Here is a 41,839-nt window from a genome sequence, read left to right as displayed (position 1 = left end):
GAAATACCTACAGGCAGATAATGGTAATAAAAATTAATCTTCTTTTATCCTCGAGCCGGATGGGCTTTTCATTTTTGGCTTGACCCAAAAACGAAACAAAAAAGTCAAGCCAATCGGATACTGCTCGCCATTCCATGGCAACATTTTGTCCCGAATCGCGTCCGATTGGCAGCTCCCGATCGAAATTATTAATTAACTAATTCGGAAACTTATCTCTTTTAAGGGATTCCAAAACTTTCGTGGAGCCGACAGGCAAAGGAGTATAATAGATATTTGAATATTCTGTGAACTAAAATACTTAAGTTTTATGGTTCTATATGTAATCACTGAGGTATTAAAAGCAATAGTAAATGAATTTAATGATAATTCTAAAGAATTACCCACTATGAATCATGCAGAGCCATTAATTATTTAGGATCAACCAAAATTACATAAGGTTTATGTATTTTATTATAAAAATAAATGTTATTGTGTAATAGATTTATTAGATTTGGTAGGCATAAATGAGTTTACAATCCACATTAAATTAGTTATCATACTAAAAGACTCATTCGGTAGCTGAGGAAAAATAAGAAGGAAGTAATTTCTAAATGAAAAATAAGAAACAAAAAATATACCTTGGAGTTGCTCTGATTGTGTTGGCTGCCTCTCAATTGCTAACTCATTTTTACAGGCCTTACATTTATGCCAACAAAATAAGTGATTTTGGTTTTGCAGATACCATTGGTAGCCTTGTATCTGTAATTGGATTTTGCTTTTTCGTATGGGGATTTAAAGATTATTCCAATAAAGAAAAGAACAAACATATCCTCCTGGCAACCATTATTTATAGTGTGGTATGGGAACCTCTTGGTTGGTTAGGAATTCATGGCACTTTCGATTGGAAGGACATTATTGCAAGCTTTATTAGTGGTGCAATAGCTCTGGCTTTGAAAGAGATTGTGGAAAGAAGTATCTCAGCTGAACCACACGAGAGGACTCGTGCGGTAGCGAAGGGTTCATGAGTTCCACCTTATTATAGTATATCAAAAAAAAGAAACAAAAAAGTCAAGCCAATCGAATGTCTTTTTATCCTCGAGCCGGATAGGCTCTTACTTTCTCCATTGATGAGAAAGTAAGCAAAGAATCTACGGCGCATCTACTCAGTGACCCAATACGGCTCAAAAGCGAATAGAAATAGATAGTCTCACTCATGCTTCGCTCGACAGCATTTCTATTTACCGCTTTCTCTGCCTATGGGGCCCCACTTACGTAGATGATGCCGATCTTTCAAAGCATTAAGTTTTGTTCTTTATTTGGATCATTCACTATCGTTCATGAGCTCTACTTTGTTGTGGTAGATCCAAAAAACGAAACAAAAAAGTCAAGCCAATCGGATATTGCTCGCCATTCCATAGCAAAGTTTTGTCTCGAATCGCGTCCGATAAATATCCCTTAGGTTTGCATAGTCATGGTTAATACAACTTTTTCTACGTCTAAGCAGCTTGACCTTCCAATGCCCATAGTGGGCACTGATGTAAAGTGAAGGTCGGTAATGATAATTCTATGGATTTATCCACTATGAATTATACAGAGCCATTATTATTTAGTATGGAATTAAATTACATAAGCATAATACATTTTAATATCTTATAAATGTTATTGTGTAATAGATTTATTAGATTTGGTAGACTTAAAATTGGATTTATGCATCTATACCCACTTGAAGCTTAGAAGGACTCAAAAGGATCGTGCGGTAACTGAGGGCACTTAATATTAACTTTTAATTGTATCTATAAACATTAACAACTATGAAACAATACTACAAATCATTCGGGTTTTTATGTCTTATTATAGGTCTTATCGCAGTATGTCTCTTATTGGTAAAAGGATCTGATTTTTACAAAATTGACAATAGGTATCTATTTTCAGCATTAGTTTTTGTATCCATTTTTCTTCCAACCATTGGAATACAGCTAATAAGAAAGAGTAAGAAATGATTTTTTACTGTTCCGGTTGTGCACAATCCTATCGCATTTATTTGTCTAATAAAAACCACACGAGAGGACTCATGTAGTAGTGACGTGGTATTAAGTTTAAAGATTTAAGATATTTAGAATAAGACTATGGCAAATCGTTGGGGAATTCCCAAAGAGGTAGAGGAGTTTGTTACAATAAGAGATAATTCATGTGTTTATTGTGGTATTGAATTTAAGCTTGATGAAAAGTCCCGCAAGAATAAACCATCATGGGAACATATTGTAAACGATATAAGAATTAATGGTAGTGATAATATTGCTCTTTGCTGTATGTCATGTAATGCAAGTAAAGGTGCAAAATTATTAGAGAATTGGCTAGAGAGTGCTTACTGCAAGAAAAAAGGGATCACCGTTGAATCTGTTGCAAATGTTGTTAAAATGGCACTTCAGAATTACAGTAGATCAGACTAGCAAGAGAATCAAAAGCGAACGAATTGATAAACAAAGAAATTTAATACATCAGATATGCAAAAATTCACATTATTGAGCCATCAATGGAAGGCGGCCACCCGATCGGCGGCAGTCTCCAAGAGTGCTGGCATCAAAGTCTTTATGGGCTTTGTCTTTTTTATTTTATTCCTTGAATTACTTGGAGGAGGCTTTTACCTGGGCTCGGCACTTGCCAAAAGCTCGGCAAACCCTATAGCTGATTTAATGCGCTATGGAGTGTATTTCTTTTTGGCCATTCTTTTGTTTCGCTACATGCTACAGAAACTGCCAACTTTAATGGTAAAGCCTTATTTGATTCTACCCATCAAGAAAAGCAAGCTGGTTAATTTCATGTTGACCAAACCTTTGTTTAACAGTCTTAACATCCTGCCGATTAGTTTTGTTTTGGCTATTACACTAGGTTTGCACAAGCAGATGGATGCTTATAGTTTTTGGGTGATTGTTGGTAGTGTAATGGTTGGCGATTTGTTTGTTAACTACCTGTCTATCTACATCAAAAGAGTGCAGATAAAGCATGAATATGTCTTTTACCTGTTCCTGGCCATTGTTGGAGCTTTGCTTTTCCTGGATCAGTTTGGCATTATCGATCTGCAGGCCTTTTCGTCGCTTGTGTTTATGCAAGTAATTGAACAGCCATTGTACTTACTGCTTGGACTGTTGCTTTTTGTTGTGGCTTATTACCTGAATTTCCAATTGTTATACAATCACTTTTCGTTGGAAGACTTTGGAAAGGGCGATACCAACCAGAGAAGCAGCTTGGAGAATCTGAACTACCTGGATCGTTTCGGAAAAATAGGAACCTTTGCCCTACTGGAACTTAAAATGTGCGTAAGAAATAAGCGCACCAGAACCATGCTATTCATGGCACCACTATTTTTGCTTTATGGATTGATCTTTTACAATGATCCTAAAAACATGGATATGAATGGCTTTCTGATTTTTATAGGCATATTTATTTCAGGTGGTTTTATGATGAGCTTTGGCTTGTACTTCTTTGCCTGGGAATCGGGACATTTTGATTTGGTGCTGACCGCCAATAATACTTATAAGGATTACATCAAAGCCAAATACTATTTGATGATGTCGACCAGTACGGTGATTTACCTTTTATCGACATTCTATGTTTATTATGGTATCGATATCCTGATTATAAACAGCATGTGCTTCTTGTTTAATATCGGTATTAATAGCCTGTTGCTTCTCTATTTTGCAACCAACAACAACCAACACATGGATCTTTCACAAGGTTCGGCATTTAATTTCCAAGGTGTAGGCGGAAGACATTTTGTTTTGATGATTCCGTTGCTGGTGATTCCAATTTTCATTTACCTGCCTTTTGGTTTGTTCGATCAGGCCAATTTAGGGTTTGCATTTATCGGCATACTTGGAGTTTTGGGTTTATTGTTCCGCGAAAAGTTACTGGATATCATTACCCAGCGTTTTATTAACAAACGATACCAAATGTCAGAAGGATTTAGAAATAAGTAAATACATAAGATCATGATACATATAGATAATTTAAGCAAAGCATATAACAGCGTAAAGGTTTTAGACATCGAGAAATTGGAGATTCCACAAGGTCAGTCGTTTGGTTTGGTTGGGAATAATGGAGCAGGAAAAACCACATTGTTCCGATTGATACTAGATTTGATTCAAGCAGACAAAGGACAGGTATTGAGTAAAAACATTGCTGTAAATGCAAACAGTCAGTGGAAAAACTATACGGGTTCGTTTCTTGACGAGGGCTTTTTAATTGACTTTTTAAAACCTGAAGAGTACTTTAAGTTTATTGCTGATATCAATGGGGTTACCAAGGAAGAATTACAGGCATTTTACAATGATTTTGCTGATTTCTTTGGTGATGAGATTCTGAATCAAAACAAGTATGTTCGCGATTTCTCGAAAGGGAATCAAAAGAAAATTGGCATTTTTGGTGCAATCATTAGTCAACCTGAAGTTTTAATTCTGGATGAACCTTTTGCCAACCTGGACCCCTCTTCTCAGATACGTCTGAAGATGTTGTTGAAGGATCTACACCAGAAAAAGAACCTGACCATGCTCATCTCCAGTCACGACTTGAATCATATTGCTGAAGTAAGTGAACGAATTGTTATTCTGGAAAAAGGTCAAGTGGTTAAGGATCTATTCACTTCTAATGATACTCTTGAAGAGTTGGAAGGATATTTCAATCCTGAAGTTGCTGTTGAGACAGAAAGTTAAGTTAAAACTTTGAATAGATATAAACATGTCTGGCATCGTTGAGATGCTTGGCATGTGCTTCTGAAATCATCAATTCTTGATTCGCATTATTAGTAAAGAAAAGATTGAAGATGACACAATCGATAGAGAAACGAATAAAAATTATTGAAGGATTCAGGCCTGCATACCAATGGAAAGGCAAAAGCCAAGAGAAAAAGGATAAAAAGCTTAGGCAGTATGCTTTTCTTGATTATGGATTCGTTATGGTATTGCTTTGCCTGGTAATATATGCAAGTTTGTTTGCCTACCTGGAGTATGATTTTGTATCTAAAAAGTGGGATAATGCAGCATTGCTGGTTCAGTTTACCATGTTGTTTGCATTTAAGGCTCCTTTTGCTTACCTGGAAGTTTTACTAAAAAAGCATGCGAAGGAAATTAAAGGTTCAAACATCAGCTTTAATGAAAAAGTAAATATGGATTTAGAATTCATGATCTCTAAATTGAATGATCGTACGAAATACATATACATTACCGGAATTCCTTTGATCGTAATCATGCTGGCCGCCTTTTTTCAAGTGTTCGACTTGAATCCAATCTGGAATAAATTTCCGGTAGCTGTATTTGGCATTAGCTTGTATCTATTAATCAGAATAAATTTTGATGTTTTTAAACTAAAAAGAAATATTAAGAAAGTGAATGGTATCATGAAATAGAAATAATACCAATTACTATTCAAACTTATACAAATACAGCATAAACTCATAAAACATGATAGAACTAGAACCTGAGTATTTAAACAAAATTGCCAATCAGTTAATTGTCATTAGTTCATTATTGAGCGGTTTTTCGATTGCAGTAATGGCGAATCTATTGGTTAGCGGTACGGAAAAAAGAATATCAAATCATATTTTAAAAGTTACGACCATTGCAGCAGCCTGCTTTTTAATCACCTTGTTTGCCATGACTAAAATTCTAATGATGACAACCAATGGCTTCCCTTTCAAAGTTGAGAATGCTGATCTTGCACTTCCAAAGATCATTGGTTTTATTGCGTTTATATTGGGAGTGATTGCTCTTTCAGTTTTAATCGCTCTTTCTGGCTGGACCAAATCAAGGAAAACTGGAATATTTACTACGATTATTGGAGTCCTAACCTTTATTGCAATATTGGTCAATTTGTAAGACGACAGTACAATTCTATCACCTATATTTATTTAAATCAAAAACATTAAAATAGTTACACCATGGCAAACGGACTGGACGACTTATTAGACGATGCTAAAAAGAAAGGCTCTGAACTTTGGAGCAATATTAAAAGTTCGAGCAAGAATAAACTAAAGGTTGGGATACAAAAACTAAACGACGCTCTGCCTGATATTGAGAAAGCAGGTTTCGTTTTAGTTCGTTTGGATGTTGACATTGCTCTTCTGCCCCGATTGTTTGCACGATTTAAGCAAGTGCATCAAATTAGCGACGAAGAGAAAGAAGCTATTCTTACCAAAACCAAAAAGAACAAGTTTCTCAATTTTATATTAATAGGTCTGTTTAAAGCCGTTGAAATAAAAGGGGAAGTAAAGATTGACAGCATGAACCTGGAGGAGATTGAATTGGAAATTGGCCTCACTCCTTCTGCAAAGATCATTTTCCGCCGAGAGGAAAGGTTAAAGTTGATGGAGTAATTTATTTGCATCACTTGCGAAGCATCCTGGAGATGCTAAGCAAGTTTACCAAAACATAAAACTTACATGAAAAAAACCGAAAAAACACTTGCTGTAATTGCCTTTACCTCTATAATACTTAGCATGAATCATGTGCCTTTTGGTGGAGCTATATCTGTATTGAGCTTTACCATTTTAGCACTTTTGTACATGTATTTAAGTTTTGCTTTATTCAACAAAATTCCTTTCTCGAGAATATTAAAGAAAGAAGCTTACCTGAATATTAGTAAATTACGAATGTTTGGAACAGTTCTTACTGGGATGTTTTTATCATTAAGCCTTATAGGAATGCTTTTCAAATTGCAATTGTATCCAATGGCAGACATAAATTTGCTTACAGGTATATTAGGACTATTAATTGCTGCCATAGTTTCTATAATTAAATATTCAATAGGCAAAGACAAATTCTACGTTGATATTTTAAAACGAATTATCCTTATTGGAGTTTTCGGACTTCTTTTCACCATCACTCCTAAAGAAAGCATTTTGGAAATCAGACACAGAAAACATCCAGAATATGTGGAAGCCGTTAAGAAAGCCTGGGCTGATCCTGATAATCAAGCTCTATGGAAAAAGGTAGAAGAGGAAAGTTTGAAGATATATAAAGAAAAATAAAGTCATCAAATCCATTCATTAATTTAAGACTATGACAGAAAAACACTATCCAGGAATACCAGATAGAATTAAAGCTGTAATCTGTGATTCTATTGTTATCATTATATTCATGTTTACTGCAAGTTATTTGTTCGCCAAATTCGAGAATGTACCTGATAATGCGAGATTGATTGCATTTGTCTTCATCTTTGGCTTATACGATCCAATTTTCACAAGCCTATTTGGTGGAACAATTGGGCACTTTATGCTTGGCATTCGAGTTAAAAAAGAAAAGAACAAGGATAAGAATATTCTATTCCCTTTCGCTTTAATCAGATTTATTGTAAAAGCAATACTTGGTTGGATATCCTTGCTTACAGTAGCAGGTAACGAAAAGAGAAAAGCCATTCATGATCATCTGGTCGGATCAGTAGTGATTTATTCCGATCCAGAAACTGATGATAACTAAAGAACACTGCACTTTTCTTTAGTTTTAGACTTTGTACATCAACAGTTTTGATCCATGAAAGCCATATTTAAATTCACCCCTAGTGGAACAATTACTAAAACTCTCCCACTGGGGTTATATATTATTCATTCGCAATTTGAAATTGTAGGAGACTCTCTCCCCTCATCTCATCCAACAATTTGGTTTCCTTTAAGAACTGTGGCCAATGTTTGGAAAGGTCTTCGCTTAGCATGTATGCCTCACACTCTTTTAGTTGGCTAATTACCGATTCTGGAATTTGTTTTTTTTCTGCCCAGCTGTAAAACTTCTGATATTCTACAACAACAGCTTGTTTCAAGTCTTCAGGCATTACTTTGGTGTTGTAGTACAGTGGTCTATCCAGCATGTTAATGTAAAGTCCATCGGGTTCAATAATTTGTTCCATTAGGCATGTACGATACAATACTGGTAAATTCTTAATGGATAAAACTGAAATGGTTGGAGCAATTACAAAACGAATGTGTTTTAAAGATCGAATTGCTTCTCTATTCTCTTGAAACTGCTGCCAATTGAAACCTTTTCGAATGTATTCCCCTAATTTTCCATGTGCATCTATGCTTGCAAGAATTTCCACCTCAGGAAAGTGTTTCCAATATTCGAGTACATCATATTCACCAAACTTTAAAACTGAAAAATTGGTATTGTATCGCAATTTTATTTGTGTGGCCTTGTTCTTTACCAACCAGTCGAGCAATTGATAATGCTCCTTGGTAACCAAAGGCTCACCTCCCGCAAAGTAAATTTCTTTGGCTTGCAGCAAAGCTTCTCCGGTTTCAGCAATAAACTTATCGAAATCAGTAATATTTTGTAGTATAGCGACTTCTCCCAGGTTTCGCTTTAATTGTTTGCCTTCTGGAAACCATGCAGAGCTGGCTCCATGCCAACAGGTACGGCAAGCAAAATTGCAGGCATTAGAAAAACGAATGTCGAAGTAAATTGGTAATTGAGGATATTCTTTTTCAAACAGATCCCCGAATTTCTCATGAGTTTCTTGTCGGATGCTCATCCCTCCTGTTGCTTCCAATCTTTGACAAACACCGCATCTGTTATCCGCTTCTCCTTTTATGAACTTCTCACGAATCGCGTTAATTTCATCTCCATTCCAGATATCGTTAAAGCTTTGCGTATTGCAATCTCCATAAGGGATATTGGCCACACAACAGGCCTTTACTTTTCCTGCATTTCCCACATGATAGTGGATCCAGGGCATTAAGCAGTATGGTGTTTGTTTCGACATTTTGCAAAGATATAAATTAGACGCTGATTATTATGATTGTTTAGGATTTGGTATGATATACGTAATTAACCTGAGTTCGATATAACAGCTTAATTTAAAGCTTTAACTTTGTGGTTAAATTAAAAAAAGAGACACATTATAAAACGCATCTCTTATATATTATTCATTGTAAATTGATAATTATCAATTGTCTTAGTCTGCCATTAAAACAGATAATGCAATACAGTAGAATTTCGATTTTTCGCTCTCGCTTCTCGACATTACTACAACAGGTTTGCTTGTTCCTTGAATTAATCCACCAAGTTCTCCACCGCCAAACAACATCAATCCTTTGTAGAATGAATTACATGCTTCCAAAGAAGGGAAAATCAAACAATCTGCTTCCCCGTTAATTGGTGTTGGGATCCCTTTAATTTCCACTGATGCTGGATCACAAGCCAGGAAAACATCCAATGGTCCGTCTACAATACAATCTTTAATCTGACCACGATCAGCCATTTTACAGATAATTGAATCATCCACTGATCCCTGGAAAGCAGGGTTTGGTTTTTCAGTAGCTGAAATCAAAGCAACCTTAGGTTTTTCAATTCCGAACTTCTTCGCCATCTTAACCGAATAGTTCACCATGGCAACCTTCTGATTCAAATCAGGATAAGGCAAAACTGCAGTATCTGATACAAATAGAAGCTTGTCATACTTTGGTAAATCAAGAGCACAAACATAGCTCATTACTGCCTTTGGAGGCAACAAGCCCTTTTCTTTGTTTAAAACTGCTTTAAGGAATTTATCTGTTCCTACCAAACCTTTCATTACAACATCCGCCTCATCTTCTCGAGCCATACGTACAGCCTCTGTTGTGGCCTCAACATCGTTAGGAATGTGAACAATGGTAAAAATTTCAGGATTGATTCCTTCCGCTTCAGCCTTTGAACGAATTTCCTTCTCATCACCAATCATTACAGCTTCTACAAAACCTTCGTTAATGGCTTTTGCAATAGCTCCAATTGTATTAGGATCTTGGGCATAAGCAACAGCAATCTTTTTCTTTTTTCCGCTTTCGCGAAGATGATCGACCATTTGGTCAAGGGAACGAATTGGGGACATATATTTTTTAGTTTAAATATTTAGAGACGCACGCCCGTGCGTCTCTAAATGAAATATATTATTTTGAAGCAACTAAAGCTGCTAAAGCAATCGAATATAATTTTGTAAGAACACTATCACCACGAGATGAAAGAATAGCTGGACATTTTGCGCCAACTACAAATGCACCAAGTTCAGCTTTAGCCAATTTGGTATTTGTTTTGTAGAAAACATTACCCGATTCGATATTTGGGAATACCAAACAGTCAGCATCACCAGCAACTTTTGATTCAAGTTTCTTAATCTCCACTGATTCCTTATCGATAGCAACATCAATTGCCAAAGGTCCATCAACGTAAGCATTTTTAATCTGACCACGATCAGCCATTTTTGAGATAATAGTTGCATCAACACAAGCTTCCATTTTTGGTAAAACTTGCTCTGAGGCAGCAACCAATGCAACTTTTGGAGTATCGATACCTAAAGCTCTTGCTACATTGATAACGTAGTTTGTTAATGCAACTTTTTGGTTTAGATCTGGCTGAGGAATAACAGCAACATCACTACATACCAATAGCTTGTGGTAGTTTGGATTCTCCATTACTGTAACGTGACTCAAAACAGCTTTTGGAGGCATTAACCCAGTTTCTTTGTTCAAGATTGCTTTCATGTACTTATCAGTACTTACCAATCCTTTCATAATCATATCGCCTTCGCCATTGCGAATCAACTCAACTGCTTTTTGAGCAGCTTTTATTTCAACTGGCTCATGTACTACAGTGAATTTAGTAACATCAATATTGTGCTCTGCACAAGTCTTCTTGATGGTTTCCTCATCACCTACCAATGTAGCATCAACAATCCCTTTTTCTACAGCATTGTTAACAGCTTCAATGGTATGTGCATCGTTAGCATAAGCAGCTACCAAACGCTTTTTCTCGTTACTTTTCAGAACGTCAATGATTTGCTCCAAACGTGTAATCATCTTCTTTATGTGTTTTAGTGTTGTTTTTAGGAATTAATTCCCGCTTGATTTAGTTGTAAGGCAAAAATATGAAATAATTACGAATCACATCTAATACTACAAATAAAACTTACGATTAATTACAAATATTAGAATTATTCTAACAATGTGACATTTTAATAACAGAAATCAGTAAACAATGAACAGTAAGCAGTGATCAATTAAAAAAGTTCAAAATAAGTGCAACTGATAACTGATTAGTCTTTCTTAAGCGGAATAGAAAAATAGAAGGATGTACCTTTTCCTTTAACACTGCTTACTCGAATTTGTCCGCCGTTCAATTCAACGAACTCTTTACTCAACATCAGACCAAAACCAGTTCCTGTTTCGTTTGCAGTTCCTTCACTGGTAACCACGGTATCAATTTTAAACAGGTTTTTAACTTGCGTTTCTGTCATTCCGACACCTTCATCCTTCACCTGAACGATGGCAAAATTTTCTTTCTTAATCGCTCTAAGTAAAATGGTTTGGTTTGCGTGAGAGAACTTAATTGCATTCGACATTAGGTTTCTGATAACAGTATCAACCATTGACTTGTCAGCATTTACTTGCAAGCTGGTAAAATCTCCCTCTACATGAATATCCTTTAGCGAAGCCTGACTCTTATGAAGCTCGATGTTTGTTCGTAATACCTCAGCCAAATCGAACTCTATTCTATTGAGTTTGAAATTTCCTTTCTGAACATTTGCCCATTCCAATAAACTTTCCAAAAGTTTAAAGGTATCATCGGAACTTTTGTATATCATCTCGGTAAGCTCCTTTTTCTCCTCTTCCGATAACATATCTGTATCGCGTATCAGCATTCTGGAAAATCCACGAATGGCATTAAATGGATTTCTTAAATCATGGGCTATAATTGACAAGAACCTGTCTTTTGCCTTATTAGCCAATAATAAATTCTCATTGGCATTTTGAAGCTGAACAGTACGTTCGGAAACAATTTTCTCCAACTCTATCATATGTTGCTGCGCTCTTCGCTTACTGTATTGACTTGATAAATATACAACCAATAGAATTAGTATCAACTCGGAGAAAAGAGTGTACCAACGTAAGTACCAAACCTGATTGACACGCAAAGGAATAATCCTACTCTCACTCCAGGAATAGTTTCCTTCATGCTTACAACGAATACTAATTTCATAATTACCAGGTTCTAAATCTGACACAATTACCTGATTCTTATCGGAGAGAGGTTTCCAATCCTTTATTTTAATATCTTCCCTCATCACACAATATTGAAACTGATTTTGTTTTTGAGGATAGATAATGGCTGTTACATCCAATAGTAACATTGAGCCTGCAGTTACTTCAAGAGAACTATTCGGCTGAATAAACCAAGATTCTTCTTTAGCAATATGTACAATTGGTTTTGGCGTATTGGGAATAGTATCAGTAATATTTGCAAAAGCCAAACCGTTTGATGTTCCAACCCAAAGAAAACCCTTATCGTCGATTAACAGATTACCAACGGTAAAAGTTTTTGATGGCAATCCTTGATCTGGAGTAAATAACGAGAATTCATCTTTATGTTTTCGAAGTATTCCATGGCTGGTAGTAAGCCACAAGGCATTAAATTGATCAACCACAACAGCATTTATTTCTCTATTGCTGTAATCACCAAGATTAACTTGTTTAATATTAGACTCAAAATATTTAAATAATCCTGTAGAACTGCCAATGTATAAGGTATCATTTACCCACCACATATCACGTATCCAAAAATCTATGTTATCAATAACGGGAATATCAATACTAATATTTTCAAACATATCTTTATTCCGGTTGTATTGGTACAAATATGAATCTTTATTTTCTCCTCCAACGAACAATGTATGATTTTGATCCATTGATACATCCTGTACGATTCTTCTTTCGTTAAAATCTTTGAAATAGCTTTTAATTGTACCTTCAGTCAAATTTACTTGAAACAACTCCTTATCTGCTACAACCCAAACAATATCGGCATTTTCAAATTCTATTTCCGATATACTTTGGGTACTAATTTGTATGGTTTTCAGCAATTCATTTCTTAGATACAATAAGAGTTGTCCTTGTTCGGTTCCTATTAAAGTATATTCCTCAAATTGCTGAAATACATTCAAAGATCCTTCAAAATCTATATCCAGCACATTAATCTGTTGTTTATCAGAAATTTCAAACAACTGGTTTCTACCAGCACAAATTATTTTGCCATCAGGTGATTTTCTTATGCTAGCCACATATTCTGAGTTGGCAGTCAAAAACTGAGAAGTAAAGAACTTCTTCTCCATAACAATTACCCCTGAATTTGTTGACACCCACAACTTACCAAAATCATCTTTATGCAAGTCATTTACAGTGAAATATGGAAATCCTCCAACCGGATAAAACTTGTGTTCATCATTCAATTCAATTTCAACCAATCCCTGAAACCACGTTCCTGCAATTACTTTACTTTCATTAACCTGTTCAAAACAAGAAGCAATTATATCCTTCGATATGGTTTCTGTGTGAACTACCCTTCCGGTAAAATCAAAAACGATTTTTATAATTCCTAATGAAGTGCCCAATAAAAATTCATTGGAGTCAATCTTAAAGGAAGAATGAACCAAATAACCAGGTTGATATGCTGATTGATCAAATGAATTGCTTTTCTGGTTAAAATTGTAAAACCATCCTTTTTGAGAAACTACGATAAGATTGCCATTATCACACTCCAAAAACTGAAAAGACCTTGCATAAGAGCTCGTTAAATTTTTTTCATCCATTTGATACTTCTCAACCGTACCATTGTTTAATCGATACAAATGATTGTAATCCGAAATCCATACCTGTTGCTTCTTGTCTTCAAAAACATGCTTAGGATATTTTGGAGATACAGGATCCAAGTTACATTCAAGTACCAATTCCAAATCGTTGGATGCAAAAGAAGGTGTAATCTTGTAAATTGCATCATCAGATAAAGCCAATAAGTTGCCACTTTGCAACCTAAATAACTCTTTAAAATAATGTGATTTACCTTCTGGTACTTTGTATAAATGGAAATTATCATTGATTAAAGAATATACGCCAGCATCTGTAGCAAAGTAATAGATCCCAAGTGAATCATGAACTGTATGTTTAACAAGTTCTTCATTTAATTTGTTCTGCTTATTGTATTCGTGGAATCGAAAATTGGTTCTCTGAGCATAAACCTCACAAAACACAATCATCAGTAATGCTGTAATAGAAATTTTACAATAAGGTAGCAGCTTGGCCATATAGTCATTTTTAAGGAATCCTCACTGATTCAGCGAGCTGTCATTGCTCTAAACGATAATTCTTTTAATTTGTTACAACAAAATACGTCAAAATCGACTATCCATCAAATTAAATACAAACTTCATATGTATATTATTGTCTTTAATCACGAAGCGTATATTTCAAAATATTCTATTGAATTCTAAATAGGATTGATAGTATATGATTTAATATAAGAAGTTGCTCTATGCAAAACAATTATTAAACTTTTGATGAGTAAGCATAAAAAAAGCCTGGCTATTCACCAGACTTTTAAAATTTTATCTTAAGGATATATTATTTTAATCCATTCAAGATTCTCTGAGTATCGGAAGCAATTACCAACTCTTCGTTAGTAGTTACAACCATTGCTGTTACTTTCGATCCTTCTTTAGAAATTATAGCATCCTTACCTCTTAAGCCTTTGTTTGTTTCAGCATCGAATTCAAGTCCTAGGTATCCAAAATCTTTAATGATTTTCTCACGAGATACTGAATCGTTTTCTCCAATACCACCAGTGAAAAGAACCAAATCAACACCTCCCATAGAAGCTGAGTATGATCCTACGAATCTCTTCACACGATATGCAAACATATCCAATGCCAATTGAGCTCTTTCATTTCCACCTTCAGCAGCAATTTCAAGGTCTCTCATATCTGATGAAATTCCAGAAACACCAGCCAAACCAGACTGTTTGTTAATTAACTTATTCGTTTCTTCGATAGAAAGATTTTTCTTCTCTGCGATATAAAGTAGTGCACCCAAATCAAGGTTACCTGTACGAGTACCCATCAATAGACCTTCATTTGGAGTAAATCCCATTGAAGTTTCAACTGATTTACCACCATCAATTGCACATACAGAAGCACCGTTACCTAAGTGACAACTAACAATCTTCTTGTCTTCAATATTCCATCCTAAGATATCACAAGCTTTGCTTGCAACATACTTGTGACTTGTCCCGTGGAAACCATACTTACGAACTCTGTACTTGTCGTAGCATTCGTATGGCAATCCATACATAAATGCTTCAGCAGGAAGAGTTTGATGGAATGATGTATCGAATACTGCAACCTGTGGCAAACCTGGAAGTAATTTTTCCATTGAAAGAATTCCTTCAAGGTTAGCTGGGTTGTGAAGTGGAGCCAATTCACAACAAGCTGCTATGTTTTCTTTAGCTTTTTCGTCAATTAATGCACTGTCTTTAAAGAACTCACCACCATGAGCAACACGGTGACCCGCAGCGTTAATTTCTTTCAAATCAGAAATTACACCATGCTCTGGACTTACCAACGCCTTCAACACCAAATCAATACCTACACTGTGATTTGGAATATCCTGTACCAACTCAAATTTGTCTTTTCCTTCTGGCTTGTGAGTTAATACTCCTTCTTTTAGACCAATTCTTTCAACTAGACCTTTAGCTAACAAAGTAGCCTCATCACCCATGTGAAGCAATTGATATTTCAAAGAAGAACTACCGCAATTAAAAACTAAAACGTTCATTAGATTTTTTTGTTTATTTGTTAAGTTTGGATTTTACTACTTAATATTCATTTACATTCCTGCTGCCTGGTTTGCAGTAATCGCAACAAGATTTACGATATCGCTTACCGAACAACCTCTTGATAGGTCATTAATTGGAGCTGCCATACCTTGAAGAACAGGACCAACTGCTTCAGCACCTGCTAAACGTTGTACCAATTTGTATCCGATGTTTCCTACTTCCAAAGTTGGGAATACCAATACATTTGCTTTACCTGCAACTTTACTACCTGGAGCTTTTTTGACACCGATAGCTTCAACAATTGCAGCATCAGCTTGCATTTCACCATCAATTTGGAATTCCGGAGCCATTTCCTTAGCCAATCGAGTTGCTTCTGCAACTTTATCAACCATTTCGTGTTTTGCTGATCCCATAGTTGAGAAGCTCAACATTGCAACACGAGGTTCCATTTCAGCAATTGCTTTTGTAGTTTTAGCTGTTGCAACTGCAATCTCAGCCAATTCGCTAGCTGTTGGGTTTGGATGAACCGCACAGTCAGCAAATACCATCATACCATCATCTCCATAGTTTTTGTCTTTCAAAATCATAATGAAAGCACCAGAAACAACCGAAATACCTGGCATAGTTTTCACAATCTGGAATGCTGGACGCAATACATCACCTGTTGCATTTAATGCACCTGCAACTTCTCCATCAGCATCACCAGCCTTTATCATTAAAGTAGCCAAATAAAGAGGATCTTGAACCAATTCCATAGCTTGTTCCATGGTCATCCCCTTTTTCTTTCTTAATTCAACCAAAATTTCAGCATAAGCTTCCATTTTGTCATGACTTTTAGGATCAACGATAATTGCCTTATCGATGTTTTTCAATCCCAAACGATCAGCTTCTCCTTTGATTTCTTCAGGAGCACCAATCAAAATAATTTGTGCGATACCTTCCTCCAATAAGATATCTGTTGCTTGCAAAGTTCTCTCCTCTGTTCCTTCCGGAAGAACAATTCTCTTGTTGTGTAGTTTGGCGTTTTCTTTAATCTTTTGCAATAAGTCCATTGTAGATCAATATATTAATCAGTTTTGTAATCTCGACATTGCAAATTTAGGAATAAAAAGTAAACTGTAGATTTCTAAATTCATAATTTTTGTCAGTTTTGGCTTCATTTTTTTAATAAATAATCATTCTTGATAAGACGCGGTTCAAAAATAAAAATGTAACTTCAATTTTTGAGAATCACACAGGCACTAGAATTGCTTAAAACTGGCTTATTTACTATGAACACCGATAATTATTCGAATCGATTTATCCAATTACAAAAACAAATTTCAGGAGAAGTTTTTACCGATAATACAACACGTATTTTATATGCTACAGATGCATCTGCATATAAAGTAATGCCTTTGGCAGTTGTTTATCCGAAAAATGAACAGGATATCAAAACATTGGTTCAATTTGCCAATCAGGAATCATTATCATTAATCCCCAGAGCAGCCGGAACATCCCTGGCCGGGCAAGTTGTTGGGAATGGAATTGTGGTAGATATATCAAAACATCTTACGAAAATATTAGAGCTAAATACCGAAGAAAAGTGGGTAAAAGTTCAACCAGGGGTCATTTTGGATGAACTGAATCTGTATTTAAAAGATTACAATTTGTTTTTTGGTCCGGAAACTTCTACCTCGGGGCGATGCATGATGGGCGGTATGCTTGGAAACAACTCTTGCGGCTCCCACTCTATTATATATGGAAGTACTAGAGACCATACTCTGGAGGTAAGTGCCATATTAAGTGATGGAAGCAAAGCTGTATTTGGAGATCTAAACAAAAATGAATTTGAGCAAAAGTGTGCAGGCTCCAATTTAGAGTCGAAACTATATAATAATATACACTCCATCCTTTCCAATCAGGAAAATCAGAAAGGTATTCGACAAGAATATCCCGATATAAATATTAAAAGGCGTAACACTGGTTATGCAATTGACCTTTTGCTTGAGTCTAATTTGTATACAAAGGGTGGTGACCAATTTAATTTTAGTAAACTGCTGGCTGGTTCTGAAGGAACTTTGGCTTTTACGACTGAAATAAAGTTGAACCTCGTTCCAGCTCCTCCAAAAGAAAAAGCTTTAATATGTGCCCACTTCGAAAGTCTTGAAGAAGCGATTCAAGGTAATCTTATTGCCCTAAAATACAAACCTGGTGCGGTAGAACTTATGGATGATCAAATCCTTAAACTTACAGAAGGAAACATTCTACAGGCAAAAAACAGGTTTTTCCTAAAAGGAAATCCCGGAGCTTTATTGATTATAGAATTCGCACGAGAAACAACAGCTGAAATCGAAAAGATTGCCAATAAAATGGAAGATGAATTCAAATCCAGCTCGTTAGGATATCATTTTCCCATGGTTACAGGAGTCGAAAACATTTCAAGAGTTTGGGATTTGCGAAAATCTGCATTGGGAGTACTTTCCAATATGCCAGGTGATGCCAAACCGGTTTCCTTGATTGAGGACACATCGGTAATGCCAGAGGTTTTGTATGATTACATTGCAGAATTTAAGGAGTTAATGAAAAAACACGATATCAATTGTGTATTTCATGCTCATATTGGTAGTGGAGAAATTCACTTGCGACCGGTATTAAACCTAAAAGATCAAGGCCATCAGGAAAAGTTCCATGCCATTGGCCTGGATTCTGCCAAACTTGTGAAGAAATACAAAGGATCCTTAAGTGGAGAACATGGCGATGGACGTTTACGAGGAGAGTTTATTCCCGTAATGATTGGTGAAAAGAATTATAAACTCCTTCGAGATATCAAAAATACCTGGGACCCTAATCATATTTTCAATCCTGGAAAGATTGTAGATACGCCAAAAATGAATACGCATTTGCGTTATGAACCCAATCAGGAAACCAAAGAAATAAACACCTATTTTGATTTCTCGTCTGATATGGGAATTGTTCGTGCAACAGAGCGCTGTAATGGTTCTGGAGATTGCAGAAACACTCATTTAACGGGGAAAACTTTATGTCCAAGTTACCAGGCCAGTTTAGATGAAAAGCTAAGCACCCGAGCCAGGGCAAACCTTTTTAGAGAATTCATTAGCAATTCTGAACAGAAGAATCCATTCGATCATAAAGAATTGTACGACATTTTAGATTTGTGTCTTTCGTGCAAAGCTTGTAAATCGGAATGTCCTTCGAATGTTGACATGGCCAAACTGAAAGCCGAATTTTTGCAACAATATTACGATTCGAATCCTGTTCCCTTAAGAAGCAAACTCATTGCAAATATCAGCAGGATAAACAAATTGGGTAGCTATGCTCCTTCTCTTTTCAATTTTGTGAATCAGCATCCAATAATCGGAAAGTTGGTAAAACGAAATTTGGGATTTGCAGAAGAGAGAAGCATCCCGAAGCTGCATCATACAACACTCAAAAAATGGCATTCCAATAATGGCAATATTGAATCAAAAAGAAAGGTTTATCTGTTTGCCGATGAATTTACCGATTACAATGATACACCCATTGGAATCAAAACCATTGAGTTACTTCAAAAACTTGGATATGATATAATTATACCTAAACATGCAGAAAGTGGGAGAACTTATCTTTCTAAAGGATTGGTAAAAAAAGCCAAATTCCTTGCCATTAAAAATGTAAACCTCTTGCAAGATATCATTAGCGAAGAAAATCCTCTAATTGGGATAGAACCATCAGCGATTCTTACATTCAGAGATGAATATATCGATTTGGTTCCTGAAAATATGCGTGAATCAGCCAAGCAATTGGCAAGCAATGTTTTCATGATTGAAGAATTTCTGCACAATGAAATGCAGAAAGGAAACATTAGTCCAAATCAATTTACCACAGAAGCAAAAGAGATAAAATTTCATGCTCATTGTTATCAAAAATCATTGGCTTCTTCACTTCCAATTAAAGAGATTTTGAGTTTTCCTGTAAACTACACAGCAGTGGAAATCAAATCAGGTTGCTGTGGTATGGCTGGCTCTTTTGGTTATGAAAAAGAGCATTACGATTTGAGCAAAAAGGTAGGCGAGTTAATTCTATTACCAGAAGTTCGAAAAACACCACAATCTGTTTTGATTGCAGCTTCAGGTACTTCCTGTCGTCATCAGATTAAAGATGAGACTGAACGTGAAGCACAGCATCCGGTTGAGATTTTGTGGGAGGCTTTAAAAAAATAAGTACTTATTTACCTGTTACGATTTAACAACAAGAAATAATCTGTTTATCGGAATATTAACATACTTTATCCGATTTATCTTGTAGTTTTATGCTTCTAAAGGTTTCTTTACTCTTGAAATCTTTAAAACAATAAACTATGAGACAAATATTAGTAGCTATATTCTTAATAAGCAACTTATCTCCAGTTTTACTATTTGGGCAATCAAATAAAATCCACCCAAATATGGAACATACATACTGGAACTTTATTCGTGATAAAATTTTACCACCTAATGCCAAAGCTTATCGATTCGAAAAAGATATTCGCATTCATCTTAAAGGAGGTTTTAACAAACAAGATTCTGTTTGTATTCAACAATTGATCGGAAAAGTAAAGCCTCTTATCAATACTGTAAACATTGAACTCAATGATTCACTACCTAATATTACATTATGGATTAGAAGTGGAACTGGAGCTAGAGAAATTCATAATTTTTATGGTCTAAAAAAGTATGGAACCATCATATCTCAAGAGCATCAATTCTCATTTGATGATATGGAACAAACTGTACGAAAACCATATTTAGAATATTATTTGATTAGTAGTTTAACTGCAAAGCAGCAAAATCCAACTGGAGATACAGGCATTGCGCAAAGTATTTTTCATGAAGATGATCCCATCAAAACTAAATTTACCGAAGCAGATCAATTTTTGATACAAAAACTATATTCAAAAGATTTTTACAGTCAGTTTAAATCCAATTTTAATGGTTCGTTTATTGAATATTATTATTATCGGTTTGGAGATAGAATTCGATTTACCAGTGAGGCAATCGCAATTATACTAGGATTTGTTTCTCTGCTCTTACTGCTAAAATTCCATTTGATTAAAACCGAATCAAAAAATTGGAAAGAGTTTGTAAAACAAGGCTTTCTGATCATCAATTGTATACTTTTCTTTTATCTGCTTTCACAACGATTTACTGAATATAAATTCATTGTCTGGCCAGATATTCTAAAAATCGTTTTGCTAACGCAAGTATTGTTATTTTTTGAATTGTTATTCATTTATCTAATCGAGAAAAGATTCAAAGTTCAAAAGATCTCAACCAAGCTCATCAAACAATCGGTGACAACATTCGTTTTTACCTATTTCTTCTTTATTGGATATTCTTATATTTTGCCTTTAAGTTTATCGTATAAAGCTTATTGGAATTGGGAATTGAGTTTTGAGCAATTGACAATTGTAATCATGATAGTTTGCTTTAGGCTGATTTTTAACTTTACCAATTTTCAAAACATACAAGAAATCAGACTTCGAGATATGGAGTTGTCAAAATTGAAGCTATTAAAAACCAAGGCTGAACTTCAATCATTACATTCAAGAATTAACCCGCATTTCTTATACAATTCATTAAACTCGATTGCAACACTTGCCCATATCAGCCCAGAAAAAACCGAAGATATGGCTCTTGAACTATCTGATTTTTTCAGATATGCAATAAACCACAACAATCAGGATATGATTGAAATAAAAAAGGAGGTTGAAATTACTAGAACTTATTTACAAATAGAAAAAGTTCGCTTTGGTGAAAAATTAGATTTTCAAATTGATATAGATGAAGAAATTGAAACCAGTTTGGTTCCACGCTTTTTAATACAACCACTTATTGAGAACTCCATAAAACATGGAATTTCGAAAATTCAGGATGCAGGTAAAATTAAACTGGAAATCAAAAAGAAAGCTGATGAATTGACGATTAAAGTTCATGATAATGGTCCGGATTTCCCTGACACTCCAATTTCTGGTTATGGCCTAAGAAGTCTGTATGAGAAATTAGATATTATTTATGAAAAATCAGCAAGAATCACATGGCAGAACCAGCCCAACAAATACATTTGCATAAGCCTGCCACTTTCACAAAAACCTTTACCGCATGAAAACTAAATACAAATCAATCGTAATTGATGACGAACAACTGGCAAGACTACGTTTGATCAACTTATTAGCTCCGCATAATGACAGAGTTGAAATTATTGGAGAGGCAGACAATGGCAAGCAGGCAATTGAAATGATTAACCATTTGAAACCTGATTTAATTTTCTTAGACATTCAAATGCCAGAAAAATCAGGTTTTGACATACTAAAGGAACTGCATCATCAACCTCTTGTGATTTTTTGTACTGCACACGATGAATATGCTCTTTTGGCTTTCGAAACTGCAAGCATCGACTACCTTTTAAAGCCTATAAAAAAAGAACGTTTGGAAAAAACCATTGAAAAATTAGAGCTCATCGAAAGAGAAAATAATTTAAGTAAACTGGAAGAAATTCTTGCAAAACAGTTCAGTACAATTACAAAAAAAGAGTTGAGCTCAATACCTGTAAAGCTAGGAGATCGAGTAGCCTTTGTCGCCATAGAAGACATCACTCATTTTAAAGCTGAAGATAAATACGTCAGCATAAATAATAATGAAGGAAAAGAATTCATTATTGATCATAGCTTAAACTACCTTGAACAAAAGTTAGATGAAAACTTTTTACGTGTTCATAGATCCTGTATCGTAAATACCATGTATATAAAAGAAATAAAAAGATACCTGGGAGGACGTTACATTCTTCAACTTAATGATGAAAGGCAAACCAAAATCACAAGTGGAAAGAATTATCACGATAAAATTAAGAGTTTAATGATTTTCTAATTTACTCACCTTATCTAAAACACACATGGAATTCTAATTCCAAACATCTTGGAACCATAGTTCCAAAATGTAAGGAAAAGCAATTCCAAACTGTTTGGAAAGGGTATTCCATAGTGTTTGGAAAGATAAGTGCTAACTATTTTTCCTGCTCCAATAAGTCTGACATTGTAATTACCATTGCAAACTCCTCATGCAAACTGGCCAATGCCGTATCATGAATCAGCTGAGCAGGATATTTTTCTCCATTCACTCCTATTTTATCGAAGGTGGCAAGCGCATCTTCGATTAAATAGGTTTCGAAGCCAAAGTTCCCCGCCATTCTGCTTGTGGTAGAAATACAATGATCAGTGGTTAATCCAACAATCACCAATTTTGTGATCCCTTTTTCATCGAGTTGCTTTTTCAAATCAGTTCCAATAAAGGCAGAGTTTACATTCTTCTGAATGATAGGTTCATTCTCAATTGGTTTTGTCAATTCCATGAACTCGTTGCCAGGCATATTGGATTCCAAAGGTGAGCCCTTAGTAGTAGAACAGTGCTGAACATGATATAAAGGCAAGCCTTTATCGCGCCAGGCTTTTAGAATTTTTGAGGCTTTTAGCTCTGCATCCGGATTGTTTCTACCTCCACCCCAATACTCAATATCTTCAAATCCATTTTGAAGATCGATTAATAGCAATGCTGTTTTATGGTCTATATTCATGTTCTAGATATATTTAAGCTAAATATCGTAATACCGATTATTAATTAACTAATTTAAATATCGGCATTTCGATTTAATATTTCACAGTTTCGCTTAAAGCTCACTTTGAAACTTAAATGGTATAAGATTCTTCGAAAACAGCTAATTCATGTTTACAGGCTTCAACAAATGCTTCTTTTACTTGCTCTTTATGTTCTGATTCAACAGAATTGCTCTCAACTATTTCGATAAATTTTTGAGTGTAATATTGGTATTCATCACCAGCATAGGTATCGATAAATTTCTGGTAAGGATTATTGCTAACATTCTTTTGAATAATGGTATCAGCGACAGCACCATAAATCCAAAAACAAGGCAATAATGCTGCATAAGCTACTTCCAGAGGTGAGTTCTGCGCATGAGTCACCAAGAAATTGGAATAATCTGCGAAAGCCTTGGATTGAATTCCTACCTCTTGCAAATTAAAATGCCTTAGATATTCATTTCTTAACACAAACTCAACCTCTAAACCATCCTTTTCCAAGTTTTTAAAGAAATCTCTGTCCGCATCATTTTTACTTCTCTCAGCTACCATTCCAAGTGCTTCGGCGTCCTTTTTCAAATACAAAATATCCTGAGTCAGATAATGCGAGAAACTCTCCTTACTTAAAGTTCCTGACGCCAGCTCACTTACAAAGCGACAGGAAATTAATTGTTGATATACTGGGAAAGCAACTTCCCAAAGGTCCTCTGTAAATGTTCCTAATACTCGCATGTCTCCATAAGATGGTAAAAGTGATTTACAGGTCCATGCCCTTCTCCAATTTTGTAATCTGATCCGGCAATTATTGCATTATTGATGTACTTTTTGGCCTTTTTAGCAGATTCCTGAAGATCGTATCCTTGTGAAAGGAAAGCAGCAAATGCCGATGACATGGTACACCCAGTGCCATGAGTATTTTTTGTTGTCATGCGAAGAGATTTCATCTCTACACTTTCCTGTGCTTCAAAATCGTAAAACACATCAATCAACTCATTCTCATTCAAATGTCCTGCCTTAAGCAAAACCGAAACCTTGTATTGATTCGCTAAATCAGCAGCACATTCAAACACATCTTCCTGTGTTGGGATTTGTCTTCCCAGAAGAATTTCTGCTTCAGGAATATTAGGAGTTATAACCCTAACCATTGGTATCAACACCTCTCTTAAAGTTGTAATGGCCTCATCCAACAACAATTTATCACCCGAGGTTGCCACCATTACGGGATCAAGAACCACATTTTTAATTTGATATTTTTTCAGAGCATCGGCCACAACATGAATGGTTTCCGAAGAATGCAACATTCCAATTTTTATGGCATCAGCACCAATATCACTCAAAACCGCATCTATTTGCTCTGCTAATATCTGATTGGGAATCGCATGCACATTGCTTACGCCCACTGTATTTTGTACTGTTATTGCAGTAATAGCTGTAGCTGCATAGGAGCCGCATGCCGAAATGGCTTTAATATCAGCCTGTATTCCTGCTCCACCACCAGAATCGCTTCCTGCGATGCTTAAAACTTTATTGTATTTCATTAATTTACTATTTTATACAGGCCATGTTTCCCTTTTATAAGCACTATCCCAAAACATCCACTCCATTTTAGATGCTTTTACAAAGGCATTCCACATTTTTTTTCTCTTCTCAATAGAAGTATTTACAGCCAAATGATCGCATATTTCTATGGCTTTTTTAACCGCTTGAGCAAACTCTTCACCTCCATAGGTATCTATCCAATTTTGGTATGGATTGTCTTTTTGATCCTGATTTTTCAGAATATAATCTCCCACTTTTTTATAAATCCAAAAGCAAGGTAAGACAGCTGCTGCAGCTTCTTCAACCGAAGCGGCAGCTAATTGCTTATGAATAAAAGAAGTGTAAAGCAAACAAGAAGGTGATACACTACCATTTTGTTTTTGATCTTTCAAATAAAACTGATGCAATGCTTGCTCAACGGCAACGGTATCACTGGCAAAGTTTAAAAAATCTTTCCTTTGTTCTGAGTCTTCCAGTTTAACGGCAATTCCTGCCAACACTTTGCCAAACTCGGCCAGATAAAGGGAATCCTGAGTCAAATAAAATTTGAATTTTTCTCTGTCCAGTTCACCACTCATCAGTTCAATTATAAAAGGATGCTCTAGTATTTGTGTATAAATTCCTTCAATTCTTCTCCAGGCTTCTTCAGACCATTTCATGAATCAATTGCTTTAAGTGATAAACTCCTGTTAACGATTTCCTTCAGTTCTTTTGATGCATTGTAGGGATCTTCTGCACAAACAATTGCTGAAACAACTGCAATTCCATCTGCTCCTGCCTTAATAATATCTGCTGTATTTGCCGAATTAATTCCGCCAATAGCCACAGCCGCATGCTTTGAAAAACTCATAATTTTCTTCACACCATCCAATTCCAACGGCTTGGCAATATCATTCTTGGTTTGAGTAGAAAATACCGGCGATAAACCAATGTAATCTACATCCAATTGGTTCGCCTGCTTTGCCTGTTCAATATTCTCAACCGAAAGTCCAATAATCTTATTTGGTCCTAAAATCTCACGTGCTACTTTATAAGGCAAATCACTCTGACCAATGTGCAAACCTTCTGCATCCACCGCCAAAGCAATATCTAATCGATCATTAATAATTAAAGGCACTTTGTATTTTTCAAGCACTTTTTTGATTTTACTAGCCAGCTGGTAAAAATCTTTCGAACTTGCCTCCTTTTCTCGGATTTGCACCATGCTAACACCTCCTTTTACTGCCTCTTCAACAATATCTTCAAGTGCTTTGCCATTTGCCAATTCTTTATCTGTAACCAGATATAAACTTAAATCTGCTCTCATCATTCTACCGCACAAAATGCTTGTTCAATTTCCACTTGACTTAGATTATACAAACAATCCAAGAAATGCATTTGCATACTTCCAGGTCCATTCGCTTTTGCGCTTGCTAATTCTCCAGTAATTCCCATTACAGTCATTCCATTAACGGCTGCTTCAAATAAATTATCGTTGGTAGCAGCAAAAGCTCCCAATAAAGCAGTTGCCGTACATCCCATTCCTGTTACTTTTTCCATCATGGAAGTTCCAAAGCCAACATTTTCAACTCGATTTCCATCTGTGATATAGTCTACTTCTCCACTAATTACAACAATACACTCGTGCAATTGAGCTAAGTATTTGGCTGAATCGAGTGCCGAATTGGTAGATACAACACTATCAACACCCTTGGTTTTCATTTCCTGGTTCACCAAAGCCATGATTTCAGATGCATTTCCTCTGATAATTTCTGGATTGCAATTGTTAATAATTCTCGTTGCGATTTCGTTTCGATAGGCTGTAGCACCAGCACCAACGGGATCGAAGACAATTGGAATTTTTCTTTCATTGGCCCTTAAGCCCGCAATAATCATCGATTCAACCCATTCTTTTGATAGGGTTCCCATGTTTAACACCAAAGCCGAAGCAATTCCTACCATGTCCTTAACCTCTTCCTGAGCATGTGCCATAACCGGCGATGCCCCAATGGCCAGAAGTGCATTTGCGGTATTATTCATCACCACATAATTGGTAACATTGTGCACTAAGGGAGAATTTTTCCTGATTGCTTCCAGGTTTTCTATAATCACTTTTGGGTTCATAGCATCTAGTTTTTTACAGCACAAATCGCTACGTAATCACCGCTATCATATCCTTCAATTGGTTCTTCAACCACCTTTCGAATATAGAGGATGCTTGGTTAGTGTTTGTGCAAATTGAAGTTCCTTAAAGTTAGCATTTTTTATGATATCAATTTTCTTAATTTGATTATTATACACAACAGTCGGAAACAAAAAAACCGCTCCACGAAAGTGAAACGGTTGTATCTATATGGTTATAATTTATATCAGACAAATCGTTTCCCTACGCTACTATTATGCAGATCAGGTAAAAGGGTAATATCTCAGCCTGAATACATGATTCAAGCACCCCCAACGTTTCGGCAAAGGTAAAATTATTTCACAAAAACTCTTCTATTTATTGTAATAGCCCTCTAAAAAAAATTTGGCAGGATCTTGCGCTATTCGCTGATGGTATTGAGCATCTTCATAAAACGCAGCTGTTACATGTAAGGCAATTCCAATTATTTCCTGTCCAACAGTAAACGATTCTTTATTATAGTTTAAATTACCCAAATTTGGTTTCTCAAACTTCTTAAAACAATCTATTCTAATCGCTTCCTTTTTTGCTTCAAAATTAAAAGGAGCTTTTTGTTCCTTATATTCCTTCCACTTCCTTAAATAATCCTCATCATTTAATACTCGTGCAAAACCTGAAATAGAAACCAATACAAATGCTAATAAACAAACTATCGTTTTCATATGCATATCAATTATTATGACTTAAATATACATTTATCATATCATTAATACAAATTTTATATTCAACAATAAAATTAATTAAAACTATCGCATAACAATAAGTAGGATGTAATTTGTGATTTTGGTAAATTTGGAGAAAAGAGTTTTTGCCTCAACTTGGGCTCCTCTGATTCAAATATAAAGATTGAATATGTATCAAAGAGACTATGTTTTAAGAATGATTGAAATGATCGGTGAATTGATCGCTCAAATTTTAGGTTTGTTGAAAAAAAGAAACACTAAAAAAGCAACCCAAATTCTTGAGAATGCATATCGCGATTTTTTGAAGGAGGATGCATCTTTCTTTAGGAGTTTACCAAAAGAAAATCTTACCAACAGTTTATTGCAAGAACACAACTATACCGATGAACACCTACAGGTATTAGCAGAATTATTTTATGCTGAAGCCGAAATTCAAAGCGCAAAAGAACAAAAAACACTCGCAAACGAATATTACGAGAAATCTTTAATTCTATTTAGTTTCGTTGTCGAAAATTCAACTAATTTTTCCATTAGATTAGAACAGAGAATTAATTTACTTGAGAAGAATATGAATCATTCGTTGTAAGCATTTCGATATGATTGATAAAAAATTTCCTCAAGTGGATCAATTCGAATTGAATTATCTTTCTTTTCAAATTCCACTTGTTGATACTTCTTATAGAACTGGCTCCTAAGATCGTCTCCAACAAGTTGGTATTCTAAATAAGTTTTAGATTTGTAATAATGGACTATTGGAACCAATTCTTTAATCGAGTCATTTTTCTCATGCAAAATCCCATAATACTTTGAAATTGAATCTTCCTGAACACTAAAATCAATTAAACTAAAAACATCATTGGCAAGATTAAGCTTTTTATAGCCAGATATTTGCCTTGTCTCAAAATGCTTTTCTCCATTGATAATATTCCGGTCTGATTTATAAAAGGCTCTAACCCGATGCTTTGCTGGTCGCAATTTTGAAACTTCAAGAGAAATCAAATTTCCAATTTTTTGTCTTGATTGCCCTCCTTTTAAAGTATAGTATCCGTCATACCAATTATCATCCACCCGATAAAAATATCTTACCGTCTGTTTCCAATTTACTTGCCCTCCGAAAGAAACCGTGTGAATATTTGTATCATAGATTATAGCATCTTGCTTACACGTTTTACCCAAAAAAAAGATTGGAAATTTAAAACCATTCCATGCATAAAAAGCAAAAAAAGAAAGAAATACAATTCCAAAAGCCCATGGGTTAATTTTATTCATACGATTAAAGATTTAGCTATACTTATACTATAATTCAAATAATATATTAAATGTAGTTAAATATAATATTTTTCCGTGATTATTACACACATATGACAAATTTCATGTTCTAAAAGACCTAATTTAATTGGTGTTTCATCAAGGAAACAGCTACATTTGTTGATAACCAACTTGAACCTTTATAATGAGTTTTTTCCATAAGAGAACAAAAGCGGATACTGCTTTAAAATATTTTCATAAACCTCCGGGGTATTACAATTGCGCCCAAGCAATTTTTAAAGCATTTCAGGAGGAATACCAAATCACAAACAATCAGATTGTTGAACTTGCCAAATATGGCAATGGTAAAGCTCCCAACGGATACTGTGGAGCTTACTATGCTGCTTTGGAACTGATTAAAGATAAACCTGATTTGAAAGAGGAGTTCACCAAAAGGTTTCAAGAAAAATCTGATCATCTGACTTGCTTCGACATCAGATTTAATTACACAATGTCATGCAAAAACCTGGTAAAACTGGCTGCAAATTTGCTAGACGAAATTGATTCAGAACAAAAGGATTCAGAATGAAACCCATTCAAGTAACTGCTGCAATTATCCGAAAAGGAGATTTTATTTTAGTCGCACAAAGAAATCATCACGATGATTTAGGATTAAAATGGGAATTTCCAGGTGGCAAAATCGAAGCAAACGAAACTGCTGAAGCATGCATGGTTAGAGAACTACATGAAGAATTTGGCATTCAATCAAAAGTAACAGGTTTTCTGGGAGAAAACACTCACAATTATGGCAATAAAATTGTTTGCCTAAAAGCATTTTTTGTTGAACATGTATCGGGAGAATTTCAAAAACGAGTACACCAAAATATCAAGTGGGTACATGTCGATAAATTGAAAGGCATGGACTGGGCTCTTGCCGATATCAAGTTAGTCGATTTACTTCTTGAGCATCTTCAATCAAGCAATTGATTTACCGAATCACGTAAAAAATCTCTGGTATGGTAGTATTCATCAACAATATCTCCATTCCACACCACAATATCCAGATCAATTACTCTCGGACCAAATTTAGGCAAGCTTCTGTCTCTTCCCATCCTATCCTCCAGTCGCTTCAGGTAGTTTCGAAATTCATCAATATCATGTTGCGTTTCTACTTTAACCGCTCCATTAATAAAATCATCCTGATCGGTAATACCTATAGGTGCAGTTTTAACCCATGATGAATGCTTTCCCACTCTATGGTCTTTTGCAAGCAAACATAACATCCTTTTGATATTTTCATTGGGATTTATATTTGATCCTATTCCAATAATGCACGAATTCATATTCTTTAAATTAGATTTTCCGGTTTGCTTCAAGTTCTATGGATACTGACTCTGCAAATCGCAATGCATGAGGCTTATCAACTTCTACTTTAGCCCATTCCACATTGGGATTTTTCATGATCAAATCCAGAACCTGCTGAGTCAAATTTTCAAGCATTTTAAATTTGCCTTCCTGTACCAAAGCTATTACTTTCTTCGTAATCACTTTATAATTGTACGAGTTGTCAACATCATCATTCTTAATGGCCTCACTAACATCGGCTTTAATGCTCATGTTAATTACCACATCCTGTTTGTTTCTTAGTTCTTCAGGATTAAATCCAATGTATGTTCTAATCAGTAAATTCTTAACGCGAATAATTGCCATAATCTAATTTTATAAGAGTTGTTCTCCACCATCGCAGTACAATATCTGCCCGGTTAAGTTTTCGTTTTCCAAAATGTAATCTATCGATTGAAGAATTGGCTGCAATCCGCCTGGTACTTTCATCGGGGTTTTATTAGCCAAATTCTTTAAATATTCCTCCCCTTTTCCCTCAGGCGGTAAAGTTGCACCAGGAGCAATTCCATTTACCCTTATCTCTGGTCCACATTCCAGAGCCATCATTTTTGTGAGGTGAGCTAACCCTACCTTAGAAATGCTATAAGCGGCATGCAAATTTGAATATCCCGAAATTCTCGTATCCAAAAAATTAATAATCAATCCTCTATTGTTATTTAAAACAAAATCTCTTGACACAATGAATGGAGCTTTTAAATTCACATCCATCTGCAGGTTAAAAAGTTTTACATCTGTTTCTCGAATAACACCAGGATCAAAAACCGAAGCATTATTTACCAATAAATCCAATTGCTTAAAGTGATTCATCACCTTGTCGATCAATTGTTCCAACTCCAATTCATTGCTCAAATCACATTGAAAGATTTTGAATTTTTGTGAAGGGTAAGTATTGATCAATTTTGCTTGCAACTCGAGAGCTTCTTTTTTAGATGAGTTGTAGTGCAATGCAATATTATATCCCTTAGCTGCCAAATGTTCAGCTACCTCTTTTCCTATTCTTTTTATAGCTCCAGTTATTAAAGCATTTCTCTCTGTCATTTCAAATGATTTTATCGCTTTCCATTAAAATTAAAAAATATTCAAGCTATTAAGAAATTTATGATAAGATAATTTAAAGATTCACAGAAAATATCATTATTTAATTCCTATTTTTGATCTTTGGATTTAACTATTCTGAAATTTAATAGGTAAAAATGATAAATATTCTAATTGAGGAGGAACTTAAAAGTACGTGGCCTGATCTTAAGCTAGGAGCTATTCAATGTGATGTTGAAACACAAGAGGATTGTCCGGAACTTTGGAAGGAAATAAATGAATTTATTGAGAGAAAGGAAAAAGAATTAGATCCTGAAAAAATAAGGCAATTACCGAGTGTAAAAAGTACAAAATTGGGATATCGCAAAATTGGCAAGGATCCAAGCAGATACAGACCTTCTGCAGAGGCTTTACTAAGAAGAGTTGCAAGTGGCAAAGGCTTGTATAAAATCAATAATGTTGTAGACCTTTTAAATTTGGTCTCGATTGATAGTGGATTCTCCATTGGTGGTTATAATGCAGAAAAAATAAATGGTGATATTCGGTTAGGAATCGGAAGAAAAGATGAACCTTATAAAGGAATAGGACGTGGTGAATTAAATATTGAGTTCTTACCGATTTTCAGAGATGAATTGGGAGCTTTTGGAAGTCCTACCAGCGATTCTGTTCGCACATCGATTACCAATGAATGCTCACAATTTTTAATGATAATTTTAAGCTTTCAAGGAAATCACGAATTACAAAAAGCAATGGACTTTGCCGTTTCATTACTACAAAAACATGCCAAAGGAGACAAAATTGAAACTCAAATCATATAAAGTAGAAAAGTCCGCACATCAAATGCGGACTTTCATTTTCAAGTCTGTGTAGTAATTTCACCTCTTACTCACTTTAGTTTATTGTAATACAAATTTAATCACTGAAGTATAAGATACATTTACAGGTTTACCACGCTGTTTACCAGGTGCAAATTTTGGCAAATTCTTTATCACACGAATTGCCTCCTGATCCAAAGAAGGATCCACCCCGCGCAATACTTCCACATCATAAATGCCACCATCTTTACCCACGATAAATTTTACAAAGACCCTTCCTGTAATTCCATTTTCCTGAGCCAATACAGGGTATCTTAGGCTTTTGTAAATGTGTCGGTACAGTTCTGCATCGCCCTCCTTCCTGGTTTTACAAATATCAGGTCGAAAAATTGGCATTTCTTCAACAATAACAAAGATCTGAGCTTCATCCTCTTCCTCTTCTTCTGCTACAACCTCTCGAATAGGCTGAATATCCACTTCTGTTTCCTGGTTGATTTCTTCCTCAACAATTTCTAATTCTTCTTCAAGTTCAACATCATCTTCAACAATGGTGATAACATCCGCAATCTTGATTTTAGGAGGTAGTTTGGGTGGAGCCTTTATTTCTTCCTGCCTGGTAATCGGAACCATTTCCTCATCAATTGTAAATACTGCCTCCGAAGTAAATTGGGCAGCTTGTTTTACATTTGATTTCCATTCAAACGAAACAAAGGTTACAGCCAGAGCCACGACCAATCCAATTTCAAAGAATAAGGATTTCCGTTTTTCCAAATCAACATTTGGATTCTTTTTAGGAATCATAGCTGTTCATTTTAATGGTAACAAATTGCAATCAACAATAGGTGCATTTAGAGCATAATTCATTAAGATCCATGCTAAAATCGTACCTCATGAGAGGATGAGTTCAAAGAACGTTTTACTTATTAATAGTACGAATTTTGAGCCTTATTGTTTCGGAAAAATCGAACAGCTACACTTTGATATTCAATCTATTGTAATCTAAAATTCACAAAAGCAGAATAATAAACCGGAACAGGTTTTAATCTTTGCATTCCCGGCTTAAACTTTGGCAAACTTTTAAGTACCCGAATTACTTCATTGTCCAAAATTGGATCAACCGAACGAGTTATTTCAATATTAGAAATATCGCCGATTTTGGTAACTACAAACCGAACATATACTTTACCTTGAAGCCCTGCTTCTTGAGCTGCAACCGGGTATTTTACGGACCTTTGTAAAGTTCGAAACAGATCTACATTTCCCTGTTTGTAATTATCATTTTTATTTGGGTTAAAAACTGGCATGTGTTCCACAACCGCAAACGGAATTTCTTCAACAAACTCTTCTGGATCTTCCGTAACCACTAATGGTACTTCTTCATCAGGATTTCCAAATGAATCCTCAGGTTCATAATCTATTTCTTCCTCTTCATTGTCTACCAATAAAGGTGTAAGCAACTCTATTTTCTTAATTTTTGGTGGTTCTTTAGGTTTTTCAGGTTCTGGATAGGTAATCGGTATCAACATATCCATATCGTCCAATACTTCAAGAACAACATCTTTAGGTTCATCAAATGGAACCTCATATTCAAAAGCAGTTAAAACCAACACAAAACTAAAAATCAATCCAAACTGCAAAAACATGATTCTTTTCTTCTCCAAATTATATTTAACATTCTTCTTCTCTTTCATAACTCTTAGAATTAAAGGTTCAACAACAACTAATTTCTTAGTTAATACCTAGAAAAAAATTATTGCAGCACAAACGAAATATATCCGCTAAACCAAACACTTACAGGTCTATTTCTTTGCATACCTGGCTTAAATTTAGGCAAATTACTAACTACTCTAACGGCTTCTTTATCTAGTGATGGATCAACTGAACGAACCACTTTAATGTTAGCAACTTCACCAGTTTTGGTGACAACAAATCTTACAAACACTTTTCCTTGTATTCCATTTTCCTGGGCAATTGTAGGATAACGAGCCATTTTTTGCATGGTAATGAACAAATCTCGTTGTCCTTGCTCGTAAGTTTTGTTCTTTCTGGGATTAAAAACTGGCATCTGCTCCACTTTCACAAATGGCGTATCTTCATCAACTTCTTCATCATCTTCATTTACAGCAACAATATCAAATTCATCATCTTCTGATATGCTTGCATCTTCGATCTCAAGATCATCAATTTCTTCGTCGTCATCTGCTAATAAAAGTTCTGCCAATTCCATCAACTTTACTTTTGGCTGCTCTTTAGGTTTGGGTTTATCCTGTACAGTAATTGGAATAATTTCATCAGTTTCTTCAAGGATATCCATGGTCAATTCCTCAGTTTCGGCAACTGGTGTTTTGTATTCAAAAGCGGCTAAAACAATTAAAAAACTCAGCAAAAAACCGATTTGTAAGAACATTCCTCTTTTCTTTTCTAAATCGTAACGGGGATTCTTTTTTACTTCCATAACATTGAATTTTGGTTAGACAATAAATTGGTTTTGGGTTTTATTCCTAAGAAATTAGTCCTTAGAACTAATTTCTTAGTTAATATACGTAAAAAATTTTATTATTTCAAAGCAAAACGAATAGGAATTGTATAACTCACCTTAACTTTTATTCCTTGTTGCTCTCCCGGAATCCAATAAGGCATACTATTAATAACACGAAGAGCCTCTTCATTTAACTCCACATTAGCACCTTTTATAATTTTTGCATCCGAAACACTGCCATCTTTATTCACATTGAATTTCACATACACCTTCCCTTCGTAACCTTGTTCTGCAGCCAAGATTGGATATCTTAAATTTCGAGCAACCCACTTTCTTAAGCTTCCATTTCCTCCTGGGAATTCTGGCATTTTCTCAACAACTGTATATTCCTGATTGTAATTTTCCAATTTCGCTAAATTATCAGTATGATAATCCGAAGCATTTTTAATTCTTGCAAAAACTGGTTTTCTAATCACTATTGGTTGTTCAATTACAAAATCTTTCAATTTAAAATCAATAGGAAATGTATAAGCCACATTTACCAAATTACCTTTATGCTTCCCTGGAGTCCAATTAGGCAATCCCTTTACTACCCTCAACGCTTCTTTATCCAATTCAGGGGAAACACCTTTATTTACATATACATTTTTAACTTCTCCTGATTTCCCAACAACAAAACTAATAAATACTTTTCCTTCCGTTTTGTTTTTCTTTGCTGCCTTAGGATATCTTATTTCATTGGCGATATACTTCTTCAATACATTTATACCTCCGGGATATTCAGGCATTTCATCAGCAATTCTATAAATTTGATTCGGGCTTACTTCTTCCTTATGCTTTAATGCTGAAATACCACTTGCAGCTGATCCTTGAATGAAGTGCAATTCATCATCGTATGTAGAGTATTGTCTATCCGAAAAAGAATAGAATTGCTTTAATCCATCAGGAATAAATTCATTAAATGAAAAATCTTGGGAAAGTTTTTCCTTTTCTTCAATCGTAAAAGCGAAGGCTGATAATAATACCAAAACAATTGGAAGCAACAGTAAAAGTTTAACCAACGCAATCTTTGGAGTTTTAATTTTACCCAACATCGAAATTCTTTTCTTCAATGTTGATTGACCAAAATTATTTGCCAATCGGAATAAATCACCTCCTGCAAATTGATTGACAATATGCATTTTGTATTCATTCGGGTTAACCGAACCATTCACCACCTTGTCATCAGCTAAATACTCGTGTACTTCCTGGATAGAACTTTTGTACATCCAAACAAAGGGATTAATCCAAAAAACAACCGTAAGCACTTCCAATACCAAAAGATCGAATGTATGCAATTGATCAACATGTACTCTTTCATGAGCCAATATGGAAGAAAATCCTGGTTTTTTATAATCCTGATTGCTTACGAAAATTGCATTTAAAAATGAGAATGGCGGATAATCATCCTTCATTACTACCAACTGTACTCCATTCTCACGAATTCTTTTATTTGTTCTGGTCCAAATAAACAATTGAATCAGGTTTTTGAAAAAACGAAGAGTGAGTAATAATAATCCGATCAGATATATAAATCCAATATACTGGTACCAATTAATATGATTATCGGCAGTAACCACAACTTCCTGCAACATATTTGCACTCAAATATTGCTGAGAAGTTAGTACAACTGCATCAAGCATTGCATAGTCTGATGCTACTGGATTTGATTCAAGCTGAAAAGGTATTTTAAGAGATGGAATTAGTAACGAGGCGGCCAAAGTCAGCATCAAGAACACACGGTTGATCCTGAAAAAGGTATCCCTTTTCAGAAACAACCAATACAAGGCATAAAAGAATGCCATGCAAATTGCTGATTGTAAAAAATATAGAATTACGCCTGTTACCATTCACCGATAATTTTTAAGAGCTTTGCTTTTTTATTTGCTCTTCAACCATTCTTTTAACCTCTTCCAATTCCGATAAGCTAACCTGCTCTTCCTTTGCAAAGAAGGATACCATATCACGGTAGGAGTTCGAGAAATAATTTCTTACAAATCCTTTCATGAATTTGCGAGTATATTCTTTTTTGGTAATTAATGGGTGATATCTATGACTTTTACCGAATGCAACATGCCCAACAAATCCTTTTTTCTCAAGAATTCGAACAATTGTTGAAACGGTATTGTAAGCTGGTTTTGGCTCAGGAATGCGCTCTATTACTTCCTTTACAAAGGCACTTTCAAGTTCCCAAAGGATCTGCATCACCTGTTCTTCAGCCCTAGTTAATTCTTTCATTATTATTTGTATTATTTAAAGTGGGACAATTTGTTTTTGTTTATAAATCTTGTTTTTTGACTTCTGACTTAAATATAGAACTATATATTTAGTTTTCCAATACTGATGAATAAAAATCATCAATAAAATCAATAAGCTACCAATAGCTTGATGTAATAGTATTATTATACCATTTAAATTTCAAAGTCAGCTTAAAGCGAAACTTTGAAATATTAAATTGAAATGCCGATACAGAATCACAGACTGTTTTTTATCAATCGCTTTGATTCGTAATCAGTAATACTTGTTTATTTGAAATGAATCTGCATCAAGATGCACAGGAAATTTGGTCCTAAAATTGTTTAATTGGCTCAAACTTATGCTGTAAGTTTGAATGATTGTTTTATGATCTTCACATTTTGTAAGAAGCTTTCCTTTGGCATCGAAAAGGGATGAATCTCCTGTGTATGATAAATTCATACCATCTTCCCCTACTCGATTCACACCTATCACATAACTCTGATTTTCAATTGCTCTTGCTTTTAAAAGGGTGTTCCATACTTCTCTTCGGGGTTGAGGCCAGTTGGCAACATACAGCAATAAATCATATTCATCAACTCCTCGACTCCAAACCGGGAAGCGCAAATCGTAGCAAACTAATGGGCAAATTCTCCATTTTCCAATCGTAAAAATCACTCGCTCATTTCCTGCTCGAAAATGCTTTTCTTCTTCTCCCATTCGAAACAAATGTCTTTTATCGTAATGGGCCATAACTCCCTCTGCATTTACAACATATAACCTGTTGTAATACTCAGAGTTTTCTTCAACAATAATGCTTCCCAGTATTACAGTTTGAAGCTGCGATGCCCATTTCTGCATCCAACTAATTGTCATCTCAGCAAATGGCGAAACCTTGTCTTTGTTCTTCATCAAAAACCCAGAAGTAAACATCTCTGGTAAGACGATTAAATCACTTTCCTCCTCAATTTTTCCAAGGAGTTCAGAAAAATGATTCAAATTGGCTTCTACATCTCCCCAAATCAATTCGGATTGAACCAAGCTAACTTTTAACAGATCGGACATAACAAACAAATTTACAAGCCAGTAGAAAATTTCTCAGGATGTTTTGGCTTTGAGTTTATATAATTGCTCTTAATAATTTTCATATCCTCTTCAACATTTCCTGTAGGATAAAAAGGTTCTCCACAAGTTAAGGTTTTATCCTCATAATTGATTTCCGCCAGGTAAATGGGTACATTTGCTTTTAAAGCGATAAAGTAAAATCCTTTCTTCCAGTCTGTTCTCAAACTTCTGCTGCCTTCTGGTGCTATTGAAATATATAGAGATTCTCTTTTCGAAAACTCTTCGGCCAATTGATCGGTCATATTCCCTTTTTTCGATCGATCAACCGGAATTACTCCCCATGATTTTAGAAGATATTTTAATGGAAAAACATAGAGTTCTTTCTTCATTAAAATGGTAGTTTTTACATTGTGCGACAGAAAAGCCAACTTTCCCCAAACAAAATCCCAATTGGAAGTGTGAGGAACTGCAATAATTACAGCTTTTTTTACTTCCGGAATATCACCAATATATTTCCAACCGAACATTCTCATGATCAGTCTACTGATACTTGCTCTCATAATCTTGTATTGAATCTAATGCAAAACAATCAATTCTTTATCGGTAAAACAACCTTTCCTCAAAGAAAATCTCTGAAAATAGCGCAGATTGGGCCAAGTATTCCTCTAAAAATTATTTATTTTTGCAGAATCTTACTATTCTTACAATTAATTTAAAGCTTACACACTAAAAAACATATTCACTTTGGCTTTTATACAAAAAGACGCAATTTTCTCAGGAAAATGGTTTTATAATTACTCACTGGTTATTGTCGGAGCATTTATCATGGCTGCTGGCTTTGTATTCTTTATAGTTCCGCACGATTTGGTTCCAGGTAGTATTTATGGAATCGGAATTGTAATCAACAAACTGACTCAAGGTCTATTTCCTCAAGGTTTGTTTGGCACTTTAAATCCTGATGATTATACCGGATTCTTCTCGAGTATCCTGTACCACTTTATGGATTATTCAAACGATTTGTTTCGAAAGTTTGGTGGAGGAATTCCAGTTGGGATTGCAAGTTTGGCTATTAATATTCCGTTAAGCTTTATTGGTGTAAAAGTTTTAGGACCACGATTTGGTATAAAAACCATACTGTCTTTTGTGTTGTGCGCTTTGTTTTTAGATACAATTACAGCCTGGTGGGGCGTAATTCCATTGGTTGATGACGTATTGCTTTCCTGTATTTTCGGAGGTATTTTTATTGGATTTGGCTTGGGTTTAATTCTAAAAGCCAGAGCTACTTCGGCAGGTTCGGATATTTTGGCAATGATTGTTGCTAAATTCGCAAAAACACCACTTGGTCAAACCGTTATTTATATCGATTTTCTAATCGTTTTAAGTTGTTTATACATCCAACTCGATTGGCAAATTCCATTGTATTCGCTGGTAGTACTATTTATTATTGGTAAGGTTACTGATATTACCTTGCAAGGTTCATCCTACGAAAAAGCTTTATTTATTGTATCGGATCAATACGAAGAGATCAAAAACAAGGTAATTGGAGATATGAACAGAGGTGGCACTTTCTTAAAAGGAACCGGAATGTATGACGGAAGTGAAAAAAATATGATTTTCATGGTAGTTAACCGCCGTGAATTATCGATGCTCCAGGATTACATCCACTCAATCGATCCTGAAGCCTTTGTAACGGTTATGGAAACCAACGAAATTTTGGGGAAAGGATTTAAATCTTTAGATGATAAACCTGCATGATTAACGTGAGTTCAATGTAAATAATGCAGTTCCTTATAAAAACAGAAAGCAATCCTTATTTGGATTGCTTTTTTATTTTAGCCAATACTCTTTGAAATTTTGTCGTCTGTAGCTCTTTCATTTTATCGCGTAAAATATCAGATCCCGCAATTGGGATTTCGGCATTTCCAATTTTTAAAAACATGCGGAACAACTCCCGATCTATTTCCGGAATTTCCGATAAATCCATTCGAGATACATACAAGCGAAGTTGCTCCTCCTCTTCTATGCTTGTGCTTCCCGCATAGTATTTGGTAAGCAATTCATGACAAGAAAATTCCTTTAGAATGCCTTCGGGGTCCACCTGTACACGAATTAATTTTCGAGCTTCGGCCAACATCGACTGTACATTATTTAATCCGAGTCCTACAATTTTTGATATGTCATCAATACTCATTCTTAACAAAGAGCGCAAACAAAAGATCTCAGCTTGAATGGGGGCCAATTCTTCCAATAACTTACAAAAATGTATCAGTATAGGATCAACTTCGTCATTTTGATTAAGAGCTACTCCCGATCCAATTTTACTATTCACTTCTTTTTTTGCCAAATCTCTCGCGATTTTAAACACAGGAGTCAAATCGGAATGAGATAGCACTTTCCTTTTGTGCCAGCACTCCTCGAATGTTTTTCCAACGATTTGAATGGTTTGTTCAGAATTCTTAAGAATACAAAATACATAGCAGTATATCTTGTTCGCGTTGGAAAAGATAAAAGTATTGAAGTGAGATTTGTCCATTAGTCAAGTAGTAGAAGATGTATTGTATGATACCCGTTTTTTAAAAGTAAATTATACTTACAAGGCCTGTAAATGTTACAAAATGCAAGAAAAAAGCGAGTATTTAAACTCGCTTCAAATTATCCTTTTTTACTTTAAAGGAGAATTAGGTTCCTTTGCCATATGATTATATGTAAGTTTTTCAAGTAATGATGGGAACCATTTTTTCAACCATACCGTTAGTTTCCCCTCCATAAAAGTCATAATCAACTCTCTTTTTCGCTTTACAACTGCATTGGCAATTAAACGTGCACATTCTTCGGCACTCATCATCTTGCTTTCGTCACGTGGTGTTTCGCCCTGCGAAGAACCATCAGCTGTTAAAGCCACATTTCTTACATTAGATGCTGTAAAGCCAGGTGCTGCCACCAAAACATGAACACCTGTTTTTAGGTTTTCAACTCTTAAGGTATCCAGGAATCCACGAATTGCATATTTCGATGCCGAATATCCAGTACGAGCTGGCAAGCCAATATAACCTGCAATAGAAATTACACCCACAACCGAACCTTTTGCTTTGGTAATATAAGGCATTGCATACTTTGTACAATATACAGTACCCCAAAAATTCACGTCCATCAATTGTTTGAGCACCGACAATTCCAAATCTGCAAACATCGCTCTCATCGAAATTCCTGCATTGTTAATCAATACATCAATTGCACCGAATCTTTCAACGGTTTTGTCAATTAAATTCTTACAATCCTCCTCAATGCTAACATCGGTTTTTACTGATAATACCTCATTTCCTTTGGCAAGAATCTCCTCTTCTACTTCTTTTAGTTTTTCAACATTTCTTGCTGCAAGCACAATTTTAGATCCACGAGAAGCAAACTCGAATGCCAATGCTTTTCCAATACCAGATGATGCTCCGGTAATCACTACGATTTTATCATTCATAAGGAAGATTTATTTTGCAATTTTTGTGTCCATTTGCATGAACTTAGATAATGAATCACAAAATTAGAATTATTTTTTACGCTTTTTACGAGCTTCTTCAATTTTTTGAAATTAAAAAGAAGATCAAATTTTGCTCATTTTTTCACCAAAAACGGCCATTATCATAAGCAGACAAAGCAGTTTTTTAAATTTTGTATTTTTTTTTCAATTTCTTTTCGGTTTTATATCAATTTACGAACCAAGGATATAAATTAAATCGGGTTGGTTTCTGCGGTGAAAAACCTACAAATTCCGTAAAATTGAGTTTGCGATTTAAATTTAATCGCTCTATATTTGCATCGCTTTTGAAAACAAAGGCTACACAATGATTCCTTAGCTCAGCTGGTAGAGCACAACACTTTTAATGTTGGGGTCCTGGGTTCGAACCCCAGAGGGATCACTAAAGACAACCAAAGTCTT

At 35.2% G+C, this 41,839-nt stretch carries 43 protein-coding genes, 1 tRNA gene and 1 riboswitch; of the genes, 18 read left to right on the top strand and 26 right to left on the bottom strand.

From position 1 onward, the window contains the following. The first annotated feature begins 590 nt into the window (after positions 1-590). From M0051_RS17670 to M0051_RS17630, 9 genes are all read left to right on the top strand, one after another. Positions 591-1,004 (top strand): hypothetical protein, encoded by a 414-nt coding sequence (locus tag M0051_RS17670; protein ID WP_306742876.1) that lies wholly within the window; start codon positions 591-593, stop codon positions 1,002-1,004. 1,101 nt (positions 1,005-2,105) lie between these two features. Beyond that, positions 2,106-2,429: a hypothetical protein gene (locus tag M0051_RS17665; protein WP_306742875.1), complete on the top strand. Its 324-nt coding sequence runs from the start codon at positions 2,106-2,108 to the stop codon at positions 2,427-2,429. 54 nt (positions 2,430-2,483) lie between these two features. Then, positions 2,484-3,956 carry a DUF5687 family protein gene (locus M0051_RS17660; protein WP_306742874.1) on the top strand — a complete coding sequence of 491 codons (1,473 nt, stop codon included), beginning with the start codon at positions 2,484-2,486 and terminating at the stop codon, positions 3,954-3,956. 12 nt (positions 3,957-3,968) lie between these two features. Then, a complete protein-coding gene (locus tag M0051_RS17655) occupies positions 3,969-4,688 on the top strand; it encodes an ABC transporter ATP-binding protein (RefSeq protein ID WP_306742873.1) in 720 nt (239 codons plus the stop codon). Positions 4,689-4,798: 110 nt separating this feature from the next. Next, entirely contained in the window at positions 4,799-5,380 is a 582-nt protein-coding gene (locus tag M0051_RS17650) for a hypothetical protein (RefSeq protein ID WP_306742871.1), read from the top strand. A 55-nt stretch (positions 5,381-5,435) separates the two neighbouring features. Continuing rightward, a complete protein-coding gene (locus M0051_RS17645) occupies positions 5,436-5,849 on the top strand; it encodes a hypothetical protein (protein ID WP_306742869.1) in 414 nt (137 codons plus the stop codon). A 62-nt stretch (positions 5,850-5,911) separates the two neighbouring features. Beyond that, positions 5,912-6,346: a hypothetical protein gene (locus M0051_RS17640; RefSeq protein WP_306742868.1), complete on the top strand. Its 435-nt coding sequence runs from the start codon at positions 5,912-5,914 to the stop codon at positions 6,344-6,346. Positions 6,347-6,412: 66 nt separating this feature from the next. Then, positions 6,413-7,000: a hypothetical protein gene (locus tag M0051_RS17635; protein ID WP_306742867.1), complete on the top strand. Its 588-nt coding sequence runs from the start codon at positions 6,413-6,415 to the stop codon at positions 6,998-7,000. Positions 7,001-7,031: 31 nt separating this feature from the next. Continuing rightward, on the top strand, positions 7,032-7,448 hold the full coding sequence (locus M0051_RS17630) for an RDD family protein (protein ID WP_282015976.1): 417 nt from the start codon (positions 7,032-7,034) through the stop codon (positions 7,446-7,448). 121 nt (positions 7,449-7,569) lie between these two features. On the opposite strand, the gene M0051_RS17625 is transcribed toward M0051_RS17630, so the two are convergent. The 6 genes from M0051_RS17625 to pta all read right to left on the bottom strand — a co-directional run bounded on the left by M0051_RS17625 (position 7,570) and on the right by pta (position 16,648). Further along, entirely contained in the window at positions 7,570-8,724 is a 1,155-nt protein-coding gene (locus tag M0051_RS17625; RefSeq protein ID WP_306742865.1) for a twitch domain-containing radical SAM protein, read from the bottom strand. Positions 8,725-8,916: 192 nt separating this feature from the next. Next, a complete protein-coding gene (locus M0051_RS17620; RefSeq protein ID WP_306742864.1) occupies positions 8,917-9,828 on the bottom strand; it encodes a phosphate acyltransferase in 912 nt (303 codons plus the stop codon). 58 nt (positions 9,829-9,886) lie between these two features. Next, positions 9,887-10,792 (bottom strand): bifunctional enoyl-CoA hydratase/phosphate acetyltransferase, encoded by a 906-nt coding sequence (locus M0051_RS17615; protein ID WP_110360079.1) that lies wholly within the window; start codon positions 10,790-10,792, stop codon positions 9,887-9,889. Positions 10,793-11,028: 236 nt separating this feature from the next. Next, positions 11,029-14,070, bottom strand: coding sequence for a HAMP domain-containing sensor histidine kinase (locus M0051_RS17610; protein ID WP_306742862.1), 3,042 nt, complete (start codon positions 14,068-14,070; stop codon positions 11,029-11,031). 316 nt (positions 14,071-14,386) lie between these two features. Further along, a complete protein-coding gene (locus M0051_RS17605) occupies positions 14,387-15,595 on the bottom strand; it encodes an acetate/propionate family kinase (RefSeq protein WP_306742861.1) in 1,209 nt (402 codons plus the stop codon). A 51-nt stretch (positions 15,596-15,646) separates the two neighbouring features. Then, a complete protein-coding gene (gene pta, locus M0051_RS17600; protein ID WP_306742860.1) occupies positions 15,647-16,648 on the bottom strand; it encodes a phosphate acetyltransferase in 1,002 nt (333 codons plus the stop codon). A 219-nt stretch (positions 16,649-16,867) separates the two neighbouring features. On the opposite strand from pta, the gene M0051_RS17595 reads away from it, so the two are divergent. From M0051_RS17595 to M0051_RS17585, 3 genes are all read left to right on the top strand, one after another. Continuing rightward, positions 16,868-19,798, top strand: coding sequence for an FAD-binding and (Fe-S)-binding domain-containing protein (locus M0051_RS17595; protein WP_306742859.1), 2,931 nt, complete (start codon positions 16,868-16,870; stop codon positions 19,796-19,798). Positions 19,799-19,935: 137 nt separating this feature from the next. Next, positions 19,936-21,726, top strand: a complete 1,791-nt coding sequence (locus M0051_RS17590) for a sensor histidine kinase (RefSeq protein ID WP_306742857.1) — start codon at positions 19,936-19,938, stop codon at positions 21,724-21,726. Further along, positions 21,716-22,480, top strand: coding sequence for a LytTR family DNA-binding domain-containing protein (locus M0051_RS17585; RefSeq protein ID WP_306742856.1), 765 nt, complete (start codon positions 21,716-21,718; stop codon positions 22,478-22,480). Before M0051_RS17590 ends, M0051_RS17585 begins: the two co-directional genes overlap by 11 nt. Before the next feature lie 136 nt (positions 22,481-22,616). Here the strand turns inward: M0051_RS17585 and M0051_RS17580 are convergent, their stop codons facing one another. The 7 genes from M0051_RS17580 to M0051_RS17550 all read right to left on the bottom strand — a co-directional run bounded on the left by M0051_RS17580 (position 22,617) and on the right by M0051_RS17550 (position 27,567). Beyond that, positions 22,617-23,183: a cysteine hydrolase family protein gene (locus M0051_RS17580; protein ID WP_306742854.1), complete on the bottom strand. Its 567-nt coding sequence runs from the start codon at positions 23,181-23,183 to the stop codon at positions 22,617-22,619. 112 nt (positions 23,184-23,295) lie between these two features. Continuing rightward, positions 23,296-23,937: a TenA family protein gene (locus tag M0051_RS17575; RefSeq protein WP_306742853.1), complete on the bottom strand. Its 642-nt coding sequence runs from the start codon at positions 23,935-23,937 to the stop codon at positions 23,296-23,298. Further along, positions 23,925-24,743: a bifunctional hydroxymethylpyrimidine kinase/phosphomethylpyrimidine kinase gene (gene thiD, locus M0051_RS17570; RefSeq protein WP_306742852.1), complete on the bottom strand. Its 819-nt coding sequence runs from the start codon at positions 24,741-24,743 to the stop codon at positions 23,925-23,927. The genes M0051_RS17575 and thiD overlap by 13 nt, the downstream gene beginning before the upstream one ends. Positions 24,744-24,755: 12 nt before the next feature. Beyond that, the gene (gene tenA, locus M0051_RS17565; RefSeq protein WP_306742851.1) at positions 24,756-25,403 is read right to left on the bottom strand and encodes a thiaminase II; all 648 of its coding nucleotides are present in this window, start codon (positions 25,401-25,403) and stop codon (positions 24,756-24,758) included. Then, entirely contained in the window at positions 25,400-26,053 is a 654-nt protein-coding gene (gene thiE / locus M0051_RS17560; protein WP_306742850.1) for a thiamine phosphate synthase, read from the bottom strand. The genes tenA and thiE overlap by 4 nt, the downstream gene beginning before the upstream one ends. After that, a complete protein-coding gene (thiM, locus tag M0051_RS17555) occupies positions 26,050-26,847 on the bottom strand; it encodes a hydroxyethylthiazole kinase (protein WP_306742849.1) in 798 nt (265 codons plus the stop codon). Before thiM ends, thiE begins: the two co-directional genes overlap by 4 nt. A 242-nt stretch (positions 26,848-27,089) precedes the next feature. After that, positions 27,090-27,189: riboswitch (TPP riboswitch) on the bottom strand. A gap of 30 nt (positions 27,190-27,219) precedes the next feature. Beyond that, positions 27,220-27,567: a hypothetical protein gene (locus M0051_RS17550; protein WP_306742848.1), complete on the bottom strand. Its 348-nt coding sequence runs from the start codon at positions 27,565-27,567 to the stop codon at positions 27,220-27,222. Positions 27,568-27,757: 190 nt separating this feature from the next. Here M0051_RS17550 and M0051_RS17545 point away from each other — a divergent pair, with 190 nt between their 5' ends. Then, positions 27,758-28,174 (top strand): hypothetical protein, encoded by a 417-nt coding sequence (locus M0051_RS17545; RefSeq protein ID WP_306742847.1) that lies wholly within the window; start codon positions 27,758-27,760, stop codon positions 28,172-28,174. On the opposite strand, the gene M0051_RS17540 is transcribed toward M0051_RS17545, so the two are convergent. Then, positions 28,162-28,857 (bottom strand): hypothetical protein, encoded by a 696-nt coding sequence (locus M0051_RS17540; protein ID WP_306742846.1) that lies wholly within the window; start codon positions 28,855-28,857, stop codon positions 28,162-28,164. The two genes, M0051_RS17545 and M0051_RS17540, sit on opposite strands and share 13 nt — an antisense overlap. Before the next feature lie 184 nt (positions 28,858-29,041). On the opposite strand from M0051_RS17540, the gene M0051_RS17535 reads away from it, so the two are divergent. Continuing rightward, positions 29,042-29,425: a C-GCAxxG-C-C family (seleno)protein gene (locus M0051_RS17535; RefSeq protein WP_306742845.1), complete on the top strand. Its 384-nt coding sequence runs from the start codon at positions 29,042-29,044 to the stop codon at positions 29,423-29,425. Continuing rightward, the gene (locus M0051_RS17530; protein WP_306742843.1) at positions 29,422-29,823 is read left to right on the top strand and encodes a (deoxy)nucleoside triphosphate pyrophosphohydrolase; all 402 of its coding nucleotides are present in this window, start codon (positions 29,422-29,424) and stop codon (positions 29,821-29,823) included. Before M0051_RS17535 ends, M0051_RS17530 begins: the two co-directional genes overlap by 4 nt. On the opposite strand, the gene folK is transcribed toward M0051_RS17530, so the two are convergent. From folK to M0051_RS17515, 3 genes are read right to left on the bottom strand one after another with little or no spacing between them, the layout of a single operon-like run. Next, a complete protein-coding gene (gene folK / locus M0051_RS17525) occupies positions 29,808-30,179 on the bottom strand; it encodes a 2-amino-4-hydroxy-6-hydroxymethyldihydropteridine diphosphokinase (RefSeq protein ID WP_306742841.1) in 372 nt (123 codons plus the stop codon). The two genes, M0051_RS17530 and folK, sit on opposite strands and share 16 nt — an antisense overlap. Positions 30,180-30,189: 10 nt before the next feature. After that, positions 30,190-30,546: a dihydroneopterin triphosphate 2'-epimerase gene (gene folX, locus M0051_RS17520; RefSeq protein ID WP_306742840.1), complete on the bottom strand. Its 357-nt coding sequence runs from the start codon at positions 30,544-30,546 to the stop codon at positions 30,190-30,192. Positions 30,547-30,555: 9 nt separating this feature from the next. After that, positions 30,556-31,278: an SDR family oxidoreductase gene (locus M0051_RS17515; protein ID WP_306742839.1), complete on the bottom strand. Its 723-nt coding sequence runs from the start codon at positions 31,276-31,278 to the stop codon at positions 30,556-30,558. A gap of 155 nt (positions 31,279-31,433) precedes the next feature. Here M0051_RS17515 and M0051_RS17510 point away from each other — a divergent pair, with 155 nt between their 5' ends. Continuing rightward, a complete protein-coding gene (locus M0051_RS17510) occupies positions 31,434-32,093 on the top strand; it encodes a B3/4 domain-containing protein (protein WP_306742838.1) in 660 nt (219 codons plus the stop codon). Between the two features lie 78 nt (positions 32,094-32,171). Here M0051_RS17510 and M0051_RS17505 read toward each other — a convergent pair whose 3' ends face one another. From M0051_RS17505 to M0051_RS17475, 7 genes are all read right to left on the bottom strand, one after another. Beyond that, positions 32,172-32,891, bottom strand: a complete 720-nt coding sequence (locus tag M0051_RS17505) for an energy transducer TonB (RefSeq protein ID WP_306742837.1) — start codon at positions 32,889-32,891, stop codon at positions 32,172-32,174. 188 nt (positions 32,892-33,079) lie between these two features. Continuing rightward, entirely contained in the window at positions 33,080-33,781 is a 702-nt protein-coding gene (locus tag M0051_RS17500; protein WP_306742836.1) for an energy transducer TonB, read from the bottom strand. 59 nt (positions 33,782-33,840) lie between these two features. Then, positions 33,841-34,545, bottom strand: coding sequence for an energy transducer TonB (locus tag M0051_RS17495; protein WP_306742835.1), 705 nt, complete (start codon positions 34,543-34,545; stop codon positions 33,841-33,843). A 101-nt stretch (positions 34,546-34,646) separates the two neighbouring features. Next, positions 34,647-36,458, bottom strand: a complete 1,812-nt coding sequence (locus M0051_RS17490; protein WP_306742834.1) for a M56 family metallopeptidase — start codon at positions 36,456-36,458, stop codon at positions 34,647-34,649. 13 nt (positions 36,459-36,471) lie between these two features. Further along, positions 36,472-36,846, bottom strand: coding sequence for a BlaI/MecI/CopY family transcriptional regulator (locus tag M0051_RS17485; protein ID WP_054720396.1), 375 nt, complete (start codon positions 36,844-36,846; stop codon positions 36,472-36,474). Between the two features lie 273 nt (positions 36,847-37,119). Further along, complete coding sequence (locus M0051_RS17480; RefSeq protein ID WP_306742833.1) at positions 37,120-37,908, bottom strand: amidohydrolase; 789 nt, start codon at positions 37,906-37,908, stop codon at positions 37,120-37,122. 11 nt (positions 37,909-37,919) lie between these two features. Then, on the bottom strand, positions 37,920-38,468 hold the full coding sequence (locus M0051_RS17475) for a 1-acyl-sn-glycerol-3-phosphate acyltransferase (RefSeq protein WP_306742832.1): 549 nt from the start codon (positions 38,466-38,468) through the stop codon (positions 37,920-37,922). A 184-nt stretch (positions 38,469-38,652) separates the two neighbouring features. Here M0051_RS17475 and M0051_RS17470 point away from each other — a divergent pair, with 184 nt between their 5' ends. Then, positions 38,653-39,663, top strand: coding sequence for a YitT family protein (locus M0051_RS17470; RefSeq protein ID WP_306742831.1), 1,011 nt, complete (start codon positions 38,653-38,655; stop codon positions 39,661-39,663). Between the two features lie 55 nt (positions 39,664-39,718). Here the strand turns inward: M0051_RS17470 and M0051_RS17465 are convergent, their stop codons facing one another. Beyond that, complete coding sequence (locus tag M0051_RS17465) at positions 39,719-40,441, bottom strand: RNA polymerase sigma factor (protein ID WP_306742830.1); 723 nt, start codon at positions 40,439-40,441, stop codon at positions 39,719-39,721. Positions 40,442-40,570: 129 nt separating this feature from the next. Continuing rightward, positions 40,571-41,380, bottom strand: a complete 810-nt coding sequence (locus M0051_RS17460; RefSeq protein ID WP_306742829.1) for an SDR family oxidoreductase — start codon at positions 41,378-41,380, stop codon at positions 40,571-40,573. Between the two features lie 366 nt (positions 41,381-41,746). Here M0051_RS17460 and M0051_RS17455 point away from each other — a divergent pair. Then, positions 41,747-41,819, top strand: a tRNA-Lys gene (locus M0051_RS17455). The last annotated feature ends 20 nt before the right edge of the window (positions 41,820-41,839 follow it).

Source organism: Marinifilum sp. D714 (genome assembly GCF_030851345.1).
GTDB lineage: Bacteria > Bacteroidota > Bacteroidia > Bacteroidales > Marinifilaceae > Marinifilum.
The sequence above is the reverse complement of the archived record's forward strand: the minus strand, read 5'-3'. Positions and strand labels throughout refer to the sequence as shown.

Bases quoted from the DNA above. Each gene is read 5' to 3' on its own strand.
- M0051_RS17495 (WP_306742835.1), bottom strand. From the start codon at position 34,545: ATGGAAGTAAAAAAGAATCCCCGTTACGATTTAGAAAAGAAAAGAGGA.
- folK (WP_306742841.1), bottom strand. From the start codon at position 30,179: ATGAATTCGTGCATTATTGGAATAGGATCAAATATAAATCCCAATGAA.
- M0051_RS17515 (WP_306742839.1), bottom strand. From the start codon at position 31,278: ATGACAGAGAGAAATGCTTTAATAACTGGAGCTATAAAAAGAATAGGA.
- M0051_RS17650 (WP_306742871.1), top strand. From the start codon at position 4,799: ATGACACAATCGATAGAGAAACGAATAAAAATTATTGAAGGATTCAGG.
- M0051_RS17595 (WP_306742859.1), top strand. From the start codon at position 16,868: ATGAACACCGATAATTATTCGAATCGATTTATCCAATTACAAAAACAA.
- M0051_RS17610 (WP_306742862.1), bottom strand. From the start codon at position 14,070: ATGGCCAAGCTGCTACCTTATTGTAAAATTTCTATTACAGCATTACTG.
- M0051_RS17645 (WP_306742869.1), top strand. From the start codon at position 5,436: ATGATAGAACTAGAACCTGAGTATTTAAACAAAATTGCCAATCAGTTA.
- M0051_RS17625 (WP_306742865.1), bottom strand. From the start codon at position 8,724: ATGTCGAAACAAACACCATACTGCTTAATGCCCTGGATCCACTATCAT.
- M0051_RS17665 (WP_306742875.1), top strand. From the start codon at position 2,106: ATGGCAAATCGTTGGGGAATTCCCAAAGAGGTAGAGGAGTTTGTTACA.
- tenA (WP_306742851.1), bottom strand. From the start codon at position 25,403: ATGAAATGGTCTGAAGAAGCCTGGAGAAGAATTGAAGGAATTTATACA.
- M0051_RS17590 (WP_306742857.1), top strand. From the start codon at position 19,936: ATGAGACAAATATTAGTAGCTATATTCTTAATAAGCAACTTATCTCCA.
- M0051_RS17465 (WP_306742830.1), bottom strand. From the start codon at position 40,441: ATGGACAAATCTCACTTCAATACTTTTATCTTTTCCAACGCGAACAAG.
- M0051_RS17580 (WP_306742854.1), bottom strand. From the start codon at position 23,183: ATGAATATAGACCATAAAACAGCATTGCTATTAATCGATCTTCAAAAT.
- M0051_RS17605 (WP_306742861.1), bottom strand. From the start codon at position 15,595: ATGAACGTTTTAGTTTTTAATTGCGGTAGTTCTTCTTTGAAATATCAA.
- M0051_RS17550 (WP_306742848.1), bottom strand. From the start codon at position 27,567: ATGAAAACGATAGTTTGTTTATTAGCATTTGTATTGGTTTCTATTTCA.
- M0051_RS17485 (WP_054720396.1), bottom strand. From the start codon at position 36,846: ATGAAAGAATTAACTAGGGCTGAAGAACAGGTGATGCAGATCCTTTGG.
- M0051_RS17670 (WP_306742876.1), top strand. From the start codon at position 591: ATGAAAAATAAGAAACAAAAAATATACCTTGGAGTTGCTCTGATTGTG.
- M0051_RS17510 (WP_306742838.1), top strand. From the start codon at position 31,434: ATGATAAATATTCTAATTGAGGAGGAACTTAAAAGTACGTGGCCTGAT.
- M0051_RS17620 (WP_306742864.1), bottom strand. From the start codon at position 9,828: ATGTCCCCAATTCGTTCCCTTGACCAAATGGTCGATCATCTTCGCGAA.
- folX (WP_306742840.1), bottom strand. From the start codon at position 30,546: ATGGCAATTATTCGCGTTAAGAATTTACTGATTAGAACATACATTGGA.
- M0051_RS17530 (WP_306742843.1), top strand. From the start codon at position 29,422: ATGAAACCCATTCAAGTAACTGCTGCAATTATCCGAAAAGGAGATTTT.
- thiD (WP_306742852.1), bottom strand. From the start codon at position 24,743: ATGAAATACAATAAAGTTTTAAGCATCGCAGGAAGCGATTCTGGTGGT.
- thiE (WP_306742850.1), bottom strand. From the start codon at position 26,053: ATGATGAGAGCAGATTTAAGTTTATATCTGGTTACAGATAAAGAATTG.
- thiM (WP_306742849.1), bottom strand. From the start codon at position 26,847: ATGAACCCAAAAGTGATTATAGAAAACCTGGAAGCAATCAGGAAAAAT.
- M0051_RS17630 (WP_282015976.1), top strand. From the start codon at position 7,032: ATGACAGAAAAACACTATCCAGGAATACCAGATAGAATTAAAGCTGTA.
- M0051_RS17505 (WP_306742837.1), bottom strand. From the start codon at position 32,891: ATGATTCCTAAAAAGAATCCAAATGTTGATTTGGAAAAACGGAAATCC.
- M0051_RS17660 (WP_306742874.1), top strand. From the start codon at position 2,484: ATGCAAAAATTCACATTATTGAGCCATCAATGGAAGGCGGCCACCCGA.
- M0051_RS17475 (WP_306742832.1), bottom strand. From the start codon at position 38,468: ATGAGAGCAAGTATCAGTAGACTGATCATGAGAATGTTCGGTTGGAAA.
- M0051_RS17490 (WP_306742834.1), bottom strand. From the start codon at position 36,458: ATGGTAACAGGCGTAATTCTATATTTTTTACAATCAGCAATTTGCATG.
- M0051_RS17655 (WP_306742873.1), top strand. From the start codon at position 3,969: ATGATACATATAGATAATTTAAGCAAAGCATATAACAGCGTAAAGGTT.
- M0051_RS17585 (WP_306742856.1), top strand. From the start codon at position 21,716: ATGAAAACTAAATACAAATCAATCGTAATTGATGACGAACAACTGGCA.
- M0051_RS17540 (WP_306742846.1), bottom strand. From the start codon at position 28,857: ATGAATAAAATTAACCCATGGGCTTTTGGAATTGTATTTCTTTCTTTT.
- M0051_RS17500 (WP_306742836.1), bottom strand. From the start codon at position 33,781: ATGAAAGAGAAGAAGAATGTTAAATATAATTTGGAGAAGAAAAGAATC.
- M0051_RS17575 (WP_306742853.1), bottom strand. From the start codon at position 23,937: ATGCGAGTATTAGGAACATTTACAGAGGACCTTTGGGAAGTTGCTTTC.
- M0051_RS17640 (WP_306742868.1), top strand. From the start codon at position 5,912: ATGGCAAACGGACTGGACGACTTATTAGACGATGCTAAAAAGAAAGGC.
- M0051_RS17545 (WP_306742847.1), top strand. From the start codon at position 27,758: ATGTATCAAAGAGACTATGTTTTAAGAATGATTGAAATGATCGGTGAA.
- M0051_RS17480 (WP_306742833.1), bottom strand. From the start codon at position 37,908: ATGTCCGATCTGTTAAAAGTTAGCTTGGTTCAATCCGAATTGATTTGG.
- M0051_RS17635 (WP_306742867.1), top strand. From the start codon at position 6,413: ATGAAAAAAACCGAAAAAACACTTGCTGTAATTGCCTTTACCTCTATA.
- M0051_RS17460 (WP_306742829.1), bottom strand. From the start codon at position 41,380: ATGAATGATAAAATCGTAGTGATTACCGGAGCATCATCTGGTATTGGA.
- pta (WP_306742860.1), bottom strand. From the start codon at position 16,648: ATGGACTTATTGCAAAAGATTAAAGAAAACGCCAAACTACACAACAAG.
- M0051_RS17615 (WP_110360079.1), bottom strand. From the start codon at position 10,792: ATGATTACACGTTTGGAGCAAATCATTGACGTTCTGAAAAGTAACGAG.
- M0051_RS17535 (WP_306742845.1), top strand. From the start codon at position 29,042: ATGAGTTTTTTCCATAAGAGAACAAAAGCGGATACTGCTTTAAAATAT.